The sequence below is a fragment of the Streptomyces sp. NPDC006339 genome (assembly GCF_040612775.1).
In the GTDB taxonomy this organism is placed as follows: domain Bacteria; phylum Actinomycetota; class Actinomycetes; order Streptomycetales; family Streptomycetaceae; genus Streptomyces.
Window position 1 is genome coordinate 1 of record NZ_JBEXQW010000037.1, and the last position, 57671, is coordinate 57671.

General features: G+C 73.0%; 43 protein-coding genes, 1 tRNA gene and 2 pseudogenes (1 of these 46 running past the window's edge). 16 read left to right on the forward strand and 30 right to left on the reverse strand.

Translation table 11 applies throughout. The features are described from left to right. Window positions 1–149: 149 nt before the first annotated feature. Together ABZ135_RS26830 and ABZ135_RS26835 are read right to left on the reverse strand one after the other, a co-directional pair. Window positions 150–1298: a DUF2786 domain-containing protein gene (locus ABZ135_RS26830; RefSeq protein ID WP_356698946.1), complete on the reverse strand. Its 1149-nt coding sequence runs from the start codon at window positions 1296–1298 to the stop codon at window positions 150–152. Then, window positions 1295–1711 (reverse strand): helix-turn-helix domain-containing protein, encoded by a 417-nt coding sequence (locus ABZ135_RS26835; protein WP_356699062.1) that lies wholly within the window; start codon window positions 1709–1711, stop codon window positions 1295–1297. The genes ABZ135_RS26830 and ABZ135_RS26835 overlap by 4 nt, the downstream gene beginning before the upstream one ends. Before the next feature lie 225 nt (window positions 1712–1936). Between ABZ135_RS26835 and ABZ135_RS26840 the strand changes: the two genes are divergently transcribed. The 4 genes from ABZ135_RS26840 to ABZ135_RS26855 all read left to right on the forward strand — a co-directional run bounded on the left by ABZ135_RS26840 (window position 1937) and on the right by ABZ135_RS26855 (window position 7051). After that, the gene (locus ABZ135_RS26840; protein WP_356698948.1) at window positions 1937–2755 is read left to right on the forward strand and encodes an NAD(P)H-binding protein; all 819 of its coding nucleotides are present in this window, start codon (window positions 1937–1939) and stop codon (window positions 2753–2755) included. 154 nt (window positions 2756–2909) lie between these two features. Continuing rightward, on the forward strand, window positions 2910–3779 hold the full coding sequence (locus ABZ135_RS26845; protein WP_356698950.1) for an ABC transporter ATP-binding protein: 870 nt from the start codon (window positions 2910–2912) through the stop codon (window positions 3777–3779). Then, window positions 3773–6238, forward strand: coding sequence for an ABC transporter permease (locus ABZ135_RS26850; protein ID WP_356698951.1), 2466 nt, complete (start codon window positions 3773–3775; stop codon window positions 6236–6238). The genes ABZ135_RS26845 and ABZ135_RS26850 overlap by 7 nt, the downstream gene beginning before the upstream one ends. A 192-nt stretch (window positions 6239–6430) precedes the next feature. Then, complete coding sequence (locus tag ABZ135_RS26855; RefSeq protein ID WP_356698953.1) at window positions 6431–7051, forward strand: hypothetical protein; 621 nt, start codon at window positions 6431–6433, stop codon at window positions 7049–7051. A gap of 391 nt (window positions 7052–7442) precedes the next feature. Here the strand turns inward: ABZ135_RS26855 and ABZ135_RS26860 are convergent, their stop codons facing one another. Together ABZ135_RS26860 and ABZ135_RS26865 are read right to left on the reverse strand one after the other, a co-directional pair. After that, window positions 7443–7970, reverse strand: a complete 528-nt coding sequence (locus ABZ135_RS26860) for a DUF4265 domain-containing protein (RefSeq protein ID WP_356698955.1) — start codon at window positions 7968–7970, stop codon at window positions 7443–7445. Between the two features lie 110 nt (window positions 7971–8080). Then, a complete protein-coding gene (locus tag ABZ135_RS26865; RefSeq protein WP_356698957.1) occupies window positions 8081–8998 on the reverse strand; it encodes an NADP-dependent oxidoreductase in 918 nt (305 codons plus the stop codon). Window positions 8999–9153: 155 nt separating this feature from the next. Here ABZ135_RS26865 and ABZ135_RS26870 point away from each other — a divergent pair, with 155 nt between their 5' ends. Both ABZ135_RS26870 and ABZ135_RS26875 read left to right on the forward strand, forming a co-directional pair. Next, a complete protein-coding gene (locus tag ABZ135_RS26870) occupies window positions 9154–10416 on the forward strand; it encodes a LuxR C-terminal-related transcriptional regulator (RefSeq protein ID WP_356698959.1) in 1263 nt (420 codons plus the stop codon). Window positions 10417–10515: 99 nt separating this feature from the next. After that, a complete protein-coding gene (locus ABZ135_RS26875; RefSeq protein ID WP_356698961.1) occupies window positions 10516–12234 on the forward strand; it encodes a bifunctional 3'-5' exonuclease/DNA polymerase in 1719 nt (572 codons plus the stop codon). Window positions 12235–12318: 84 nt separating this feature from the next. Here the strand turns inward: ABZ135_RS26875 and ABZ135_RS26880 are convergent, their stop codons facing one another. Then, complete coding sequence (locus ABZ135_RS26880; RefSeq protein ID WP_356698963.1) at window positions 12319–13596, reverse strand: hypothetical protein; 1278 nt, start codon at window positions 13594–13596, stop codon at window positions 12319–12321. A gap of 148 nt (window positions 13597–13744) precedes the next feature. Beyond that, window positions 13745–14253, reverse strand: a pseudogene (locus tag ABZ135_RS26885) (SigE family RNA polymerase sigma factor). Window positions 14254–14505: 252 nt separating this feature from the next. Here ABZ135_RS26885 and ABZ135_RS26890 point away from each other — a divergent pair. Together ABZ135_RS26890 and ABZ135_RS26895 are read left to right on the forward strand one after the other, a co-directional pair. After that, window positions 14506–14919 (forward strand): DUF6479 family protein, encoded by a 414-nt coding sequence (locus ABZ135_RS26890; protein WP_356698965.1) that lies wholly within the window; start codon window positions 14506–14508, stop codon window positions 14917–14919. A 15-nt stretch (window positions 14920–14934) separates the two neighbouring features. After that, window positions 14935–15831, forward strand: coding sequence for a sigma factor-like helix-turn-helix DNA-binding protein (locus tag ABZ135_RS26895; RefSeq protein WP_356698967.1), 897 nt, complete (start codon window positions 14935–14937; stop codon window positions 15829–15831). 27 nt (window positions 15832–15858) lie between these two features. On the opposite strand, the gene ABZ135_RS26900 is transcribed toward ABZ135_RS26895, so the two are convergent. Then, on the reverse strand, window positions 15859–16200 hold the full coding sequence (locus tag ABZ135_RS26900) for a VOC family protein (RefSeq protein WP_356698969.1): 342 nt from the start codon (window positions 16198–16200) through the stop codon (window positions 15859–15861). 244 nt (window positions 16201–16444) lie between these two features. Then, a complete protein-coding gene (locus ABZ135_RS26905; protein WP_356698971.1) occupies window positions 16445–17116 on the reverse strand; it encodes a pyridoxamine 5'-phosphate oxidase family protein in 672 nt (223 codons plus the stop codon). A 222-nt stretch (window positions 17117–17338) separates the two neighbouring features. On the opposite strand from ABZ135_RS26905, the gene lepB reads away from it, so the two are divergent. Further along, the gene (lepB, locus tag ABZ135_RS26910; RefSeq protein WP_356698973.1) at window positions 17339–18106 is read left to right on the forward strand and encodes a signal peptidase I; all 768 of its coding nucleotides are present in this window, start codon (window positions 17339–17341) and stop codon (window positions 18104–18106) included. Window positions 18107–18133: 27 nt separating this feature from the next. Here lepB and ABZ135_RS26915 read toward each other — a convergent pair whose 3' ends face one another. Together ABZ135_RS26915 and ABZ135_RS26920 are read right to left on the reverse strand one after the other, a co-directional pair. Then, on the reverse strand, window positions 18134–18283 hold the full coding sequence (locus ABZ135_RS26915; protein ID WP_356698975.1) for a hypothetical protein: 150 nt from the start codon (window positions 18281–18283) through the stop codon (window positions 18134–18136). Between the two features lie 354 nt (window positions 18284–18637). After that, window positions 18638–20503, reverse strand: a complete 1866-nt coding sequence (locus ABZ135_RS26920) for a hypothetical protein (RefSeq protein ID WP_356698976.1) — start codon at window positions 20501–20503, stop codon at window positions 18638–18640. Between the two features lie 194 nt (window positions 20504–20697). On the opposite strand from ABZ135_RS26920, the pseudogene ABZ135_RS26925 reads away from it, so the two are divergent. Further along, a pseudogene (locus tag ABZ135_RS26925) lies at window positions 20698–21916 on the forward strand (tyrosine-type recombinase/integrase); the annotation flags it as partial. Window positions 21917–21963: 47 nt separating this feature from the next. On the opposite strand, the gene ABZ135_RS26930 reads toward ABZ135_RS26925, so the two are convergent. The 11 genes from ABZ135_RS26930 to ABZ135_RS26980 form a co-directional block, all read right to left on the reverse strand. After that, window positions 21964–22037 (reverse strand) — tRNA-Thr (locus ABZ135_RS26930). Window positions 22038–22133: 96 nt separating this feature from the next. Then, window positions 22134–23675: an alpha/beta hydrolase gene (locus ABZ135_RS26935; RefSeq protein ID WP_356698978.1), complete on the reverse strand. Its 1542-nt coding sequence runs from the start codon at window positions 23673–23675 to the stop codon at window positions 22134–22136. A 105-nt stretch (window positions 23676–23780) separates the two neighbouring features. Next, window positions 23781–24983 (reverse strand): DNA polymerase III subunit delta', encoded by a 1203-nt coding sequence (locus ABZ135_RS26940; RefSeq protein WP_356698980.1) that lies wholly within the window; start codon window positions 24981–24983, stop codon window positions 23781–23783. A gap of 107 nt (window positions 24984–25090) precedes the next feature. After that, a complete protein-coding gene (gene tmk, locus ABZ135_RS26945) occupies window positions 25091–28468 on the reverse strand; it encodes a dTMP kinase (protein WP_356698982.1) in 3378 nt (1125 codons plus the stop codon). A gap of 130 nt (window positions 28469–28598) precedes the next feature. Next, window positions 28599–31469 carry a type I DNA topoisomerase gene (topA, locus tag ABZ135_RS26950; protein WP_356698984.1) on the reverse strand — a complete coding sequence of 957 codons (2871 nt, stop codon included), beginning with the start codon at window positions 31467–31469 and terminating at the stop codon, window positions 28599–28601. A 262-nt stretch (window positions 31470–31731) separates the two neighbouring features. After that, window positions 31732–31929 (reverse strand): hypothetical protein, encoded by a 198-nt coding sequence (locus tag ABZ135_RS26955; protein WP_356698986.1) that lies wholly within the window; start codon window positions 31927–31929, stop codon window positions 31732–31734. Between the two features lie 764 nt (window positions 31930–32693). Then, complete coding sequence (locus ABZ135_RS26960) at window positions 32694–34241, reverse strand: methyltransferase (RefSeq protein ID WP_356698987.1); 1548 nt, start codon at window positions 34239–34241, stop codon at window positions 32694–32696. Between the two features lie 248 nt (window positions 34242–34489). Then, on the reverse strand, window positions 34490–35134 hold the full coding sequence (locus ABZ135_RS26965; RefSeq protein ID WP_356698989.1) for a small secreted protein: 645 nt from the start codon (window positions 35132–35134) through the stop codon (window positions 34490–34492). A gap of 201 nt (window positions 35135–35335) precedes the next feature. Further along, complete coding sequence (locus tag ABZ135_RS26970; RefSeq protein ID WP_356698991.1) at window positions 35336–37690, reverse strand: sodium-translocating pyrophosphatase; 2355 nt, start codon at window positions 37688–37690, stop codon at window positions 35336–35338. Window positions 37691–38129: 439 nt separating this feature from the next. Beyond that, window positions 38130–38588 carry an ATP-binding protein gene (locus tag ABZ135_RS26975; protein ID WP_356698993.1) on the reverse strand — a complete coding sequence of 153 codons (459 nt, stop codon included), beginning with the start codon at window positions 38586–38588 and terminating at the stop codon, window positions 38130–38132. A 68-nt stretch (window positions 38589–38656) separates the two neighbouring features. Next, complete coding sequence (locus tag ABZ135_RS26980) at window positions 38657–39010, reverse strand: STAS domain-containing protein (RefSeq protein ID WP_356698995.1); 354 nt, start codon at window positions 39008–39010, stop codon at window positions 38657–38659. 80 nt (window positions 39011–39090) lie between these two features. Between ABZ135_RS26980 and ABZ135_RS26985 the strand changes: the two genes are divergently transcribed. After that, a complete protein-coding gene (locus ABZ135_RS26985) occupies window positions 39091–41589 on the forward strand; it encodes a DEAD/DEAH box helicase (RefSeq protein WP_356698997.1) in 2499 nt (832 codons plus the stop codon). Between the two features lie 154 nt (window positions 41590–41743). Here the strand turns inward: ABZ135_RS26985 and ABZ135_RS26990 are convergent, their stop codons facing one another. From ABZ135_RS26990 to ssd, 7 genes are all read right to left on the reverse strand, one after another. Beyond that, window positions 41744–42160: an Rv3654c family TadE-like protein gene (locus tag ABZ135_RS26990; protein ID WP_356698998.1), complete on the reverse strand. Its 417-nt coding sequence runs from the start codon at window positions 42158–42160 to the stop codon at window positions 41744–41746. Then, window positions 42157–42498, reverse strand: a complete 342-nt coding sequence (locus ABZ135_RS26995; RefSeq protein WP_356699000.1) for a TadE family type IV pilus minor pilin — start codon at window positions 42496–42498, stop codon at window positions 42157–42159. Before ABZ135_RS26995 ends, ABZ135_RS26990 begins: the two co-directional genes overlap by 4 nt. After that, window positions 42485–42691, reverse strand: a complete 207-nt coding sequence (locus tag ABZ135_RS27000) for a DUF4244 domain-containing protein (protein ID WP_356699002.1) — start codon at window positions 42689–42691, stop codon at window positions 42485–42487. The genes ABZ135_RS26995 and ABZ135_RS27000 overlap by 14 nt, the downstream gene beginning before the upstream one ends. 159 nt (window positions 42692–42850) lie before the next feature. Continuing rightward, on the reverse strand, window positions 42851–43627 hold the full coding sequence (locus ABZ135_RS27005) for a type II secretion system F family protein (RefSeq protein ID WP_356699004.1): 777 nt from the start codon (window positions 43625–43627) through the stop codon (window positions 42851–42853). Continuing rightward, complete coding sequence (locus ABZ135_RS27010) at window positions 43624–44481, reverse strand: type II secretion system F family protein (protein WP_356699064.1); 858 nt, start codon at window positions 44479–44481, stop codon at window positions 43624–43626. Before ABZ135_RS27010 ends, ABZ135_RS27005 begins: the two co-directional genes overlap by 4 nt. Before the next feature lie 14 nt (window positions 44482–44495). Beyond that, on the reverse strand, window positions 44496–45647 hold the full coding sequence (locus tag ABZ135_RS27015; RefSeq protein ID WP_356699006.1) for a TadA family conjugal transfer-associated ATPase: 1152 nt from the start codon (window positions 45645–45647) through the stop codon (window positions 44496–44498). Next, on the reverse strand, window positions 45644–46687 hold the full coding sequence (gene ssd, locus ABZ135_RS27020; RefSeq protein WP_356699066.1) for a septum site-determining protein Ssd: 1044 nt from the start codon (window positions 46685–46687) through the stop codon (window positions 45644–45646). Before ssd ends, ABZ135_RS27015 begins: the two co-directional genes overlap by 4 nt. A 624-nt stretch (window positions 46688–47311) precedes the next feature. Between ssd and ABZ135_RS27025 the strand changes: the two genes are divergently transcribed. Next, window positions 47312–48166 carry an HAD-IB family hydrolase gene (locus ABZ135_RS27025; RefSeq protein ID WP_356699007.1) on the forward strand — a complete coding sequence of 285 codons (855 nt, stop codon included), beginning with the start codon at window positions 47312–47314 and terminating at the stop codon, window positions 48164–48166. A 345-nt stretch (window positions 48167–48511) separates the two neighbouring features. Here ABZ135_RS27025 and ABZ135_RS27030 read toward each other — a convergent pair whose 3' ends face one another. Continuing rightward, window positions 48512–49330 (reverse strand): oxidoreductase, encoded by an 819-nt coding sequence (locus ABZ135_RS27030; RefSeq protein ID WP_356699009.1) that lies wholly within the window; start codon window positions 49328–49330, stop codon window positions 48512–48514. A 102-nt stretch (window positions 49331–49432) separates the two neighbouring features. On the opposite strand from ABZ135_RS27030, the gene ABZ135_RS27035 reads away from it, so the two are divergent. Next, window positions 49433–50419: an ATP-binding protein gene (locus tag ABZ135_RS27035; protein WP_356699011.1), complete on the forward strand. Its 987-nt coding sequence runs from the start codon at window positions 49433–49435 to the stop codon at window positions 50417–50419. Between the two features lie 134 nt (window positions 50420–50553). Here the strand turns inward: ABZ135_RS27035 and ABZ135_RS27040 are convergent, their stop codons facing one another. Further along, window positions 50554–51861 (reverse strand): hypothetical protein, encoded by a 1308-nt coding sequence (locus ABZ135_RS27040; RefSeq protein ID WP_356699013.1) that lies wholly within the window; start codon window positions 51859–51861, stop codon window positions 50554–50556. A 257-nt stretch (window positions 51862–52118) separates the two neighbouring features. On the opposite strand from ABZ135_RS27040, the gene ABZ135_RS27045 reads away from it, so the two are divergent. From ABZ135_RS27045 to nhaA, 3 genes are all read left to right on the forward strand, one after another. Next, window positions 52119–54557: a bifunctional SulP family inorganic anion transporter/carbonic anhydrase gene (locus ABZ135_RS27045; protein ID WP_356699015.1), complete on the forward strand. Its 2439-nt coding sequence runs from the start codon at window positions 52119–52121 to the stop codon at window positions 54555–54557. A 192-nt stretch (window positions 54558–54749) separates the two neighbouring features. After that, window positions 54750–56705, forward strand: coding sequence for an acetate--CoA ligase (acs, locus tag ABZ135_RS27050; protein WP_356699017.1), 1956 nt, complete (start codon window positions 54750–54752; stop codon window positions 56703–56705). 248 nt (window positions 56706–56953) lie between these two features. After that, a protein-coding gene (nhaA, locus tag ABZ135_RS27055; RefSeq protein WP_356699018.1) for a Na+/H+ antiporter NhaA crosses the window boundary here: on the forward strand, window positions 56954–57671 show its 5' portion. The gene runs 707 nt beyond the window's last position; 718 of the gene's 1425 nt are visible here — the first part of the coding sequence; it begins with the start codon at window positions 56954–56956; its stop codon lies off the right edge, out of view.

Below are 57671 nucleotides of genomic sequence, written 5' to 3' on the forward strand. Positions count from 1 at the left end.
CTCCCCCTCCCCCCCGCTCGTCCGATCCGGTGCGGACGGCGCCCGCATGGGCGCCGTCCCGTGTGCCCACCCGTCCCGCCCTGCGGGACGATTGCCCACACGGGCGGGGGCGACGGCCCACGTGGGCGGCGGCGCGCACCCCGGCGGCGCTACGGCGGGCTCGGGGGCCCCGGGAGGCGGGGGGTGGGCGGGCGGAGGCCGGCGCGGTCGGCGGCGGAGGTGCCGTGCGCCCACCCCGCCTCGTCCCACGCCGCCCGCACCCGGCTCGTCCGGGTCTCCGGAAAGAGCTCGTCCGTCCGCGCCGTCACCGCCACCTCCCGCGAGGCGAGCGCCGGCAGCAGCGTCGGCGCCTCCGCGGCCACCCGCCGGCTGGTCGACGCGAGCCGCGCGCCGAGCCGGTTCGCGTAGGCCAGCAGGAAGGACTGACGGAAGGACTTGGTCCGCTTACGTCCGCCCGCCCGCTGCTCCGCCTCCGCCCGCGTCATCGCGGCCGTCCCCTGCACCAGCAGCGACGTGTAGAGGAGCTCCACCGGCTCCAGGTCGGCCTCGAAGCCGACGACCGTCGAGAAGCCGAAGCCCTCGTTCCACACCGCCCGGCAGTGGTTCGCCGTCGCCACCGCGTCCAGGAGGATCGCCTTGGCCTGCTCGTACGGCGGGTCCACCCCGATCCGCACCGCCCCCGGCGTCTCCGGCGAGGGCGCGCCCGCCGCCAGGGTCGCCTCGTCGAGGCTGTGCCGGGCCATCAGCTCCTGGGCCTTGGCGGTGAGGGCCTCCGCCTCCTCCGCGTACGTCGTCGCCTCCGCCTTCGCGAGCAGCGCCCGGATCCGCGACAGCGTCTTCGGCTCGCCCGCGACGGCGGGCGGCAGGGCCTCGCCCGGCACGGGCCCGACGGCGTCGAGGCGCGGCAGCCGGACGAGGAGCCGGTAGAGCTCCAGGACGGCCGTCGCGTACGAGAAGCGGTCCGGCGCCGTCCAGACGGCGAGGTCGTCGAGCGCGTCGAGCTGCGCCTGCCAGCGGTGCGGGAGCCGCTCGTACCGCGCGGTCTCCGCCCTGACGATCCCGGCGAGCAACCGTACGTGCTCGTCGGACAGTTCGCGGCGGGCCATCCGCACCAGATCGGCCGGCTGCCAGCCCCTGGTCCACAGCGAGCGGACGAACTCCTCGCCTCGCCGCGCCAGTTCGGCGTCCACCGAGCGGTCGGCGGCGGCGATCAGCGAGGCCGCCGCGTCGAGCGCGTGGTCGTCCTCCCTGTCTCCGTGCCCGTACAGCGCCTTGAGCGCCTCGTCCACGATGCTCATGCCGGGTGCCCCGCGTCCGCCGCGTCCGCCGCGTGCCTCGCGTCCCACTCCTCGCGGGAGCGGGCGATGGTGGACCGGTGGTCGAGGGACCAGTCGATCAGTTGCTTGATCAGGTGGGTCATGCTGTGTCCGGTCTCGGTGAGGGAGTACTCGACCTGCGGCGGAGTGGTCGGGTACACCTGCCGCGACACCAGCCCGTCCCGCTCTAGTCGGCGCAGCGTGAAGGTCAGCATGCGCTGCGAGACGCCCTCGACGAGCCGCTGGAGCTCCTTGAAGCGCCGCGGCCCCGCCGCGAGCTCCACGACCACGTGGACCGTCCACTTGTCGCCGAGCCGGTCCTGGACGTCCCGTACCCCGCACTCCTCCGCGCAACTGACGATCGGCGCGCCCGGCACGTCCGCCGCGTCCGGCACGTCCGCCGCGTCCGGCACGTCCGCCGTGTCCGGCGCCACCCCGACGGCCGTGACCGTCGCGGCTGCCGGGATATCCCGCGTCACCGGGACCGCCGAGTCCTCCGGGACGGTTACATCCGTGTGCCCCTCCGACATCAATGTGCCTCCTTACAAGATCGCGCCCACCAGGCCACGATGGTCCCAGGCACCTCGCCGTCACCACCAACAGACTCCCAGGGGGAATCCATGCTGCTCGTCACCGGTGTCTCCGGCGCGCTCGGCTCGCTCGTCGCGGAGCGGGTCGCCGGCCGCGACGACGTCGTCCTCGGCACCCGTGCCGGTTCTCCCGGCACCCGGCTCGTCGACTTCGACGACCCGTCGACCCTTCCCGACGCCTTCGCCGGGATCGACACACTGCTGCTGATATCGGCCGGTTACGGGGAGGACGACGTCGTCGTCGCCCGACACGAGGCCGCCGTCTCCGCCGCCGAGCGGGCCGGTGTCGGCCACGTCGTGTACACCAGCCTCTCCGGCGACGGCGACCACCTCACGTACGCGCTGGCCCACCGCTGGACCGAGCGGCGGCTCCAGCGGTCCACGCTGGACTGGACGATCCTGCGCAACGGCCTCTACGCCGAGTTCCTGACCTGGATCGCCACCCCCGACGCCGACCACCGCATCACGGGGCCGCTCGGCTCGGGCGGGCTCGCGGCCGTGGCCCGCGCCGACCTGGCCGACATCGCGGTCTCCGTCGCCACCGACCCCGCCCCGCACGCGGGCCGCGTCTACGAGCTCGTCGGCGAACGCGCGCTGGGCGGCGCGGACCTGGCGGCGGCGCTCGGCGCCACGTACGAGCCGGTGACGCTGGCGGAGGCCCGTACCGCCATCGCCGCCTCCGGCGCACAGCCCTTCCAGGTGCCGATGCTGGCCAGCACGTATTCGGCGATCGCCCACGGCTTCATGGACGGCTCGGGCGTGAAGAGCGACCTGCGCGAACTGCTCGGCGGCCGGGAGCCGCTGGACGCCCTGGAGGTGTTCGTGGCGGCCGTACGGGCCGAAGCCTGAGCCGAGACCAGGACCGGGACCGAGGCCAGGACCGAGACCGAGACCGGGACCGGGACCGGGACCGCGATCGTGGCGGAGGGGTAGGTCTGGCCCTACCCCGAGGACGCCCGCTGGTGGTCGTGATCGGGGCACGCGGAAACGGTTCGCTGGAGGCATGACCTCGACGAACACCGCAACGAGGGCCGGAGCCACCGCCGGCCCCACCGCCGACGCCGTCACCGCCCCCGCCGTACGGCTCCGCGGACTGCGCCGCCACCACCGGGACGTCCGTGCCCTCGACGGCGTCGACCTCGACTTCCCCACCGGCACGTTCACCGCTGTCATGGGCCCGTCCGGCTCCGGAAAGTCCACGCTGCTCCAGTGCGCGGCCGGGCTCGACCGGCCGACGGCGGGCAGCGTGGAGATCGACGGCATCCCGCTCGCGGGCCTGAGCGAGCGGCGGCTGACGCTGCTGCGCCGCGAGCGGATCGGTTTCGTCTTCCAGTCCTTCAACCTGCTGCCCTCGCTCACGGCCGCCCAGAACGTGGCCCTCCCGCTCCGCCTCGCCGGCCGCCGCCCGTCCCGTACGCGGGTCCGCGACGCGCTCGCCCGGGTCGGCCTCGCGGACCGCGAGCGCCACCGCCCCGGCGAACTCTCCGGCGGCCAGCAACAGCGCGTCGCCCTCGCCCGCGCGCTCATCACCCCGCCCGCCGTGCTCTTCGGCGACGAGCCGACCGGCGCCCTCGACTCCACGACGGGCCGCGAGGTGCTGACCATGCTGCGCGAACTGGTCGACCGGGACGGCCAGACGATCGTCATGGTCACCCACGACCCGGTGGCGGCGGCCCGGGCCGACCGAGTGGTGTTCCTGGTCGACGGCCGGTCGGCGGGCGAGCTGTACGCGCCGACGCCGGAGGCCGTGGCGGCCCGGATGGCGGGGCTCGAGGACGCCACCGGCCGTGCGCGCCTCGATGCCGCCCCGGCGGCGAAGCCGGAGACGCGCACGGGCACCTCGATGCCGACGGCGGGTGGTTCCCCGTGCTGACCGTCGTGCTCGCCGGGATGAGGGCCCGCTGGGCCTCCTTCGTCGGCGGCTTCACCGCGCTCGCGCTCGGCGTCGGGCTGGTCGCCGTCATGGGACTCGGGCTGTCCACGACCCTGAACGCGCCCGAGCGCGCGCCGGTGCGATTCGCGTCCGCGCCCGTCGTCGTGCAGGGTCAGGACCGGCTCGCCGTCGAGGTGCGGCGCGGGCCGGGGAAAGCGGTCGCCACCGCGCCGCTGGACCGTCCACAGCCTGTGGACAGCGAACTCCTGCGCGAACTGCGCGCCCGCTGGACGGTGACCACCGCCCCGCCGACCCCCTCCCCGCCGGCTCCCTCCCCGCCAGCTCCCTCCCCGCCGAGCCGCGTGGACGGATCCCACGCGGCAGGCCCCCACGCGGTCGGCCCCCACGCGGCAGGCCCCGACGCGGTCGGGGTCCACGCCCCCGCCCCGGAGGTCCGGGCCCTCGTCGGTGACCGGGCGCGGGTCCTGACCGGCCAGGAGCGGCGGGCGGTCGACCCCGAGGCCGCCGAGGACGCGCGGGCCCTCGTGACGCTCAACGCCCTGCTCGGCACCGCGGGCGGTGTCACCGCCTTCGTCTCGGTCTTCGTCGTCGCCTCCACCTTCGCCTTCGCCGTGGCCCTGCGCCGCCGCGAGTACGGCCTCCTGCGCACGGCGGGCGCCACGCCCGGCCAGGTCCGCCGGATGCTGCTCGCCGAGGCGGCGGGCGTCGGCGTGCTCGCCTCGGCCGCCGGGTGCCTGCTCGGCGCGTGGGGCGCGCCGCTGCTCGCCGGGGCGCTGGTGGACGGCGGGGTGGCACCGACCTGGTTCACGATCGGGACCGGCGGCGGTTCCCGGCCCTTCCACGCCGCCTACGGGGTCGCCTTCTGCACCGGCGTGACCGTCGCCCTCGCGGGCGCCTTCGCCGCGTCGCGGCGGGCGGGGCGGGTCGGGCCGACGGCCGCGCTGCGCGAGGCGGACGTCGACACCGACGTCCTGCCGCGCGGCCGGGCGCTGTGCGGTGCGGCACTGCTCCTGACGGGCCTCGGCCTGCTGGTGTGGACGTGGGCGACGGACCCGTCCGCGCTCCTGAAGCGGAAGACGTACACGACCCAGCCGATGCTGCTGATCACCGGCGTCGCCCTGCTCGCCCCGCTCCTCGTCCGGCCCGCCGCCCGCGCGCTGCGCCTGCCGGGTGCGGTCGGCACGCTCGTACGGGAGAACAGCGCGGCCTCCGTACGCCGTACCGCCGCCGTCGCCGCCCCCGTCCTGGTGACGGTCGCCCTCGCCGGCACCCTCCTCGGCTCGGCGGCGACCGTGACCGCCGCCAAGGCGGCGGAGGCGCGGCGGCAGACGACGGCCGCGTACGTGACGACCGGCCGCGACCTGCCCCGTACGGGCACGGCCACGGGGGCGACCTCCGTCTTCGTACGGGACGGGGCGGAAGCCCTGGTCAAGTACGGCGCGCGGGCCGTGGCCGACCCGGCCGCCTGGGCCTCCTCGGCCTGCCTGCCCGTGCTCGCGGGCGATCTGCGGAGCCTGGACGACCGGTCGATCGTCGTGAACGAGGAGTTCGAGCGCCGGACCGTCGGCGACACCGTGGAGGTGTGGCTCGCGGACGGGCGAGGCCCGGTGCGCCTCCGCGTCGCCGCCGTCCTCGCCCGGGGTACGGGCGACAACGGCCCGTACGTGACCTGGGCGAACGCCCCGGGGGCGACGGCGGACCGCATCGACACGGGCAAGGCGGGGGCGGTCGCTCCCGGTGTCCGGGCGGCCGCGCCGGTCGGGGGCCCGGCGGCCCCAGCGGCGGGCTCTCGCCCGGCGAGCGGGGCCGACCCGGTCGCCCCGGCAGGCCCCGTCGGGCGGGCGGGTGCGCACCGGGCCGGTGCCGGTGCCAACACAGACGTCGCCCCGGACACAGGCACAGGCGCGGGCGCAGGTGTCGGCTCCCGTACGGGCAGCCCCAAGCCCCCAAAGCCCCCCGAGCCCTCACCCGCACCAGCACCCGCACCCGCAGCCGCAGCCGCACCCGGCAGCGTCACGCGGACCGTCGACGCGTGGGCCGCCGCCACCCACCCGGTCACCACCCCGCAGACCCGCCTCGGGCTGCTGCTGGTCCTCGGCATCGCGCTGGTCTATACGGTGATCGCCCTCGCCAACACCCTGCTCATGGCCACGTCGGTGCGCGGCCCCGAACTGGCCGCCCTGCGCCTGGCAGGGGCCACCCGGGCGCAGATCCTGCGCGTGGTCGCGGGCGAGTCGCTGCTCGCGGTCGGCATCGGCACGGTCCTGGGCCTCGGCGTCACGGCCGTCTGCCTCGGTGGCCTGGCGGCCGGGCTCGCCGCCCTCTCCGCGCCGGTGGTGCTCACCGTCCCCTGGGGGACGGTCGGCGCGGCGGCGGGGGTGTGCGCGCTGGTCGCGACGGCGGCCTCGGTGCTCCCCGCGTGGCGGCTGACCCGCTGAGGGGTGAGGCTGGTAAGTCGGGACGGGACAGGGACTGGGGTCGGAGCCGGGTCCCCGTCCCGTCCCGCCTGCCGGCACCCAGCGCCGCCCGCCCGGGCGCCTTCGCCCCCAGACGCACCTCGCCGTCACCCACACGGGTAGTCATATGCCATAGGCATCTCCCTCCCCCGCTCCGCGGCCTACCGTGCGGCCATGCTCACGCTCCCCCGCTTCACCCCGACGCCCGTCTTCCGCCTCCTGGGCCTGCCCCGTCCGCCCGAGGCGCTGGTCCAGGTCCTGCCGCCCGCGCCCGGAGTGGACAGCGTGCTGCGGGTGATCCCGCCCTCGCCGGGCCGGGCGTTCGTCCTCGCCCTGGACGTGCGGAACCGCCAGGATCCGCAGCGGGCCAGGGCGTGGACCGCGTGCCTGCCGGGGCTGCGGGACCGGTACGGCGCGCCCGCGGTCCTCCTCGCCGTCTGCGCCGACCGGTCCACGGCCACCTGGGCGGCGGGGCCCTTCACCACCGGCCTCGGCTGCTGGCCCGCCCTGAGCCTGCGCCCCCTGGTCCTCGGCCCCACGGACACGCGCCCCGTCACTACCGCGCCCGCCGCGACCGCCGATCTCGCCACCGCCACGCTCTCCGCCCTCGCCCACTCCCGCGGCTCCCGCGCCGGTGCCGCCCTCGCCGCGCTGTCCCAGGCCCTGAGCTCGGCGGCCCCGGAGACCCGCGCGTACTGCTCCACCCTCCTGGAGACGGGCCTCGGCGACAGCCTCGCGGGAGCGACCTGGCGACGGCTCACGGGCTTGCGCCGCGCTGTCGGCGGGAGCCGCTAACGTGCCCACGCGTGGCTGACGCAGTTCATGTCCACCGCCTGGGACGACCACGAGGCCGCGTACACGGCGGGGCTCGCCGACTCCATCGAGAAGGACTACGGCAGCCTCCACGAGATCTACGGCGAGAGCTCCGATCCCGATGCCTGGCTCCCGGTCTTCGGCGGGCGCCAGCCCGCGGACGCCCCGGCCGACCGGCTGGTCACCGACCGAGGTGCGGGACATCTTCACGGGGCATCACCACAGCCTCTGCGCCTTCTACGCACGGGCCGCCGCGGCCGGCCACGCCGTGGTCAAGGCCGGCTGGTTCTAGACCGGTTGGTCCGAGGACGGCTGGTTCTAGACCGGTTGGTCCGAGGCCGGCTGGTTCCCGGCACTCATCCCCCGCCCACCCTCACGCCGCGTTCCACGCGTCCGTGGTGCAGCCGGTCTCCCAATGCCACCACCCGTCCTCAACGCCCCGTTCGAGGAGGGCCTTGATCTCCGTCAGCGGGGCGTCGGCCGGGACGGTGAGGGCGACCAGCGGGAAGTCCGCGCTGAACGACTCGCCGCCGAGACCGAAGGGAGCGAACCGCTCGTGCACCGCGCGGGCGCTCGGCCCCAGCGGCCCATGGCGCTCGGGCAGGACGCGGACCGTGACGTTCCCGGAGGCCGCGGCCCGGCCGGTGGCCCAGTGCAGGCCCTCGCCGTCCGTCCGGTACCGCACGACATCGCCTTCGGCCACGCCGTCCTGGAGGAACGGCACGTTGGCCACCCGCGCCGTGTCCGCGCCCACCGGCACGGCCCACAGCCCCTCGGTGTCCTGCGGCAGCCAGCCCTCACGGGGAACGAACTGGAACCAGATCTTGATGCGATCCCGGTCCCGGTCCGGGCCCCGGCCCTGTTCACGGCCCTGGTCACGGTCGCCGTACGTCTCGGTCACCCCGCGAGAGTAGCCCCGAGACGTCGGCCACCCTGCCCGACGAGCCCGACCAGCCCGACCAGCCCGACCAGCCCGACACGAGACGGACGCACCCCGTCCCCCGCCCCGCCCTACGGCAGCAGCACCAGCTTGCCCCGGACGTGCCCCGACTCGCTCAGTTCCTGGGCGCGGGCGGCCTCCTTCAGCGGGAAGGTCTCCGCGATGTCGATCCGCAGCCCGCCCCCGGCGGCCAGGGCGGCCAGCTCCGCCAGCCACGTGCGAGCGGTCGCCGCCTCGACGGTGACGCCGGAGAAGACGATGCCGTGGTCGGCGGCGTCCGGCGCGGCGATGGTGACGATCCGTGCGGTCTCGCCGCCGAGCAGCTCGATCGACACCGGCAGGGTGTCGTGGCCGGCCGCGTCGAAGACCGCGTCGACGCCCTGCGGGGCGGCCGCGCGGACCCGGTCGGCCAGGCCCTCCCCGTACGCCACCGGGATCACACCCAGCGCGCGCAGGAAGTCGTGGTTGCGCTCGGAGGCCGTGCCGACCACCGTCACGCCCGCCGCCACGGCGAGCTGGGCGGCGACGGCCCCCACCGCCCCCGCCGCGCCGTGCAGGAGCAGCGTCTCGCCGCGCGTGACGCCGAGCAGCTCCAGGACGCGACGGGAGGTCTCGCCGGCGACCGGGATGCTCGCGGCGTGCTCCCAGGAGAGACCGGCCGGCTTGCGGGCGACGGTGTCGGCGATCGCGTACGCGGCGTAGGCGCCGGTCTTCGTCCAGCCGAACACCTCGTCGCCGACGGCCAGTTCCGTCACGCCCTCGCCGATCGCGTCGACCGTTCCCGAGAACTCCAGGCCGGGCACGGCCGGGAAGGTCGTCGGGTAGAACTCCTCCACCCAGCCGTAACGCCGCTTCCAGTCCAACGGGTTGACGCCGACGGCCGCCACCTTGACCCGTACCTCACCCGGTCCGGGCTCGGGCGCGGTCACGTCCGACGCGTGGCGCAGCACCTCGGGGCCGCCGAACTCCTCGTACACGATCGCTTCCATGATTCCCCCTCGTAGTCCCTGAGTTGGGGATCCTGCGATCCCCGACCGCTCACGATCCCTTGCGATGGCTCAAGCTTCCGTCCCGCACCGTCCCGCCCCGGCCAGTCGAACGGACAGTCCCACCTGGCCGAAAGGACGGCCGTACCCTGGCCACCATGGAACTGACCCCGATCGGCGCCCTGTTGGCGGCCCGCGACATCGTCGGCCAGCCGCTCGGCGAGATCCTGCCCCGCCTCTCCGAGGTCCTGGCGCCGCTGATCCCGCACCGGGCCGCGGCGGAGCTCTCCACGCACTGCGCGCACTCGCCGTTCAAGCGGACCGCCACCGACCTGCCCTTCACGGCCGCCGAGCTCACCCCGCTGCTCGCCGCCGGCACCCCGGGCCGGCCCTGGCAGGGGCGCGCCACCGTCGGCGGGGCGGAGCGCGAGGTGATCGCGGTACGGAGCGACGCCACGCCCCGCGGTTCGGTCCTGGTGCTCGTACGGGAGGACGGCGCCGAGCCGGCCGGGGAGGCCGAACTCGCGGTGGCGCAGGCCCTGTGGGACCTGGTGACCAGCCACCTCGACCGGTTCGCGAGCGAGGCCGTGCCCGGTGCGCTGGCCCGTTCGCGGACGGCGGCCGACACCCGGGCGCGGGTCACCGCCGAGCTGACCACCGCGCACGCGGCCGCCCTCTCCGGTGTGCTCGCGGTGCTCCGCAGCCGCGCCCTGGACGACTCCGCGGCCCGCGCGACCGCCACCGACCTGGCCGTGTCGGCCCTGATCGAGCTGCGGGCCGAGTCCGAGCGGGACCGCTCGGTCGCCGAGGAACCCGCCTTCGAGGCGTTCGCCCGGCTCGCGGACGCCCTGCGCCCGATGCTGCGGCACAGTCCCGTACGGCTCGAACTCGGCCCGCCGGACGGCCCGGACGCCACCCGTACCCTCCCCGCGGACGTGGCCCACGGCGCCCGCGCGATCGTCCGGGCGCTGCTCCTCGTGGTCCTGGAACAGGAGGCCGTGTCCCGGGTGCACGTGGGCTGGACGCTGACCGAGCACGAACTGCGCGCGACGATACGGGACGACGGCCCCGGTCTCCTCGACGCCTGCCCGCTGGGCGCGGGCAGCGTCACCGACCGCCTCGAGGTGCTGGGCGGGCGCCTCGACATGGACGCGGTCCCGGGTTGGGGCACCACCCTCACCGCCACCGTCCCCCTGTCCACACCGGACCCGCCGGCCGCCGCCATGGACCCCCTGAGGGAGCTCGGCGAGCGCGAACTGGAGGTCCTGACCCACCTGGCCCTCGGTCACCGCAACCGGCAGATCGCGCAGGAGCTCCACATCAGCGAGTCCACGGTGAAGTTCCACGTCGCCAACATCCTCGACAAGCTCGGCGTCGGCTCGCGCGGCGAGGCGGCCGCGCTGTTCCACCGCGCGGCCTAGCCCGGTCCTGGCCCGGGACCCGGACCCGCCTCGTCGCATCGCGTCGCGTCGCGTCGCGTCGCGGGGGCACTGTCAGTGGTGGCTGTCAGACTCGCACCCGTGAACGAAAAGTGGGCTGTCGCGCCCGAGCCGGAGGGCGACGGGGCGCTGCTCGTCGCCCTCGGCGGGAACGGGCGGCCCGTCGGCGAGGTGCGGCGGGAGCCGGATCTGGTGGCGGCCGTGCGGGCGCGGCCGGACGTCACCCGGTGGGTGTGGCGGTCCACGTCCGAGGTGTATCCACGGCTGCTCGCCGCCGGGGTGCGGATCGAGCGGTGTTACGACGTGGAGGTGGCCGAGCAGCTTCTCCTCGGCCACGAGGGGCGCCTCGGCGAGCCCCGCTCGGCCGCCGCGGCCTGGGCCCGGCTGCGGAACGAGCCGGTGCCGCCCGACCCGCCGCTCCGGGCCGCCGAGCCGAAGGCGCAGGACTCCCTCTTCGAGCCGGCCTCCACCGCCGCGCCGCTGCCCTTCGACGCGCTCCTCCAGGTGTACGAGGAGCAGCAGCGCCGGCACGACCGCGCCGAGCATCCGGGCCGGATGCGGCTGCTGACCGCGGCCGAGTCCGCCGGGATGCTGGTCGCCGCCGAGATGCACCGGGCCGGTGTGCCGTGGCGGGCCGATGTGCACCGGGAGGTGCTGCACGGGCTGCTGGGCGAGCGGTACGCGGGCGGGGGCGAGCCGCGCCGCCTCGCGGAGCTGGCGGACGAGGTGTCCGCGGCGTTCGGGCGGCGGGTGCGGCCCGATCTGCCCGCCGACGTGGTGAGGGCCTTCGCGCAGGCCGGTATCCGGCTGCGGTCCACCCGGCGCTGGGAGCTGGAGGAGATCGACCACCCGGCGGTCGCGCCCCTCGTGGCGTACAAGCAGCTCTACCGGATCTGGACCGCGCACGGCTGGTCCTGGCTCCAGGACTGGGTGCGGGACGGCCGCTTCCGTCCCGAGTACCTGCCCGGCGGCACGGTGAGCGGCCGCTGGACCACCAACGGCGGCGGGGCGCTGCAGATCCCGAAGGTCATCCGGCAGGCCGTGGTCGCCGACGAGGGCTGGCGGCTGGTCGTCGCGGACGCCGACCAGATGGAGCCCCGGGTGCTGGCCGCCATCTCCCGCGACCCCGGCCTGATGGAGGTCGCCGGGCACCCCGACGACCTGTACACCCGCCTGTCCGACCGGGCCTTCTCCGGCGACCGCGCGCACGCCAAGCTCGCGCTGCTCGGCGCGATCTACGGGCAGACCAGCGGCGACGGCCTGAAGAACCTGGCCGCGCTGCGCCGCCGCTTCCCGCGCGCGGTGGCGTACGTGGACGACGCGGCCAGAGCCGGCGAGGAGGGCCGGCTCGTCCGCACCTGGCTCGGCCGGACCAGCCCGCGGGCGGCGGGCGCCGGCGAGGACGACGAGGCGGGCATCCCGGACGGATCCGCGCCGGGCGGATCCGGGGAGAGCGGATCCGGCGAGGGCGGGCCCGCGGAGTACGTCCCGGGGTACGCGTCGACCGACGCCCGCGCCCGGGGCCGGTTCACCCGTAACTTCGTCGTCCAGGGCAGCGCCGCCGACTGGGCCCTGCTGATGCTCGCGGCCCTCCGCCGGGCGACCGCCGACATGCGGGCCGAGCTGGTCTTCTTCCAGCACGACGAGGTGATCGTGCACTGCCCGGCGGAGGAGGCCGAGGCGGTCGCGGAGGCGATCCGCGCGGCGGGCGACGAGGCGGGGCGGATCGTGTTCGGGGAGACACCGGTGAGGTTCCCGTTCACGACGGCGACGGTGGAGCGGTACTCGGACGCGAAGTGACCGGGCGGCGGGCACGACGACGGAACGGGGGCGGGCCCCTGGCGGCCCGGGGCCCCGCCGCCGTCCCGGCCAGGTGACTGGTGACTACCGCATCGGCAGCGCGCGCCACTTCGGACTGAGCGCGATCGCCTTGAGCTGGTCGGTGGTGAGGGCCGGCTCGGCGCGGGTGGCCGCCTCGTGCTGGGCACCCGCGTTGAAGGCGGAGACGACGACGCGGAGGCCGTCCTCGCCCAGCGTGTCGGCGCTCCACCAGACGACGCCCTCCCCGCCCTTCTCACCCGGCTGCTTGGACACCTTCACCCGCGTGTTGTCGGCCGTGAACTCGACGTCACCGCCGCTGAAAAGTTCGGCCCGGATGTCGTTCATGCCCGGCTGCACGTTGATCTGGACGAAGCTCCGGCCCTTGCCGTCGTCGACGACGAGGTAGGCGTATCCGCTGTCGCCGCCCTTGTCGACGACCTTCAGGCCCTGCCCCTTGGGCAGCAGCGAGCGGAGGGTCGCCTGGATGTCGGCGGCGCTCGGCTCCGGCGGCGGGGCGACATGGGAGGCACCGGGCTTCCCCTTCTGCGGCAGGGGCTCCGGGATCCGCTGCAGTAGCGGGCGCCAGCCCTCCGCCATGACCAGGGCCTTGAGCTGCGCCGGGTCGAAGGGCGGGTTCTCCCGGCTGACCGGGGAGTCCTTCTGGGTCGCCGCGTTCCACTCGCTCGCGTCGACGAGGAAACCGTCGCCGGTGAGCAGCACGGCCCGCCAGCTCTTGGTCTCGACGCGCTTGTCCGGGTACTCGTAGCCCTGGATGACCATGAGCCGCCCACCGCCGGCCACCCGCTCGCTGGTGCAGTCGTCGTACGGGACGAACGCCTTGTCGGGGCAGGTCACCTGCCCCAGGTTCGATTCCTCGGTGTCGCCCGCCCGGTAGAGACCGAGGGAGACCGCGGCCTTGCCCTGGCCGTCGTCGTAGACGGCGGTCACGGACTGTCCCATGCCGTCGGGGTTGTCGATCTGCCAGGTGCCGGCCGGTGTGTTGGCCTTGAGGACGGCCGCGAGGTCGGCGACCCGGAGCTCGGCCGCCGGGCCGCTGCCCTCGGGAACCGGCTTCGGGCCCGCGACGGAGACGTGCTCCACGCCGCCGCCCGTGCCGCCGCCGGTTCCGGTGCCGAGGAGAGAGCCTCCGTACACCCCGCCGATACCGACCGCGGCGAGGGCGAGGGCCCCGCCGACGGCGGCGAAGCGGCGACGGCGGACCCGACGGCGCCCGCGGGCGAGACCGCCGGCGACGAGCTCGCGGCGGTCGTCGGCCTCGAAACCCTCTCCGGTACGGCGCAGAACGGCGCCCAGTTCCTCTTCGAATCGTCCGTTTGTCACGTCGTGCTCTTCGTGCTGAGGCATGGCGGGATCACGTCTCCGGTCGGTCACGTCGGGAAAGTGAAGCTCAGGTCGGGGGGGTGGGGTGGTGCAGGTGGTGCGGGGGGGTGCAGGTGGCACCAGGGGTGGCACTGGACGGGAGAGCCGGTCAGCGGGCGGCGAACTCGCCGATGGTGCCCCGAGCCTCTCCCGCAGCTTCGCCAGGGCGCGCACCGACCGCGTACGGACGGCCGCGGAGCTGACGTTGAGCGCGTCGGCGGTCTGCTCGATGCTGCGGTCCTCCCAGTAGCGCAGCACCACGACCGCCCGGTCCTTGGGCGCCAGCCCCGCGAGGGCGTCGAGGAGGGCGACGCGCAGGGCCGGGTCGTCACCGGTCTCGGGGAGCCGGTCCGGCAGTACGCCGAGGGGGCGCTCGGTGGCCGAGCGGCGCCTCTGATGGCTGAGGAAGGTCCGTACGAGCACGGTCTGCGCGTAGCCGGCCGGGTTGCCGATCCGGGTCACCCGGCCCCACAGGGCGTACATCCGGCCCAGCGTCTCCTGCACCAGGTCCTCGGCGAGATGGGTGTCACCGCTGGTCAGCAGGCATGCCGAACGAAACAGATGCCCTGATCGGGCGGAGGCGAACTCCAGGAACCCGTCCGCGCGGGACTTTCTCATGTCCCTCCCCTCCGTCGCTGTCACGCGCTGTCACGCGTTCGCTCGCGTCGCTCGCTCGCTCATCCGGCTCGCGACGCACTGACACCTCACTGACGCGACGGCCCGCGCGAAATGTTTCACGTCTCTTTTCCCCGGGGGTTCCCCCGGCCCGGCGCACCGCCCCCGTCACACGTCCCCGTCACACGTCCCCGTCGTCCCCGATCGGCGGCGGCCCGTAGGAACAAAAGGTCGGAAACGGGGTAATCCTGGAGTATGAACACTTTCCTTGTGGACTCCGCTCAGTCCGCCCAGACGGTCAGCACGGCGGCCGGCGTCTGGCAGTCCGGGCTCGCCCAGGTCGTCGGCGGTCTGATCGTGGTGGCCGTCCTCATCGGCGCCTTCGCGCTCGGGATCAGGATCAAGAACAAGGAACTTCCCCCACCGGACCCCGAGTCCCAGCCGCACCGGCCCGACACCGAACAGTTGCCCGGCGAGGTCTCGGAGTACCGCCGACCGGCCGAGATGCCCCAGACCGACGGCGAGCACCGGCTCATGCCGTACCAGCTCAAGGACGGCGGCACCGCGGGCACCGAGACCTCCCCCGAACCGCCGAGCGAGGAGAAGCGCAAGTGGGGCGGCATCTCCAGCGGCGGCTTCGGCAGCGGCGGCCCGGGCCACGGCGACTGAACGAGCGAGCGGGCCGTGCTCACCACGAGCGCCGAGGAGCACCGGACGCGGCTGAGGGCGGTCGCGTACCGGCTGCTCGGCGCGGACGATGCGAACGGCGTGGACGATGTGCACGAGGTGCACGAGGTGCACGAGGTGCACGACGATGCGGTCGAGGCCGACGAGGTCCTGCGAGCGGCCGCACCCCGGCTGACCGGGACCCCGGCGGACCGGGACGTCGTCGCCCGGGCCTGCCTGGAACGTCTGCGCGCGCGTGAGGTCCGCCGCGGCCGCCGCGACCCGCGCGACCGTCAGGGCCGACGGCGGCACCGGCAGGTCATGGAGCGGCCCGGTCCCGGGGCGGCGGAGGAAGCGGCGCTCGACGCCCTGACGCCCTCGGAACGGGTCGCGTTCGTGCTGCACGACGCGTTCGCCGTGCCGTACGAGGAGATCGCCCCCGTCGTGGAGCGCACCCCCGCCGCCGCGCGGCAACTGGTCGCGCGGGCCCGGCGCCGGGTCGAGGGCACGGAGGAGATGCCGGAACCGGACCCGGCGCGGCAGCGGGAGGTCGTCACGGCGCTCCTGGCCGCCGCCGGCAACGGTGACACGGAGGCGCTGCGGGCGCTGCTGGACCCGGATGTGGTGCTGCGGTCCGGCCCCGGAGCACCCGCGCACGTATCCGCCCACGGGGCGACGGCGGTGGCGCGGGCCCTCGCGGACCGGCTCGACGGAGCCCGCCCGGTCCTGGTGGACGGTGCGCCGGGCCTGGCGCGGCCGGGCCCGGACGGGAAGCCGGCGGAGGTCTTCGACTTCACGGTCCTGGACGACCGGGTCACGGCCGTGGACCTGCTGGACGCGGAACACGACGACCTCGGCGGCCTGGACCTACGGCCACTGGACGGGGCTACGGCCTTCGGCCCGTCGTCGCCCTAGTCGTCCGGCGGCCGCCACCCCGTGGGCCTACTCGGCGGACGCCCGCAGACCGATCATGTTGCCGTCCGCGTCCCTCACGGTGGCGATCTCCAGGCCACCCCCGACGTCCTGCACGTCCTGCACGGTCTCCGCCCCTGCGGCGAGCAGGGCTTGGAGCGTGCCGCGCAGGTCGTCGACGTCCCAGAAGGCCACGGCCCCGGTCAGTCCCTTGCCGTGCCCGTTGGGGTCGAGACCGAAGTGCTGCCCGTCGACGTCGAACCCGACGTAGTACGGCGCGTCCACGCTGGGCCCGGTCCCGAGCAGGGCGGTGAACAGGGCCTTGGCCCGCTCCAGGTCCTTCACCGGGTAGATCACCGTGTTCATGGTCATGACGTGCTCCTCGGGGTGGGAGGGACGGGAGGTCACCCCAGTCATGCCCCGCGGCCGACCCGGAGTGCGACGATCCGCGCCGTACGTGCTCCGTCCGGGCGAACCGCCGCGCGGTGCGAACGCCGTCCTCGGCCGACTCGGAGACGCATACGGCCCCGGCCCGGCACCCGACGGGATACCTCTCCAGCCCCCGCCTCAGCCCCTCCGCCCCCACCCCCGCCTCCGCCTCCGCCTCCGCCCCGGACTACGGCTCGCCCACGACCCGCCCCGCCCGCTCCGCGATGTGCGCGGGCGGTTCGATCCCGGCCGGCAGGAGCGGGTCGGCGACCGGCTGCCCGTACCGCGTGACCAGCGGCAGCACCCCGGCCCAGAGCCCCAGCTCCGCGTCCGGCCCCTCCCCGTCGTCCGGCGGCCCGCTCGCGACCTTGACCGACGCCTCGGTGAGGTCGAGGGCCACCAGCGAGGTCGCCGCCAGCTCCTTGCGGCTCGGCTGCCGCACGTAGTCCCACTGGCCCGGCGAGGACTGCTCGGTGAGCGCCCGCAGTCCGCGCAGCTTCTCGTCCGGGTCGGTGACGAGGTGCGGGACGCCGTAGATCATCGCGCTGCGGTAGTTCACCCCGTGCTCGAACACCGACCGTGCGAGCACCAGGCCGTCGACGTGCGTCACGCTGAGGCAGACCACGCCGTCGGGCGCCTGCACGAGGCTGCGGCTCGCGACCGAGCCGTGCACGTAGATCCGGTCGCCCTCGACGCCGTACACGGTCGGCACGACCATCGGTGCCCCGTCCACGACGACCCCGAGGTGACAGAGGAAGCCGGCCGCGAGGACGGCGTCCAGGTCCGCCCGCCGGTGGCTCCCCTTGTGTCGCATCCGCCGCAATCGCGTCCGCTCGGTGACCACGAGCTCCTCGCCCATGCCGCCCCTCCCCGTTCCGCCCGTTCTCCGCGTGTGTCGCGCAGACGCATCCTAGGAAGGCCGCTCACGCCCCGCCGCCGCCGACCACGGAGCGGGACGAGACGGGGCCGGGGTCACTCGTACGTGGTGCAGAGCCGTCGACGGGCGCCTGTGGGGCGCCGTGGGGCCATAGGGTCGTTGCAGACGGCATGGGATCGACGGAGCCAGGGGTAGAGGACGGACATGGGCAACTCGGTGATCGACGCGCGATCCGGCGGGCAGGGACCGGAGGAGGCTCCCTCCGACGAGGCGGGTACCGCCTCCGGGAAGCGGCCGAAGCCGAAGCGGCCGTTCTGGGTGGAGCTGCCGATCCTCGCGTGCGTGGCCCTGGGCCTGGCGTTCCTGATCAAGACCTTCCTGCTCCAGGCGTTCCTGATCCCCTCGGGCTCCATGCAGAACGCCCTGCAGGAGAACGACCGCGTCCTGGTCGACAAGCTCACCCCGTGGTTCGGCTCGGAGCCCGCACGGGGCGAGGTCGTGGTCTTCAAGGACCCGGCCGGCTGGCTCGCGGGCAACCCGGTGCAGGAGCCCAACGTGGCCCAGAAGTTCCTGAGCTTCGTCGGCCTGATGCCGGCGGCCGGGGAGCAGCACCTGATCAAGCGGGTGATCGGCGTGGCCGGTGACACGGTCGAGTGCGTGGGCGAGGGCCCGCTGAAGGTGAACGGCAAGCCGCTCACCGAGCCGTACGTCTACCCCGGCAACACCGCCTGCAGCACGGACCCGAACGGCCAGTTCAAGGTCACGGTCCCCAGCGGCAGCCTGTGGGTGATGGGCGACCACCGACAGAGCTCCCTCGACTCCCGCTACCACCGGAACGACGCCCACGGCGGCATGGTCCCCACCTCGGACATCGTGGGCCGCGCCGTCGTCGTCGCCTGGCCCCTCGGCCACTGGGCGACCCTCCCCGTCCCGGACACCTTCAACCAGCCGGGCCTCGCCCCCGCCCCGTAACACGAACGGGCAGGCCGCTGCCGGGCCCTAGCCGGCCACGATCTCGGCGAGTTCCTCCAACCAGTACCGCACCCGGTGCCACCGGGTGCAGAACCGCTTCGGCCTCCCCCACCGCCGCCCGTCGAGCGGCCGGTGGCACTGCTTGCACCGCCTCGTACGCGTCTGCCGTTCCCCCATGGCCGCGACTCTATCCGCCCTGCCCACCAGGGAGTACGGCCGGAGCCGGGGGAGCGGACCGAACGACGAAACCCCAGGTCAGAAGAGTCCGACCTGGGGTTCCAGAGTGAGCCGCCTTCGGGATTCGAACCCGAGACTTGTCCGATCTTGGTCCGGAGGGGTCCATGGGCGTCCGGGAACCGAGCATCGTTCCTGTTCCGAGAGGTTTCAGCACTCCGGTGGACGTCGGCGAACTCACTCCGATGGATGGCGAGTTGAGACCACGATTGAGACCGATCCGACACCTGTAGCTGCTCTCATTCGATTGAGCGGAGGCATCAGAATCAGAGTTCATGAGCTGTGACCACAGCCTACTCAAATCGGCCTGACCTTCTCAATAACGCGGTTGAACAAGCCTTTCCACAACCGCTCCAATCGAGCTGGGCGTTTAGGTGAAAGCCCCAGCTCTACGAGCACGTAGTCACGTAGCGAAGCCCGCCAAAGGCCAGCATCCCGCTTTCCTTCCAGTAGGTCCACAAAGGACGGGCCACCCCACTCCTGAACGCCTTCCACAATCTCCAGCTCGGCGACGTCGACAACCTGCACGGGCGCTATACCCGGACCCTGAAGAAGGTTTTCTCTGCGTAGCAGATCCTCGATCATTGAGCTTGTGACCGGATTGAAAGGAAAGCCCTCGCTAGCGACAATCACCGGATAGAAGACACGAGGACTACCAGGAGACCCGGTAAGACGCGCTTCGTCGCCGCGTATTGCATCAATCGTCGACTGAATCTGCGCAGCTTTATATTTCACCAAGGCATCCAGATCCTTCTTCACCGTCTCACCTGATGTGCCTGCTACAGATTCCCGCATCAACTGGCGAGTCGAGATATCAACTACGACCCAGCGATCACCATAGTCAATTACCGCGTCGACTACCTTACGCCTTCTCCCGTACGCCTGACGCAGATCCTCCTCGAAGAAGATTGACTTACGCAGGCGCGGGGCTATCGATCCGAGAATCTCCAGCGCGTAAATTTCACTGACGCGTCCAGCATAATCACGTAGCTGCCCAGTCCTCTTCCTGTCGTCCTTCAGCTTATCCAGCACGTCAAAATACGGGAGCCACCCAAAGACCCTGTGCATTAGTAGCCGCGGATCCAAAACAAGAATTCCTCCGTCTACAGTCAGGATGGGAAACCTCTCAAACGGAGCGATGGACCACTCCAACCCGCCATCCAGCTCAGTAATGTCATTAGCGAGGTGATAGCGCAGTCCATCCAAGGTGCATGCCAAATGCGACAGCACCGCTACCACCCGCTCCAGAGGTACCCCACAGGACTGGAAGTAGCTTGCCGGAATGAACGTCTTATGATGCAGCGACACATGGGACCAAGCGGCCATGACCACGGATTCCAGCTCATCCAGGTCAATCCCTACCTCGGCCCGGTACAGATCCTCAAATGAACCTAGATCTCTGTGAGGGTTTTCCCTGGAAATCTCCCTCCAGCGGCGAGAGAAGCTGGCCATCAGAGAAGCGGAATCTAGCGGACGATTGAGGTGCTGATTACTGATCATGTGGCGGGCCAAGACCCCGGGGAGCCCGTCGGAATCCACAACCACATTCTCGCCGTCCGGAATATCACCACTTTGATCAAGGTGGTCACCGAGCGCCAACGGGATCAAGCCCAGCAGCCCCACGTCCACAGGTTCGCTTGATTGCGTGGATGAATAAATAAGAGCCAGCTTGGCTACTGCATGCAGCAACTGCGGGGCCACGAACACGCGACCCTCATTCACGAAGGAAATCGCCTTGACGCGCAGCAATCCTTGAAAATGCAACTCGGCATATTCGCGATCCAGCCTGCCGTGGTCGACTCCAGGGTCATAATACCGCGCAAGCCATTGCGACGTGAATCCGAGCACCTCAAATACGTTGACCTTTTTCAAAAGATCAATTACGACAGCGAGGTGAGATTTTTCGCCCACCAACTCCTCGTAAGTGACATAGGTCTTAATCAGGTCGATCGGGGCCGGCGCCACTCCGACACGCTCGGGGACAAAAATTCCGGACGGGCGCTGAACGTATTGGACGGACAATAGCCTTGCGGTCGTACCCGAGATGAATTTAGCGCCGTTTTTAATCTCCACCAAGTAAGGAGATTCGGTTCTCCCGGCCGTGTCGCCGCAAAGGAGGTTGCGAATCCGATCGAGTCTGGCTGCCACATGTCGATCACTCATGCCGGTTCCTGTCTAACGCCTATGGAGCTAGGGTAGATCGCCAACACTCTGATCGCTGGGCATTTTGGGTCCAACAGGTACAGGGTCGGATCGGGGGGCAGAGGCTTGAGTGGGCCGGAGCCGCAAGTGGTTCGAGCCAACCACGCTCCCGCGGCACCATGGGAAGCTTGAAACCGGCGAGCGGAGAGGAGAGCAAGGCTGGCCGCAAGCCGACCGTGGAACAGTGGATGACCACCTATCTCACGGACATAGCGTCCCTGAAGCTGAAGCCGCGCTCTCTGGATGACTACTGGTCCAAGACCCGGAACGACGTCATCCCCGGCATCGGCAAGCACCGTCTTGACAAGCTTCAACCGGAGCACCTGGAGCGGATGTACCGGGTCATGCTCGATGGGGGACACGCGCCTTCTCACGTGCTGAAGGTGCACCGCATCCTGTCCCGCGCTCTGAAAATCGCCCACCGCCGACGCCTCATCGTGGAAAACGTGGCCACCCTCGTGGATCCGCCCACGGTAGACGAGACGGAGGCAGACCCCTTCACCACCGAAGAAGCCAAAGCGTTTCTACAGGCCGCGGCCAAACGCCCCACCTTCATGCGATGGTGCGTCGGTGTCGGCATGAGCTTGCGGCAGGGCGAGACTCTGGGCCTGAGGTGGCCATACGTCGAATTCGACAACGAACTGTTCCGCCCGGAGTGGCAGCTTCAGCGCCTCACGTGGCGGCACGGCTGCAAGGCCCACACGCGTGCGGCGCCAAGTTCCACCGGTTCGAGCCGTGCCCGCCGGACTGCACGACACACAAGGGCTACAAACGTGGATGCCCAAAGCGGTGCCCGGAGACCTGTACGAGTCACGCCCGCGCCTGCCCCGACCGCAAGGGCGGCGGGGGCTGGTCTTCACCCGCCCCAAGACCAAGAAGAGCAGGAACGCCGTGCCTATCCCGCCGCCGTTCATCCCCTACCTGCGCGAGCACAAGGCGCGGCAGGAAGAAGCGCGCACCGAAGCGGGCGATGCGTGGGAGGAACACAAGCTGGTCTTTACGCGCCCGGACGGCCGCCCCCTCGACCCTCGCCAGGAGTGGGAGGAGTTCAAGGAGCTGTTGGCGGAAGCCGGGATCGACGACCGCCGCCTGTACGACGGGAGTCGGCACACCGCCGGCACGATCCTGAACGAGCTGGGGGTGGACCTGGTGACCATCATGGAGATCCTGCGGCACACCCAGGTGACCCAGACTCGCCGGTACGTAAAGGGTCGGTCTGAGCAGTCCCGCGACGCTATGAGGCGCATGGGAGACACCTTCCTGCCTCACCTGCCGTCGCAGAGCCAGGGCACCGCCGAACCCCCTACTGAGACCAAAACTGAGACCGGCGGCACACGGGCCGCCCGCTCCCGGCTCCGTCGCCGCGTCCGCTGAACCACAAAACCCCAGGTCAGAAGAGTCCGACCTGGGGTTCCAGAGTGAGCCGCCTTCGGGATTCGAACCCGAGACCTACGCATTACGAGTGCGTTGCTCTGGCCAACTGAGCTAAGGCGGCATGCCGTGCGGTCCCATGGTGGGTGCAGCAGCGTCGCCAAGTCTACACAGTTTCCGGGGGTGCTCCGACCACCCCCGGAAGGGGGGCGTCCGGGGGCTATGAGCAGCGCTTTCCGTCCTTGGGGACGGTGCCCTCCAGGAGGAAGGCGTTGATCGCGGTGTCGACGCAGTCGCTGCCGCGGCCGTAGGCGGTGTGGCCGTCGCCGTCGTAGGTGAGGAGGATGCCGGAGGAGAGCTGGTCGGCGAGGGCGCGGGCCCACTTGTAGGGGGTGGCGGGGTCGCGGGTGGTGCCGACGACGACGATCGGCGGGGCGCCTTCGGCGGTGATGCGGTGGGGGCGGCCGGTGGCGGGGGTGGGCCAGTAGGTGCAGTTCAGGGCGGCCCACGCGAGGTTGCGGCCGAAGACGGGGGACGCCTTCTCGAAGGACGGCACCGCCTTCTCGACGGCCGCGGGGCCGGAGAACGCGGGCGGGAGGTCCAGGCAGTTCACGGCCGCGTTCGCGAACATCAGGTTGGCGTAGGAGCCGTCCGTCTCCCGCTCGTAGTAGGTGTCGGCCAGGGCGAGCAGCGCCGTGCCCTCACCGCCCATGGCCCGCGTCAGGGCCTCCCGGAGCTGGGGCCAGGCGGCCTCGTCGTACATGGCGGTGATCACCCCGGTGGTGGCGAGGGACTCGCCCAGCTTGCGGCTGCCGTCCGTCGGCACCGGCTCGGCGTCGGTCTCCCGGAAGAAGCGCTGGAGGGCGGCGAGGGCCGCCGGGACGGATTCCGCGCCCAGCGGGCAGTCGGACTTCTTCACGCAGTCGGCCGCGAAGGCGTTGATCGCGGTCTGGAAACCGGCGGTCTGCTCCCGGTTGAGCTCCTCGGCCGACAGGGAGGGGTCCATCGCCCCGTCGAGGACGAGCCGCCCGGCCCGCTCGGGGAACAGCTCGGCGTACGTCGCGCCGAGGAAGGTGCCGTACGAGGCGCCCACGTACGTCAGCTTCTCGTCGCCGAGGACCGCCCGCACGATGTCCATGTCGCGCGCCGTCTCCACGGTGGAGACGTGCGGCAGGACCTTGCCCGAGCGCTTCTGGCAGGCCGCCGCGAAGCCCTTGAAGGAGCCTTCGAGGGCGGCTCGCTCGTCCGCGCTGTCCGGGGTCAGGTCGACCTGCGTGTACGCGTCCATCTGCGGGCCCGTCAGGCACTCGACCGGCGCGCTGCGGGCCACGCCGCGGGGGTCGACGCCCACGATGTCGTAGCGCGCGCGGACCGGGGCCGGGTAGCCGATGCCCGCGAACCCCTGGACGTAGCCGACGGCGGAGCCGCCGGGGCCGCCCGGGTTCACCAGGAGGGAGCCGAGCCGCTTCCCGGGGCCGGTGGCCTTGGCCCGGGAGACGGCCAGCCGGACCTCGTCGCCGCCCGGCTTCGCGTAGTCCAGCGGGACCCGCACCGTGCCGCACTGGAAGTCGGCGACACCGCAGTCCCGCCAGCTCACCTTCTGCGCGTAGTACGACGACAGTGCGGCGGCCGGCGCCCCCGAGGCGGCGGGCGGGCTCTGCGCGGGCGCGGCGGCGCCGCCCCCGTCCGTACAGCCGGAGAGGACGAGGCCACCGACCGCGAGGGCGGTGGCGGAGATGCGGAGGATGCGCCGGGAGTCCATTCCCGGAGCGTATCGAAACGGGTACGGAACGTGTCCAATCGCCCCTGTGGACAACCGGGAGTCACGGGATGAGCGACCGGGGCCGGTGGCGCCGGCGGCGGCCGGTCAGTCCCGCAGGGCCATCGCCATCGCCTCCACCGCCAGCAGCGGCGCCACGTTCCGGTCGAGGGCCTCGCGGCAGGCGAGCACGGCCTCGATGCGGCGCAGCGTGCGCTCGGGGGTGGTGTCGCGGGCGATCCGCTCCAGGGAGTCGCGCACGTCCTCGTTGGCGAGCGGGGTCCTCGCGCGCAACTGGAGGGCGAGCACATCGCGGTAGAAGCCGGTCAGGTCGGTGAGCGCGAGGTCGAGGCTGTCGCGCTGGGTCCGCGTACGGCGGCGCTTCTGCCGCTCCTCCAGCTCCTTCATCGCCCCGGCCGTGCCGCGCGGCATCCGGCCGCCCTGGGCCGCGCCGAGCGCCGCCTTCAGCTCCTCGGTCTCCTTGGTGTCGGTCTCCTCCGCGGCCTGCTTGGCGTCCTCGGCCGCCGCGTCGATCAGCTCCTGGGCCGCCCGCAGTCCGGCGCCGACGTCGCCCACCCGCAGCGGCAGCTTCAGGACCACGGCGCGGCGGGCCCGCGCCCGCTCGTCGGTGGCGAGCCGCCGGGCCCGGTCGATGTGGCCCTGAGTGGCCCGCGCCGCCGCGTGCGCCACCTCCGGCTCGATGCCGTCGCGGCGGATCAGCACGTCGGCGACGGCCTCCACCGAAGGGGTGGTGAGGGTCAGGTGCCGGCAGCGGGAACGGATCGTGGGCAGCACGTCCTCCAGCGACGGCGCGCACAGCAGCCACACCGTGCGCGGCGCGGGCTCCTCCACCGCCTTCAGGAGCACGTTCGCCGCGCCTTCGGTCAGGCGGTCGGCGTCCTCCAGGACGATGACCTGCCAGCGGCCGACGGCCGGGGAGAGCTGGGCCCGCCGGACCAGGTCGCGGGTCTCCTTCACGCCGATGGAGAGCAGGTCCGTGCGGACCACCTCGACGTCGGCGTGCGTCCCGACGAGGGCCGTGTGGCAGCCGTCGCAGAAGCCGCAGCCGGGCGCCCCGCCGAGCGCCCGGTCGGGGCTCACGCACTGCAGCGCCGCCGCGAACGCCCGCGCCGCCGTGTCCCGCCCGGCCCCCGGGGGGCCGGTGAACAGCCAGGCGTGCGTCATCTTCGACGCGTCGGGCCCGTCCTCACCGGCGGCCTGCGCGGTCACGAGCGCGTCGGCGTCGCGCGCGGCGGCGGCCAACTGCTCCTGGACCCGCGGCTGCCCCACGAGGTCGTCCCATACGGCCATGTCTGCTGCCCCTCCTCAGGTACGCCTCCCATTGTGGAGCACCCCACCGACAGTCCCCCGACAGTCCCGTCCCGTCGACGGCGAGGAGCCGGCAGAGGCGGCGGCCGTCAGCGACGGCGCCGGCGCTCGTCCTCGTCGTCGTCCCCGAAGGAGCCGAGCAGCTCGTCCGCGAGGGTCGGCAGGTCGTCCAGCGGAGTCTCCTCGGCCCAGTCGGAACGGCGACGCGGCCTGCCGTTCTCGTCGACCTGCGGCAGCTCACGGGTGCGGTCCTCGCCGCCGTCCGCCTCGTCGCCCCGGGCCCGCTCGTCCCGGAAGAAGTCCTGCGGCACCCGGTCGGCTGGGTCACTGTTCCGTACGGGCGGGAGCACAGCAGTCTCGTCGGCGTCCCGTACGGGCGGGAGCACAGCCGTTTCGTCGGCGTCCCGAACGGTCGGCAGCACGGCCGTCTCGTCGGCCTCGCGGATCCGCGGGATGACGGTGGTGTCCTCGTCGAGCCGGACGATCGGGGTGGGGACGGTGACCTCGTTCGGGGACACGGTGGGCGTGTCGTCCGCCGCCGAGTCGCCCCCCTTCGGGGCACCCGGCGCCCCGGCACCCGTGCGCCCCGCGCCCGTCCGTCCCGAGCCCGGCTTCCCCTTCTCCGTACGACCGGCACCCGGCTCGGCGGCGTCCGGCCGCACGATCGGCGTCGCCACCGTGATCTCGTTCGCCGACTGCTCCAGAGCCCTCGCCCCGGCGGCCCTGCGCGCGGCCTCCGCCTGCTCGGCGGCGGCCTTCTCCGCCGCGGCCTTCTCGGCGGCCGCCTTGTCCCGCGCGGCCTTCTCGGCCGCCTCACGGGCAGCCTCGGCCGCCGCCTTCGCCGCGGCCGCCTTCTCCTCGGCGGCCTTCCGCGCGGCTTCCTCCGCCGCCTTGCGGGCAGCGTCCTCGGCCGCCTTCGCCGCAGCGGCCTCGGCGAGCCTGCGGGCCTCCTCGGCGCGGATCAGCGCCTCCTCGGCCTTGCGCTGCTTCTCGCGGCGGCGCTCCTCGGCCTCGGCCCGCAGCCGGGCCTCCTCCTCGGCCTGCTTGCGGCGCCGTTCCTCCTCCTCGCGGCGCGTCTTCTCCTCGGCCTCGCGGCGCCTGCGCTCCTCCTCGGCGGCGATTCGGGCCTCCTCGGCGCGCTGCCGGGCCTCCTCCGCCTGACGCTCGGCCTCCAGGCGACGGGCCTCTTCCTCCTCGCGCCGCTTGCGCTCCTCCTCCTCGGCACGGAGCTTGGCGAGCTGCTCCTGGCGCTCCCGCTCCAGGCGCTCCTCCTCGGCCTTGCGGGCGGCCTCTTCCTCCGCCTTCCTGCGCGCCTCCTCCTCGGCCTTCCTGCGGGCCTCCTCCTGGGCCTTCACCTCGGCCTCGGAGAGCGGCAGCATCCGGTCGAGCCGGTGGCGTACGACGGTGGTGACGGCCTCCGGCTCCTGGCCGGCGTCGACGACGAGGTAGCGGCCGGGGTCCCCGGCGGCGAGGGCGAGGAAACCGGCCCGCACGCGCGCGTGGAACTCGGGCGGCTCGGACTCCAGCCGGTCCGGGGCCTCGGTGAAGCGCTCACGGGCGGTCTCCGGGGAGACGTCGAGCAGCACGGTCAGGTGCGGTACGAGCCCACCGGTCGCCCAGCGGTTGATGCGGGCGATCTCGGTCGGGGACAGGTCACGGCCGGCGCCCTGGTAGGCGACGGACGAGTCGATGTACCGGTCGGAGATCACGACCGCGCCGCGCTCCAGGGCGGGCCGGACGAGGGAGTCGACGTGCTCGGCGCGGTCGGCCGCGTACAGCAGCGCCTCGGCCCGGTTGGACAGTCCGGCGCTGGAGACGTCGAGCAGGATCGAGCGGAGCCGCTTGCCGACCGGAGTGGCGCCGGGCTCGCGGGTGACGACCACCTCGTGGCCCTTCGCGCGGATCCACTCGGCGAGCGCCTGCACCTGGGTGGACTTGCCGGCGCCGTCACCGCCCTCCAGGGCGATGAAGAAGCCGGTCGCCGACGGCGCCTGGGCCGGGTCGGCGCCGCGCAGCGCGTCGCGCAGGTCACGGCGGAGCGGGACACCGGCGCGGTCGTCGGTCTTGGCGAGGACGAGCGCGGCGACCGGCAACAGCAGCGCGCCGACCAGCATCAGGGTGAAGGCGGCGCCGCCGTGGGCGAAGACGAAGTCGCCGGAGGCGAGGCGGTGCGGGCCGATGGCGGCGGCGAGCAGCGGGGCGCCGAGCGCGCCGATGCCGATGCCGACGCGGACGACGGCCTGGAGGTGGTCGGTGACCCGCGGCCTGCGGGCCTCCTCGGTCTCCTGGTCGATCAGGCTGTGCCCGGTGCGGGCGGCGACACCGGCCGCGTACCCGGCGAGGGCGGCCAGCGCCAGGACGGTCGCGGTGTCCGGCACGAGGCCCGTGGCGAGCAGCGCGACGCCGGTGACGGCGAGCGCGAGGGCCAGCAGCCGGCGCCGGGAGAGGACGGTGAGGACGGATCCCGCGGTGCGGATGCCGACGGCGGTGGCGCCGCTGAGCGCGAGGATCAGCAGGGCGTACGTGACGGGCCCGCCGCCCAGGTCATGGGCGTGCAGCACGGCGACGGCCGCGGCCGCGGCGATGGCGGCGGCGACGGTCGCGCAGGCCAGGACGAGCAGCCCGAGCGCGCCGGTGCGGCCCTTGTCCGCGGGGAGCCGCAGGCCCTCCAGGGGCGAGCGGGGGCGCGGGGTCGCGGCGCCGGGCAGTTCGAGGAACCACAGGACGGCGACGGAGGCGGCGAGGAGCCCGGCGGCGACGTAGGAGCCGAGGGCGGCCTGGTGCCGGCCGAACCAGTCGATGCCGCTGCCGAGCAGGTTGCTCACCAGCGTCGCGAGGAGCAGCACGCCGGCGGCGGCGGGCACCGCGAGGAAGCCGGTGCGCAGGCTGAGCGTGCGCAGCGCGCCCAGGTGGTCGGGCAGTGGCCGGACGGCGGCGCCTTCGAGGGGCGGGGCGGGCAGCAGCGCGGGGGCGGCGCCCTCCCTGGCGACGGTCCACAGGCGCTCGGCGGCGCCGGTGACGAGGACGGTGCCGAGCAGGTACCAGAGCGCGTGGTCGGGGGTCCAGTCGATCCACAGCGGGGCGACGACGAGCAGGGCGGCGCGCAGCCCGTCGGCGCCGATCATGGTCCAGCGGCGGTCGAGCGGGCCGCCGGGCGCGGTCAGCGCGGTGAGCGGGCCGAGCAGCACGGCGCCGAAGAGGACGGCGGCGACCATCCGGGCGGCGATCACGGCGGCCACGGCGAACGCGGCCCCCCGGTATCCGCCGCCGAGGGCGCCGGCCGTCACGGCCGTCTGATAGCCGAGCAGGATCAGGACGAGGAGGGCGAGTGCGTCGCCCGTACCGCCGACGAGCTGGGCGCTCCACAGCCTGCGCAGAGGCTGATGGCGCAACAGGGCCCGTACGGCACGTTCCCGGGAATCGGCGACGAGTGCGGCGTCGGTGTCTGGCTGCTCTGCTCGCGTCATCCGTCCACCCTATCCGGACGCCCTTGCTCCTTGCGGCCGTCACCCGAACAAACAGACGGGGGGTGCGGACCCGGAAACGGCCCGCACCCCCCGTGCTGTCGGGAAGGTCACTCCGGCTCGACGGCCGTGGTCACTCCGACGGCGCGGCCGCCGTCTTCTTCGCGGCCGTCGTCTTCTTGGCAGCCGTCTTCGCCGCGGTGGTCTTGGCCGCCGTGGTCTTGGCCGTGGTCTTCTTGGCGGCCGTCTTCTTCGCGGTGGCGGAGGCGGTGGTCTTCTTCGCCGCCGTCTTCTTGGTGGCGGTCTTCTTCGCCGGTGCCTTCTTGGCCGCCTTCTTCGCGGGGCCCTTGGCCCGCTTCTCGGCGAGCAGCTCGTAACCGCGCTCCGGCGTGATCGTCTCCACGCTGTCGCCCGTGCGCAGGGTCGCGTTGGTCTCGCCGTCCGTCACGTACGGGCCGAAGCGGCCGTCCTTGACGACCACGGGCTTCTCGCTGACGGGGTCGGTGCCGAGCTCCTTCAGCGGGGGCTTGGCGGCGGCCCGGCCACGCTGCTTGGGCTGGGCGTAGATCGCCAGCGCCTCCTCCAGCGTGATCGTGAAGAGCTGGTCCTCGCTGGTGAGCGAGCGCGAGTCCGTGCCCTTCTTCAGATACGGGCCGTAGCGGCCGTTCTGCGCGGTGATCTCGACGCCCTCGGGGTCGGTGCCGACGACCCGGGGCAGCGACATCAGCTTGAGCGCCTCCTCCAGGGTGACGGTGTCGATCGACATCGACTTGAAGAGGGAGGCGGTGCGCGGCTTGACCGCGTTCTTGCCGGTCTTCGGGGTGTCCTCGGGGAGGATCTCCGTCACGTACGGGCCGTAGCGGCCGTCCTTGGCGACGATCATGTTGCCGCTGACGGGGTCCTTGCCCAGCTCGAAGTCGCCGCTCGGCTTGGCGAGCAGTTCCTCCGCGTACTCGACGGTGAGCTCGTCGGGCGCCAGGTCGTCGGGGACGTCGGCGCGCTGGTGGCCCTCCTGGTCCTTCTCGCCGCGCTCGACGTACGGGCCGTAGCGGCCGACGCGGAGCACGATGTCGTTGCCGACGGGGAAGGAGGAGATCTCCCGGGCGTCGATGGCACCGAGGTCGGTGACCAGCTCCTTCAGGCCACCGAGGTGGTCGCCGTCGCCATTGCCGGCGTCCGCCGCACCGCCCTGCACGCCCGTGGAACCGCCCTCGCCGAAGTAGAAACGCTTCAGCCACGGCACCGCCTGGGCCTCGCCGCGCGCGATGCGGTCGAGGTCGTCCTCCATCCTCGCGGTGAAGTCGTAGTCGACGAGCCGCCCGAAGTGCTTCTCCAGGAGGTTGACGACGGCGAAGGAGAGGAACGACGGCACGAGCGCCGTCCCCTTCTTGAAGACGTAGCCGCGGTCGAGGATGGTGCCGATGATCGAGGCGTACGTCGACGGGCGGCCGATCTCGCGCTCTTCCAGCTCCTTGACCAGGCTGGCCTCGGTGTAGCGGGCCGGCGGCTTGGTGGAGTGGCCGTCGACGGTGATCTCCTCGGCGGAGAGCGCGTCGCCCTCGGCGACCTGCGGCAGGCGCCGCTCGCGGTCGTCGAGCTCGGCGTTCGGGTCGTCGGCACCCTCCACGTATGCCTTCATGAAGCCGTGGAAGGTGATCGTCTTGCCGGAGGCCGAGAACTCGGCGTCCCGGCCGTCGGCGGCGGTGCCGCCGATCTTCACGGTGACCGAGTTGCCGGTCGCGTCCTTCATCTGGGAGGCGACGGTCCGCTTCCAGATGAGCTCGTACAGCTTGAACTGGTCGCCGGTCAGACCGGTCTCCGCCGGGGTGCGGAAACGATCACCCGAAGGGCGAATCGCCTCGTGCGCCTCCTGGGCGTTCTTGACCTTGCCGGCGTAGACGCGCGGCTGCTCCGGCAGGTACTCGGCGCCGTACAACTGCGTGACCTGCGCCCGGGCCGCGGCCACGGCGGTCTCGGACAGCACGGTCGAGTCCGTACGCATGTAGGTGATGAAGCCGTTCTCGTACAGCTTCTGCGCCACCTGCATGGTCGCCTTCGCGCCGAAGCCGAGCTTCCGGCTGGCCTCCTGCTGGAGGGTGGTGGTGCGGAAGGGGGCGTACGGGGAGCGGCGGTACGGCTTCGACTCGACCGAGCGGACGGAGAAGCGGGTGTCGGCGAGGGAGGCGGCCAGCGCGCGGGCCTTCTCCTCGTCGAGGTGGAGCACGTTCTGGGTCTTGAGCTGCCCGTCGGCGCCGAAGTCGCGGCCCTGCGCGACACGCTTGCCGTCGACCGCCGCGAGCCGCGCGACCAGGGACGACGGGTCGGACGGGTCACCGGCGCGGCCGGTGGAGAAGGCGCCGGTGAGGTCCCAGTACTCGGCGGAGCGGAAGGCGATGCGCTCGCGTTCGCGCTCGACGACGAGCCGGGTGGCGACGGACTGGACACGGCCGGCGGACAGGCCGCGCATGACCTTCTTCCACAGGACCGGCGAGACCTCGTAGCCGTAGAGGCGGTCGAGGATGCGGCGGGTCTCCTGGGCGTCGACCATCCGCTTGTTGAGCTCGCGGGGGTTGGCGACGGCGGCCTGGATCGCGTCCTTGGTGATCTCGTGGAAGACCATCCGGTGGACCGGAACCTTGGGCTTCAGGACTTCCTGGAGGTGCCACGCGATGGCCTCGCCCTCGCGGTCCTCATCGGTGGCGAGGAAGAGCTCGTCGGACTCGGCGAGCAGCTCCTTCAGCTTCCTGACCTGCGCCTTCTTGTCGGCGTTGACGACATAGATGGGCTGGAAGTCATGATCGACGTCGACGCCGAGCCGGCGCACCTCGCCGGTGTACTTCTCGGGCACCTCGGCGGCGCCGCTCGGGAGGTCGCGGATGTGCCCGACGCTCGCCTCGACGACATAGCCGGGGCCGAGGTAGCCCTTGATCGTCTTCGCCTTGGCAGGCGACTCGACGATGACGAGTCGGCGGCCGCCCTGTGCGGTCTCGCTGGTCGGGGACAACTTCGCTCTTCTCTCCGGTCGACGCTCTCTGGCACGTACTGACTGCGTACGTACGGCGCAGGCGCAGCGTACGTACGGCGCTGGCACGCACGGCAGTGGCACGTACGGTGACACTGTCGTCGCTGCGGAGTGTGACGGTACAACCCGCCCCCGTGTCAAACGGCGAAAGCCCGCAACGGCCACTCGAACGGTAACCCGACTTCTGCCTTTCCTGCCGCCCGGACTCCCGGACCGGCGGGGCGGCCCGGCCGCCGGGGACGCGTCACAGCCGTCCGAAGCACCAGATCCCGAGGAGGAGGAATCCGGCTCCGGCGAGGGTGCTGAGCGCGGCGGCGGTGCGCGGCGCGACGCCGAGCGCGACGGGCTCGCCGTGCCGCACCCGGACGCCCGTCCAGAGCAGCAGCGCGGCTCCGAACAGCGTGAACGCCGCTCCCGCGAAGATCGCCGGCCCGCTCTCCATGCCCGTACCCCGTTCCGTCGCCCGTGGCTCTTCGGCCCCCGTAGCCGAGGCTGGCACCTCGCGGCGTCGTAGGGGCGAATTCCCGGTGAACGGCGCGGAGGGTCCCGAACGGTTTCACGAGGATGGCCGGTACTGCTGCTTCCTCCCCTCTTCTTTCGTCACCTTCCTCACATGACGCCGGGCGTGGCGGAGGGGCGGCGCGGCGCGGCTCAGGGTGGCGCGGGGCAGAGGGCGCCGTCCCGCTGGACGACGGCGGGCGGCAGGAGGCGGAAGCTGCGGGCGCGGCGTTGCCGACACGAGGGAAACGGACGTCGGCGACGCGGAGTTCCCGCCCCGGGAGGGCGGAGGAGATACCTGCGGATACTTGAAGGGGCGGCCCGACCAGCGCAGTTCCGCTGGACACAGGCGGAGCCCTCCGGTCGGACAGGGCGCGGCCGGAGAGGACACCGCCGACCGGGAGCAGCCGGGCGGGTACGGGGAAACGGAACCTCTGTGTCGGCCGGGCCCGCGCCTCCGGGCCGGCGAGCGGGGCGTCGACGGCCTCGGCGGCGAACGTACGGGGGCGGACGAGGACTTCCTCCTCCGCGAGCCGTCGCGTGACCGGCCGGTGCGGCGCGAGGGGCGCCGCCTCCCGGTCCGTCGGCCAGGGCCTCAGGAAGAGCGTCGGGAAGCGCGTCAGGAAGGGTGTCAGGAAGAGCGCCGGGAAGTGCCTCGGGAAGGGTGCGCCCTCCGGCCCCGCCTCGTCGCGCTCGATCCGTATCGACTCAGGCGGTCTCCTCTCCGGTGACCGGCAGCAGGAACCCCTCCTCGACGAGGAGCCTGATGGCCTGCGGGGTGCGGTCCCGCAGCATGACCGGGTCCTCGCCGGTGAGCTGCCCGATGGCGTCGAGGATGCGGCCGGCGCTCAGCGAGCCGTCGCACACGCCCGCGAAGCCGGCGGCGACGTGGTCGACGCGGGTGGCGCGACGCATCCCCCGGTTCTGCCGCAGCAGCACGTGCTCGGGGTCCTCGGCACCGGGCAGGCCGACCTGCTCCTGCACGACCTCGGGGGCGAGGACGAAGCGGTCGGCGAGCAGGGCCGCGTTGTCGTGCGTGCGCAGGTAGTCCTGGCGCTCGAAGTGGGCCCGGACGGTGTCGCCGAGCGGCTGCTCGACGGGATGCGGCCACTCCTCCAGGACGATCGACGGCTCGATCGCGCCGGAGGCGACGGCCGCGTTCTTGCGCAGGGTGATCCAGCCGAAGCCGATGCCCTTGGTCCCGCGGGCCTCGAACTCGTCGAGCCAGCGCCCGTACGCCCTGCGGTACTCCTCCGGGTCGCCGCGGTGCTCGCCGCTGTCGCGCAGCCACAGCTCGGTGTACTGGGTGACGTCCTGGACCTCGCGCTGCACGATCCAGGCGTCGCAGCCGCGCGGCACCCAGGAGCGCAGCCGGTCCTGCCACTCCTCGCCTTCGACGTGCTGCCAGTTGGCGAGGAACTGGGCGTACCCGCCGTCGTTGAGGCGGTCTCCGGCCTGCTGGACGAGCGTGCGGCACAGGTCGTCGCCGCCCATGCCGCCGTCCCGGTAGGTGAGCCCGCTGCCGGGGGAGATGACGAACGGCGGGTTGGAGACGATGAGGTCGTACGTGTCTCCGTCGACCGGCTCGAAGAGCGAGCCCTGCAGCAGCTCGGCGCCGCGGGCCCCGGAGAGGGCGAGAGTGAGCCGGGTGAAGTCCAGGGCGCGCGGGTTGAGGTCGGTGGCGGTGACCAGGGTGGCGTGCTGGGCGGCGTGCAGGGCCTGGATGCCGGAGCCGGTGCCGAGGTCGAGGGCGGTGGCGACGGGGGTGCGGACGGTGATGCCGGCGAGGGTGGTGGAGGCTCCGCCGACGCCGAGGACGACCCCTTCGTCCTTCGTACCGATGCCGCCCGCCCCGCCGACGGCGCAGCCGAGGTCGGAGACGATGAACCAGTCCTCGCCGTCCGGGCCGCCGTACGGCCGCACGTCGACCGTCGCGCGCACGGTGTCGTCCTCGCAGACCACCCAGCCGTCGGCGAGCGCCTCCTCCAGGGGCAGCGCGGCGGCGGCCCGCTCCTGCGCGACCGGCCGCTGGAGCAGGAAGAGGCGGACGAGGGTCTCCAGCGGGGAGTCACCGGGAGTGGCCCGCAGCGCCGGCACGGTCTCACTGCGCGCGAGGGCGGCGTACGCCTGCGCGCCGAGCAGATCGAGCAGGCCGTCGGCGGTGAAGTCCGCGGCGAGCATGGCCTCGCGCAGTCGAGCGGCGTGCGTGGGCACCGGAAGGCTGGTGGTCGTGCTGGTCGTACTCACGCGCCCCATTGTGACCCCCACCACCGACAACCCCCGCACTGGCGGGGCCAGGGCGGGCGCGTCCGGGGGAGGGATGTCGGGCGGCACGAGCCCCGTCCGCCGGGTGCCTGTCCCGAGCCCCGTCCGCCGGGCGCCTGTCCCGCCGGCCCCGGCCGGGTCCGGCGAACGGCCTTCCCCGGGGCCGGCCCGAACGGCCTCCGCCGGGCCGGCCGACGCGGACGGCCGCGTCGGCGGCCCGGCCCGGGCGGCGCCCGGGGCTACTCCTCGCTCTTGGCCGAGGCGCTGGGCTTGGCGGACGGGGTGGTGGCCGACTTGGTCGCCGGGGCGCCGGCCTTCGGGGAGGCGGTCGGCGGGGTGGACGCCTTGGGGGTCTGGCAGCCCGGCTGCTTGGCCATGGCCTGGCCCAGCTCGCCCGCCTGGAGCTTGGCGACGGCGTCCTGGTCCATGTTCTGGATCTTCGCCAGGTTGTCGGAGACGACCTTGAGCCCGTCGGCGAACTTCTGCTGGTTCGACGTGTCGAGCGCGTCGACCTGCTTCTTCAGCCCGTCGTACGCGACGGCCGTGGCGTTGAGCTCCTTGATGGCGTCCTGCTGGATCTTCTCGCCGTTCTCGACGGGCGGCGCCCCGGCGCTCTCCACTGCCTTCGCCAGGGCCCGGTCGGCGTCGGCGATGTCCTGGAAGGCCCTGGAGTCGGCCGCCTGGATCGTGGCGGGCTTGCTGTCGGCCGCCGTGGAGATGATCAGTTGGTTGGCGTTGGCCCTCTTCTGGATCTGCGGCTGCGCCTGGTCGCAGAACGTCTTGGCCCAGTCGTTGACCTTGTCGCCCTCGTCGTCGCCGCAACCGGACAGCACGAGCACCAGTACCGCGCCGCCGGACAGTGCGGCCGCAAGCTTCTTGTTCACCGGATCGGTCCCTTCCAAGGCTCTCGGCCCCGGAACATACACGCCGTGCGGACGACTTCCACCGATCGTGCGACCGATTCATCCGATATTGAAGCCGTTTGCACCAAGGAGACAGGGGCGGACGTCACGTCAGAAGACGGCGCCCGCCCCCATCGTGAGGGTGTGTCACCCACCGCCGCCGCGAGGGACGGCGGCCGAGGTCTACGGAGCGACCGCGGCACCCGTCGAGGAGTCGTCGCGGTCGGCCGAGTCCGACCCCACCGTCACCGACCGCCGCTTGGAGACCCGCACCGCCGCCACGATGACGACGATCGCCACGACGGCGACCAGGGCCCGCAGCCAGGCGCTGGCGTCGTCCCCGTAACTGAACTGCACCACGGCGGGCGCGATCAGCAGCGCGACCAGGTTCATCACCTTCAGGAGCGGGTTGATCGCCGGTCCCGCGGTGTCCTTGAAGGGGTCGCCGACCGTGTCGCCGATGACGGTCGCGGCATGCGCGTCGCTGCCCTTCCCGCCGAAGTGACCGTCCTCGACGAGCTTCTTCGCGTTGTCCCACGCGCCACCGGAGTTGGCGAGGAAGACGGCCATCAGGGCGCCGGTGCCGATCGCCCCGGCGAGGTACGCGCCGAGCGCGCCGACCCCGAGGGAGAAACCGACCGCGATGGGGGCCATCACGGCGAGCAGCCCGGGCGTGGCGAGTTCGCGCAGCGCGTCCTTGGTGCAGATGTCGACGACCCGGCCGTACTCGGGCTTCTCGCTGTAGTCCATGATCCCGGGGTGCTCGCGGAACTGCCGCCGCACCTCGAACACGACGGCTCCGGCCGACCGGGACACGGCGTTGATGGCGAGGCCGGAGAACAGGAAGACGACCGCGGCGCCGAGGATCAGGCCGAAGAGGTTGTTGGGCTGGGAGATGTTCATGGACAGGTTCATCTCGCTCGCCCTCGCCCCCACGTCGGCGACCGAGGTCGCGATGGCGTCCCGGTAGGAGCCGAAGAGCGCGGCCGCGGCCAGCACGGCGGTGGCGATCGCGATGCCCTTGGTGATCGCCTTGGTGGTGTTGCCGACGGCGTCGAGGTCGGTGAGGACCTGGGCGCCGGCGCCCTGCACGTCACCGGACATCTCGGCGATGCCCTGGGCGTTGTCGGAGACCGGACCGAAGGTGTCCATGGCGACGATCACGCCGACGGTGGTGAGCAGCCCGGTGCCGGCGAGGGCGACCGCGAACAGCGCCAGCATGATGGAGGCGCCGCCCAGCAGGAACGCCCCGTAGACGGCGAGGCCGATCAGCAGGGCCGTGTAGACGGCGGACTCCAGGCCGATGGAGACCCCGGCGAGGATGACGGTGGCGGGGCCGGTCAGCGAGGACTTGCCGATGTCGCGCACCGGGCGCCGGCCGGTCTCGGTGAAGTAGCCGGTGAGCTGCTGGATGAGCGCGGCGAGCACGATGCCGATGGCGACCGCGACCAGGGCGAGGACGCGCGGGTCGCCGCCGTGGGTGAGGATGCCGGGCTCGGTGACGCCCTTGAGGTCGGCGTAGGAGGACGGGAGGTAGGCGTAGACGACGGCGGCGACGAGGGCGAGCGAGATCAGCGCGGAGAGGAAGAAGCCCCGGTTGATGGCGGTCATGCCGCTGCGGTCGGCGCGCCGCGGGGCGACCGCGAAGATGCCGATCATCGCGGTGACCACGCCGATCGCCGGCACCATCAGGGGGAAGGCGAGTCCGAGGTCGCCGAAGGCGGCCTTGCCGAGGATGAGCGCGGCGACGAGGGTCACGGCGTACGACTCGAAGAGGTCGGCGGCCATGCCCGCGCAGTCGCCGACGTTGTCGCCGACGTTGTCCGCGATGGTGGCGGCGTTGCGCGGGTCGTCCTCGGGGATGCCCTGCTCGACCTTGCCGACGAGGTCGGCGCCGACGTCGGCGGCCTTGGTGAAGATGCCGCCGCCGACCCTCATGAACATCGCGATGAGGGCGGCGCCGAGGCCGAAGCCCTCCAGGACCTTGGGCGCGTCGGCGGCGTAGACGAGCACCACGCAGGACGCGCCGAGCAGGCCGAGGCCGACGGTGAACATGCCGACCACGCCACCGGTACGGAAGGCGATCTTCATGGCCCGGTGGGACACCGAGGCCAGGTCCTTCTCCGGCTGCCCCTCGGCGGGCGTGGCCTCCCGGGCCGCCGCGGCGACCCGGACGTTCGCGCGGACGGCGAGCCGCATGCCGACGTATCCGGTGACCGCCGAGAAAAGCGCGCCGACCAGGAAGAACAGCGAGCGCCCGGCCCGCTGCGACCAGGTGTCGGCAGGCAGCAGGAAGAGGAGGAAGAAGACGACGACGGCGAAGACGCCGAGGGTGCGCAACTGCCGGGCGAGATAGGCGTTCGCCCCTTCCTGCACGGCGGCCGCGATCTTCTTCATGGCTTCCGTGCCCTCGCCGGCCGCCAGCACCTGGCGGACGAGGACCTGCGCCACGACCAGCGCCGCGAGGGCGACGGCCGCGACGACGACCACGATCACACGGTTCTCCTGAGTGAGCACCGCGGCTGCGAGACCCGCCATTCCGTCCTCCTTGACGTCGCATGGTCAAGACAAGGCGGATTGTAAGGAGAGAAACCTGATCAAAACGGGTCGCCGCAATCGGAATTCACGAATAGCTCGCAAGTACCACCGAATGCGGTAATGGATCTCAGGCAGGCGATACCGCCTGGGAACGGAAAAAGAGGCCCTGCGGGGCAGGGCCTCTTTTTCGGTGGTCTACGAGCCGGAGCCGGCGGTGGGCGTCCTGAAGCCCGGCCGGCGGCTGTGCCGCCCCACCGACGCCTGGTGGGCCGGCCGCGGGCGGGCGGGCCGTCCGGTGCGCTTGCGGGGGGTCGGGGTCGTTTGTGGGCCACGTGGGCCGTGTGCCGGTGTCCCGGGCCGTCGGCTGAGGCGGCAGCCGTTCCCCGCCGCGATCGTCCGCGGCCGGTCCGTAGCGGTCCGCGGGCGGTCGTCGCCGGGGTCAGGCGAGCGCCGCGTCCGGGTGGGCGGGCCAGCTCATCCTGATGATGCCGCCGTCCTCTCCGGCTCTCACCTCGACGTCGTCGACGAGCCCGCGGATCACCGCGAGGCCCATCTCGTCCTCACCGTCCGCGTCGTCGAACTCCTCGGCCGGCGCCGCGTCCCGCGCGCCGGGCACACCGGCGGCGTCCGCAGCCGCCACGCCCGCGCCCGGCACCTCGTCGCCGACCTCGATGGAGAAGGTCTTCTCCTCCTCGGTCAGCACGACCCGGACGGGGGTGGTGACGCCGTTGCTGCGATGCAGCCCCACCGCACGCGAACATGCCTCGCCGACGGCGAGCCGGACCTCGTCGAGGACCGCCTCGTCGACCCCGGCCCTGCGCGCCACCGCGGCCGCCACGAGGCGGGCCGTGCGGACGTGCTCGGGCTGGGCGCTGAAGAGGAGTTCAACGGTGGCCATGCGATCGATCCCCCTGGGGTTCTCGGCGGCGGCTGCGCGAAGCGGAGCGACGGCTCCTCCACGTGGCCTCAGTCGGCGGCGTTGATGGCCTCGTCCACCGAGGTGTGGATCGGGAACACCTTGGTCAGGCCGGTGATCCGGAAAATCTTGAGGATGCGCTCCTGGTTGCAGACCAGACGCAGCGATCCCTCATGCGCGCGCACGCGCTTCAGGCCGCCCACCAGCACGCCGAGGCCGGTCGAGTCGAGGAAGTCCACGCCTTCCATGTCGACAACCAGGTGGTAGCTGCCGTCATTCACCAACTCGACCAACTGCTCGCGCAGCTTGGGCGCGGTATACACATCAATCTCGCCACCGACCTCGACGACCGTACGGTCGCCGTTGGGGCCGGGCAGAGTGCGAGTCGACAGAGACAGGTCCACGGGTCCTCCAGCACCTAGCTATCGAGCGGCCGTCCCTCGAGGTCTCCCGTGCGGAGCCACGGGACGGATCGCCGGCCGCGATGGCATTCAATCACTTACCGGCAGTCATGCACGACGCCTTGGAAGCATTGTCCGTCACGCCGGTGACACACTCGGTGCCGATGGCCACGAATCACCGCCCCAGCCGACCCACCGGGGACACGGGCAGCCGCCCCTCTCCCGGTGAGGTCCTCGACCGACTCTCGCGAGGCGAGAGCCGGGCCGCGCGCATCACCCATATGGAGCATCTGCCCGCCCGGGCGGGCCGTCATGCCGTCTGGCCGCACCGCATCCGGGCGGAAGTGATCGCCGCCATCGAGAAGGCCGGCATCGAGCACCCGTGGGCCCACCAGGCCGAAGCCGCCGAGCACGCGCTGGACGGCACCTCTGTGGTGATCGCCACGGGAACCGCCTCGGGCAAGTCGCTGGCCTATCTCACCCCCGTCCTCTCCACCCTCCTGGACGGCGCCGAGGCCCCCAACGGGCGCGGCGCCACCGCTCTGTACCTGGCCCCCACCAAGGCGCTCGCCGCCGACCAGCGGCGTGCCGTACGGGAACTGGCCGCGCCGCTCGGCAACCGGATCCGGGCCGCCGTCTACGACGGCGACACGCCGGTCGAGGAGCGCGAGTGGGTCCGCCAGTACGCCAACTACGTGCTCACCAACCCCGACATGCTGCACCGGGGCATACTTCCCTCCCACTCCCGCTGGTCCTCCTTCCTCCGCTCCCTCCGCTATGTCGTGATCGACGAGTGCCACACCTACCGGGGCGTCTTCGGCTCCCACGTCGCCCAGGTGCTGCGCCGGCTGCGTCGCGTCTGTGCCCGGTACGGCTCCGAACCGGTCTTCCTCCTCGCCTCGGCCACCTCCGCCGAACCGTCCCTCGCCGCCGGCCGCCTCACCGGCCTGCCCGTCACCGAGGTGTCGGACGACGCCTCCCCGCGCGGCGACGTGGTCTTCGCCCTGTGGGAGCCGCCGCTGACCGAGCTGCACGGCGAGCAGGGCGCGCCGGTCCGCCGCACCGCCACCGCCGAGACCGCCGACCTGCTGACCGACCTGACGGTGCAGGGCGTCCGATCGGTCGCCTTCGTCCGCTCCCGGCGCGGCGCCGAGCTGATCTCGGTGATCGCCCAGGAACGCCTCGCCGAGGTCGACCGCTCCCTGGCCCGCCGGGTCGCCGCCTACCGGGGCGGCTATCTGCCCGAGGAGCGCCGCGCCCTGGAACGGGCGCTGCACTCCGGCGAACTCCTCGGCCTGGCCGCCACGACCGCCCTGGAGCTGGGGGTGGACGTCTCGGGCCTGGACGCCGTCCTGATCGCCGGCTACCCGGGCACCCGCGCCTCCCTGTGGCAGCAGGCCGGCCGCGCGGGGCGCACGGGCGAGGGCGCGCTCGCGATCCTGGTCGCCCGCGACGACCCGCTGGACACCTTCCTGGTCCACCACCCCGAGGCGATCTTCCAGCAGCCGGTCGAATCGACCGTCCTCGACCCCGACAACCCGTACGTCCTCGCCCCCCATCTGTGCGCCGCCGCCGCGGAACTGCCGCTGACCGAGTCCGACCTGACCCTGTTCGGGCCGGCCGTGCCCGAACTGCTGCCCCAGTTGGAGGCCGCCGGTCTGCTGCGCCGCCGCTCCACCGGCTGGTTCTGGACCCGCAGGGAGCGGGCCGCCGACCTGACCGACATCCGGGGCGGCGGCGGCAGCCCCGTCCGGATCGTCGAGTCCGGCACGGGGCGGCTGCTCGGCACGGTCGACGAGGCCGCCTCCCACGCCTCCGTCCACGAGGGCGCCGTCCACCTCCACCAGGGCCGCACCTATCTGGTTCGCGAGCTCGACCTCAAGGACTCGGTGGCCCTCGTCGAGGAGGCGAACCCGCCCTACTCGACCACCGCCCGCGACATCACCTCCATCTCCGTCCTGTCCACCGACACCGAGATCCCGTGGGGAGCCGGCCGCCTCTGCTACGGCTCCGTCGAGGTCACCAACCAGGTCGTCTCCTTCCTCCGCCGCCGGCTGATCACCGGCGAGGTACTCGGCGAGTCCAAGCTCGATCTGCCGCCCCGCACCCTGCGCACCCGGGCCGTGTGGTGGACGGTCACCGAGGACCAGCTCGACGCCGCCCGGATCAACCCGGAGATCCTCGGCGGCGCCCTGCACGCCGCCGAACACGCCTCCATCGGCATGCTGCCGCTCTTCGCCACCTGTGACCGCTGGGACATCGGCGGCGTCTCCGTCCCGCTCCACCCCGACACACTGCTGCCGACCGTGTTCGTCTACGACGGCCACCCTGGCGGCGCGGGCTTCGCCGAGCGCGCCTTCCACACCGCCCGCTCCTGGCTGACCGCCACCCGCGAGGCCATCGCCTCCTGCGAATGCGACTCCGGCTGCCCCTCCTGCATCCAGTCCCCCAAATGCGGCAACGGCAACGACCCCCTCCACAAGCGAGGCGCGGTCCGCCTCCTGACGGAGCTCCTCCGAGGCGCCCCCGAGGAGACGACCCCCGGGCGGGACCAGGGGAGCGGGGAGGCGGAGGGCACGTAGCCCTCGGCGGGCCGCCGGGGCCATGCGGACGGCCCCGGGCGGACGCCCGGCCAGGCGCCGGCCGGGCGGGAGCCGTCGACCGGCCCCGCCACCGGAAGGGGCGCAGGACCGCCGCGACCGGGGCTCCCCCTGCGGCTCCGGCAGGAGCCCGGGGTCACCCGTACGGCGCGGGCGGCGGCCCCGCCGGCGGGCCGGGAAGGGGTGCGGGTGCCAGGCCGGGGAGGGGTGCGGGGAGGGGAGGTCCCGCGCGGGATCTGACCTCGCTCGTCCAAGGGCCGAGGGTGACCCCGGCGGTGACGTCCGCGATGTCGTCCCGGACGTCACAGCGCATCAGGGCGGCTCCCTGGGCCGTGGCGACACGGGTCGCGGCCGCGCAGGCGTCCGCCTCGCCCCACAGGGCGCGGTCGGCGGCGGCGAGGGCGGCCAGGTCGGCCGCGCCGCCGGCCCGATGGCGGGCCGTGACGGCCTGGCCGAGCGCGAGGACGGCACCGAACACCACGCACAGGGCGCAGGCCGCGAGGGCGGTCCACACCGTCGCCGCTCCCCGGTCATTCCGGCCCCGGCTGCTCACACCGTCTCCTCGGCGAGCGCCACCGCCGCGGCCCGCAGGGTCAGCCCCAGTCCGCCGGGCCCGGGTGCCGCCGCCTCCACGGTGACCCGCCAGAGGTCCCCCTCGCGCACGACCCCGACTCTGGCGCCCTCGGGAGCGGCGGCCCTGGCCGCGGCCTCGGCAGCCGGCAGCGGCTCGGAGCGGGCCACCGCCCGCGCACCCGCCCTGGCCGCGTCGACGCACCGGATCTGCGCGGCGGCCGCGCCGAGGGCCCACAGCAGGGTCGCCGTGAACAGGACCAGGGCGGGCAGCACGACCGCCGCCTCCGCGGTCACCGAACCCCGGTCAGAACGGCGCATCGAGGGCCTTCCCGATCACCGACTCCAGCGCCTTCGTGACCGCGCCGCTGGTGAGGACCTTGTACAGCACGGCCGCGAAACCGGCCGCGGCGATGGTGCCCATCGCGTACTCCGTCGTGCTCATTCCGGCGTCCCGCCGCGCCGCGGCCTTCCGGGTCCGCCACCAACCGGCCAAGCGCTTCCCGATCTTCATGTCCCGTCTCCCGTCTTGTGCGGACACCTGTCGTGCCGTCGCGTTGCTGTGTGTGGGTGTTGCCGTGTCTGGGTGTCGCTGTGTCTGGGTGTTGCTGTGTTGCTGTGTCGTCGCCTCTTCGCGTCGCCGTGGCGTCATCGCGCCTCCCGCCTCCCGCTGTCACCGGCCGCCGAGCAGTCCGCTCGCCAGACCGATCACCACCGGCGCCACGCCCACCGCCAGAAAGGCGGGCAGGAAGCACAGCCCGACCGGCGCCGTGATCAGCACCTGGGCCCGCTGCGCGCGGGTCGTCGCCGTGCGGGCGCGGGCGGCCCGCAGGCCGTCGGCGTGCCGTGCCACGGCCTCGGCGGCAGGCGCCCCGGAGGAGGCCGCCCGCTCCAGGCAGCGGGCGAGACCCTCCGCACCCGGAATCTCCCCGAACCTCCGCCAGACCTCGGACGGTTCGCCCCCGAGCCGCAGCTCGGCGGCGGTGCGGATCAGCCGCTCACCGACCGGGCCGCCCAGGGACCGGCCGACCGCCTCGGCGGACTCGCCCGGCCCGGCTCCCGCCGAGGCGCACGCCGCCAGGAGGTCCGCGGCGAGCGGCAGTTGACGCGCCGCCTCCATGTCGTCCGCGCCACTCGTGCCCGCGCCTCGCGGCCGGCGCGCCCGCCACCGTCTCAGCCCCCAGGCGGCGGCGATCCCGGCGGTGCCACCGAGGAGCCCGCCGATCAGCACGTACGCGCCGAGGGCTGCCAGGATCGGCACGCCCCAGGTCCGCAGCGTCGCCGGCAGTCCGCTGCCCCGCCTCCGGCCGGGGGCCGGCGCCGCTCCCTGGCACGGTCCGGCCGCCAGGAGTGCGCTCATCCGCCGGCGCCCCCTTCGTAGGCGACCGTGATCCACCACGGTCACGATGACCGCCGCGACGGCGCACAGCGCCGCGAGAAGCACCGTCATGGCCGCTCCCCCGCTCGCACGATCCGGGCCGCCCACCACAGTCCCAGGGCCTCCAGCACGCCGCCGACGGCCAGGCAGCCCAGGCCGGCGGGAGTGTGGAGCAGCACCCACAGCGGGCGGGCGCCGAGTGCCGCGCCCAGGCCGAGTCCGGCGAGCGGCAGGACGGCGAGGACCGCCACCGTCGCCCAGGCTCCCGCCAGTTGGGCCCGCAGCCGCTCCCGCTGGTCCCGGTGGGCCCGCACCGCGGCCTCCAGCCGGTCGAGGCCGGCGGCGAGGCCCGCGCCGCCGTCGACGGCGACCTGCCAGCAGGCGGCCAGGCCGGCCAGGCCCTCGGCACCTTCTTGCCGACCCGCCCGCCGCAGCGCCTCGGGCACGTCCCCGCCGAACCGGGCGGCGGCGAGGACCGCCGCCTCCTCTCCACCGAGGGCCCCGGTCGTCCGCGCCGCGAACGAGAGGGCCTGGGCAGGCTGCCGGCCGGCTCTGAGCTCGCCCGCGACGGCCCCGCACAGCGCGACCACCCGGTCGGCGCGCGCTTCCCGTTCCCGTCCACCGCGGGCCGCCCGCAGCCTGCGCCCGACCAGCGGCACCGCGGCCGCCCCGGCGAGCAGCGGAAGAGGCGAGGACCCGAGGAGCGCGAGCGCTCCCGCCACCGGCAGGCACAGCCACTCCGGCCGGCCGCGCACCGCCTCCCACCACCGTCCGGTGACCGCGGGCCGGAGCGACACGGCCGCGCCTCCCGGCAGGGCCAGGACCGTCCGGGCCCTGCGGGCCGCCCGCTCCCGTTCGGCCGTCCACCACAGCGCCGCCACCACGCACAGCGCCACCGCTCCCTGCGCCGCCAGACCTCCCGGCATCGTCGTCGTCACCGTCACCGCTCCCCTCCGATCAGCGACCGCAGCCGCCCCCAGCCCCGCTCACGCTCGAACCCGTCCGCCGCCCAGCGCAGCGCGGGCACCGTCACCACCAGCCCCTCCCGGTCCCGTTCGAGGACGTGCACCTCGGCGATCCGCCGCCGCCCGGACCGGTCCCGCACCAGGTGCAGCACCGCGGAGAGCCCCGCGCCCAACTGGCTGTGCAGGGCGGCCCGGTCGAGTCCGGCCGCCGTCCCCAGGGCTTCGAGACGGGCGGGGACGTCCGCCGCCGTGTTGGCGTGGACCGTTCCGCAGCCTCCTTCGTGGCCGGTGTTCAGGGCGGCCAGCAGGTCGACCGCCTCGGCCCCCCGGACCTCGCCGACGACGAGCCGGTCCGGCCGCATCCGCAGGGCCTGGCGCACCAGGTCCCGCAGGGTCACGAGGCCGGCGCCCTCCTGGTTGGGCGGACGCGCCTCCAGGCGCACGACATGCGGGTGGTCGGGGCGCAGTTCGGCCGAGTCCTCGGCGATGACGATCCGCTCCCGTGCGCCGACGAGGCCGAGCAGTGTGGACAGCAGGGTCGTCTTGCCCGATCCCGTACCGCCGCTGACGAGGAAGGAGACCCGGGCCTCGACGAGCGCCCTCAGGACCGGCTCCCCGCCCGGCGGGACGGTGCCCGCGTCGGTCAACTCCCCTACGGAGAAGGCCCTCGGCCGGACCACCCGCAGCGACAGACAGGTCGAGCCGACGGCGACCGGCGGCAGGACGGCGTGCATCCGGGTGCCGTCCGGCAGTCGGGCGTCCACCCAGGGCCGGGCGTCGTCGAGGCGCCGGCCCGCCACGGCCGCGAGCCGTTGCGCCAGCCTCCGTACCGCCGCCGCGTCGGGGAACGTCACCCCGGTCGCTTCGAGCCCGGCACCGCGGTCCACCCAGACGCGGTCGGGCGCGGAGACGAGGACGTCGGTGACGCGGGGATCGGCCAGCAGCGGCTCCAACGGTCCGGTGCCGACCAGCTCGGAGCGCAATTCCTCGGCGGCGCCGAGCACTTCCGCGTCTCCCAGCAGCCGCCCCTGGGCCCGCAGGGCCGCCGCGACCCGCGCCGGGGTCGGCTCGGCGCCGCTCTCCGCGAGCCGCTGCCGTACCGCGTCGAGCAGCCCCGCCCCGCTCACGCGGCACGCTCCGGGGCGAGTGCGTGCTCCCAGAACGCGGCGCAGAACCGTCCGAGTCCGCCGCGGTCGTCGGCGCCGGGTGGCGCCCCGCCGTCTCCGGCCGCCGAAAGATCGGGCTCGTAGGGGAGTTCGCCGACGAGGGGCAGTCGCAGGGCTTCGGCGATCCACCGCTCGTCGAGCCCGGGAGCGTAGGGGCCGCGCACCACGGCGCGGAGGTCTTGGAGCACCATGCCGACGGCTCCCGCCACGCGGTGGGCGGCGGCGACGGCCCGCAGTTCGCCGGGGACGAGCAGCAGGCCGAGGTCGAGCTGGGCCAGGGCCTCGGTGGCGGCGCCGTCGAGCGTGCGGGGCAGGTCGACCACGACCACGCCGTCGCGCCTGCGGGCGGCGGCGAGCACCGAGCGCATGACCTCCGCCGGCACGTGGACCGGGTCGCCGCGGTCCCAGCTCAGCACCCGCAGACCCCGCACCGAGGGCAGCGACTCCTCCAGGGCCCCGCCGGCGAGGCGCCCCTTCGAGGCGGCGAAGTCGGGCCACCGGTGTCCTTCGACCCGCTCCCCGCCGAGCAGGACGTCGAGTCCGCCGCCGAGCGGGTCGCCGTCGACGAGCAGGGTGCGCTGTCCGGCGCGCGCCGCGGCGAGGGCCAGGGCGCAGGCGAGGGTGGAGGCCCCGGCCCCGCCGCGACCGCCGATGACGCCGACGGTCAGCGCCTGCCCGCCGGCTCCTTCGACGGCGTCGGCGATCAGGTCGACGAGCCTGCCTTCCGCGTCGGGCAGGATCAGGACGCTCTCCGCGCCGATCTCGACGGCCTGCCGCCACACGGCCGGGTCGTCCGCTTCCCGGCCGACGAGCAGGACGCCGGGCCTGCGGGTGGCGCCGCGGCAGCGGGCCGCGACGTCGTCGCCGACGAGGACGAGCGGCGGGTCGGTCCAGGCCGCGCGGCGCTCGGGCACGGTGTGGTGCACCTCGGGCTCGGCGCCCGCGGCGGCGCACAGCCGCAGGAGGTCGTCGAGGAGCACGAGGTCCTCGGTCAGGATCAGCGGCCGGGGCGGCCGTACTCCGTCGTCCGCGCTCCCGTCCCCTGCTCGCGCGCTCGCATGACGAGGGCCGGGGCCCGAGGCCGGCCCCCGGTCCTCGTACGGCACCCGGCCCTCGTACGGGACGACGGCGGACCCGTCTCGCCTCCGCGTCGCGGAAGTCTTCGGTCGCTCCACGGCACACACCCCTCACGTGATTCCTGCGGTCCGCGGACTTCGCGGCCGGAATCACCGTGCAGGCGTCTCGGAAATCTTGGGGATCTTGCTCGAAAACTGTGGATAACCCGGCGCCTGTGAATAACTTCGCCACCCGAACAGGTACTGCCCGCAGAGCAGCAGGCCGACTACGCTGAGTGACGAAACGGCGGGGTTCGCGTCGGCGTGCCCGACGACGCCCGCGGGCCGCAGCGAGAGGGGAAAGTGGTGGAACGATGGACGAAAACGTGTCCGGACATGCGACGACCCCCGCCGGGGGGGAGAGCGGGGGTCGTCTCTCCGGCCGACTCGGGGGGGGAGGAGCCGGTCCGGGTTAGCACGGTCGCGAACGATCCGTGACTTCCATGGTGTACCCGAGAGCCTTCTCAGGCAAACCCACGCGCCCCAGCGTACGCCGAATGGCGGGCACCTATGCTCAGGCTCGTGGAAAACCACTCGATGCCGCGCGCAGCCGCCTTCTTTGACCTGGACAAGACGGTCATTGCGAAGTCCTCGACGCTGACCTTCAGCAAGTCCTTCTACCGGGGCGGGCTGATCAGCCGCCGTGCCGCGCTGCGGACGGCGTACATCCAGTTCGTCTACCTGGTGGGCGGAGCGGATCACGACCAGATGGAGCGGATGCGCGAATATCTTTCCGCGCTCTGCAAAGGCTGGAACGTCGCGCAGGTCAAGGAGCTCGTGGCCGAGACCCTGCACGACCTGATCGACCCGCTCATCTACGACGAGGCGGCCTCCCTCATCGAGGACCACCACGCCGCGGGCCGCGATGTCGTGATCGTCTCGACCTCCGGGGCCGAGGTCGTCGAGCCCATCGGCGAGATGCTCGGCGCCGACCGGGTCGTCGCCACCCGGATGGTGGTCGGCGAGGACGGCTGCTTCACGGGCGAGGTGGAGTACTACGCGTACGGCCCGACGAAGGCCGAGGCGGTGCGCGAGCTGGCCGAGTCCGAGGGGTACGACCTGGCGCGCTGCTACGCCTACAGCGACTCCGCGACCGACCTGCCGATGCTGGAGGCCGTGGGCCACCCGTACGCGGTGAACCCCGACCGGGCGCTGCGCCGGGAGGCCACGGCCCGGGACTGGCCGGTCCTGTTCTTCAACAAGCCGGTCCGGCTCAAGCAGCGGCTTCCGGAGTTCCGGATGCCGCCCCGTCCGGCGCTCGTCGCCGCCGCGGCCGTGGGAGCGGCGGCCGCCACGGCCGGTCTCGTCTGGTACGCCAGCCGCCGCCGGCAGGCCGCGCTGACGCGGGCGGCCGGGGCCGCCTAGGCCACCCCACTTGCCGATCACTTTGCCCGGATTTGAGAAGAAAGCAAAGAAGCGGAGTCAGGACTTTCGCTTCCCTCCGGACAGGAGTAGAAAGGAATCAGGCCCGCGAGACCTGGGACATCCGAGAGGATCACCTGTTGAGCAAGAAGGCCCCACGGACCTAAGCACGGAAACCTGGCACCCACGCGACGTCGACCCTTCGATTAAGGGCCAGCCGCACCAGGCGAAGGGCAAAGTTCCCCGCCTGATGGGCACATATCGAGGACGCTTGGTAACTGGGCGGACGTGCCAGCGGCGGTACCGAAGTCTGGTACCGCCGCAACCCATGTCGGGGGACGTACGGCCTCAGGCCGCGCCGCGCTGCAGCGCCTCGCAGACCGCCGTCGACTCCCGCACGCCGAGCTCGACCGCGCGGCCGCAGTGCGCGATCCAGGCCGCCATGCCCTCCGGGGTCCCCGACAGGTACCCCTCGAAGGCGGCCACATAGGCCGCCCGCCCCAGCTCCGCGTGGCCGACCTCGGCCGGGCAGATCGCCTTGGGGTCGAGGCCGCTGCCGATCAGCACGATCCGCTCCGCCGCCCGCGCGACCAGACCGTTGCGCGAGGTGAAGGGCCGCAGGGCGAGCAGCTCACCGTGCACCACGGCCGCGGTGACCAGGGCCGGGGCGGCGCCGCCCGCGATGATCAGGTCGGCCAGCCCGTCGAGCCGGCCGGAGACCTCCGCCGGGTCCGGCAGCGGCGCCTCGATCAGCGACTCGTCCACCGCCTCGCCCACCTGGCGCGGCCGTCCCGTCGACTCACGCGGCTCGCCCTCGGCCACCAGGTGCAGCCGGGCGAGCACCCGCAGCGGCGACTGGCGCCAGATGGACAAGAGCTGGCCGCACTCCGCGGTCAGCCGCAGGGCCGCGCCGACCGTGCGGGCCTCCGCGTCCGCGCTGAAGTCCGTACGCCGGCGGACCTCCTCGAGGGCCCAGTCGGCACCCGAGAGCGCGGCCGAGCCGCGCGCCCCGCGCAGCGCCGCCTCGGAGGTGATCTCGTTGCTGCGGCGGCGCATCACACGGTGGCCGTAGACCCGGTCCACGGCCTTGCGTACGGAGTCCACCGAGTCGGCGACGCCCCGCAGGGAGCCGAGGGCGGCCAGGGGGTCAGAGGCGTGCGTACTCATAAGTAGGGAGGCTACGCGCCCGGGGCCGCCGCCCCACCTTGGAGTGGTCTTCTTCACGCACCTTGACCACAGGGCGCAAGCATGCCACTACGCTAGGTGAACATGAAGATCGCTTTCGTGGGGAAGGGCGGCAGCGGCAAGACCACGCTGTCCTCGCTCTTCATTCGACACCTCGCCGCCGCCGGGGCCCCGGTCCTCGCGGTGGACGCCGACATCAACCAGCACCTCGGGGCGGCGCTCGGCCTGTCCGACGAGGAGGCCGCGGCACTGCCCGCGATGGGCGCGCACCTGCCGCTGATCAAGGAGTACCTGCGGGGCTCCAACCCGCGGATCGCCTCCGCCGACACCATGATCAAGACGACACCGCCCGGGGAGGGTTCGCGGCTCCTGCGGGTCCGCGAGGACAACCCGGTCTACGACGCCTGCGCCCGGCCCGTACGGCTGGACGACGGCGGCATCCGGCTGATGGCGACCGGCCCGTTCACCGAGTCGGATCTCGGCGTGGCCTGCTATCACTCGAAGGTCGGCGCGGTGGAGCTGTGCCTGAACCACCTGGTGGACGGGCCGGACGAGTACGTGGTCGTCGACATGACCGCCGGCTCCGACTCCTTCGCCTCCGGCATGTTCACCCGCTTCGACATGACCTTCCTGGTCGCCGAGCCGACGCGTAAGGGCGTCTCGGTCTACCGTCAGTACAAGGAGTACGCGCGGGACTTCGGGGTCGCCCTGAAGGTCGTCGGCAACAAGGTGCAGGGCGCGGACGACATCGACTTCCTGCGCGCGGAGGTCGGCGACGACCTGCTGGTGACGGTCGGCCACTCCGACTGGGTCCGCTCCATGGAGAAGGGGCGGCCGCCTCGCTTCGAGCTCCTGGAGGCCGCCAACCTCACGGCCCTCCAGGCCCTCCAGGACGCCGCGGACGACTCGTACGCCCACCGCGACTGGGAGCGCTACACGCGCCAGATGGTGCACTTCCACCTGCGGAACGCGGAGAGCTGGGGCAACGCCAAGACGGGGGCCGACCTGGCGGCGCAGGTCGACCCAGGGTTCGTCCTCGATGAGCGGCTGGCCGAACCCCAGCCGAGCTGACGGCAGCGGCGCGACACGGTCCGGCCGTTGACAGTCGAGAACCCGGGGCCGGCCCTCCTCGCGAGGGCCGGCCCCGGGTCGTGTCGGCGGCGGATCAGCGGCCCGGGCCGCGGATCAGCGCCGTGTCCGGTGGATCAGTGGCGCGCGGCGGCCGGCTTGGCCGCGGGGGCCGGCGGGCCCGCCGGGGCGGCCGGCTGGGGCGCCAGGAATGCCTGCCACCCGCCCGGAGGGGCCTCGCCGACCTTCAGGGTCCGGAGCTTGGCGATGACCTCCGGGTCCTGCGCGTCGAGCCAGTCGGCGAGCTGGCGGAAGGAGACGCACTTGACGTCCTTCTGCACACAGACCGTCGCGATGGTCTCCTCGATGGCGCGCATGTACGTGCCGCCGTTCCAGGACTCGAAGTGGTTGCCGATGATCAGCGGCGCCCGGTTGCCCCGGTACGACCGCTCGAATGCCTGCACCAGGCCGTCGCGCATCTGGTTGCCCCAGAACCGGTGCATCGACGGGTCGCCCTTCGTCGTGCCGGACTGGTTGACCAGGAAGTTGTAGTCCATCGACAGCGTCTGGAAGGCGCGGCCCGGCACGGGGACGAGCTGCATCGACAGGTCCCACAGGCCCAGGTCCTTCTTGGGCCAGATCTGGTCGTTGACCCCGCTGGTGTCGTAGCGGAAGCCCATCTGCGCCGCCGCCCGGACGAAGTTCTTCCGGCCCTCCAGGCACGGGGTGCGGGCGCCGACCAGCTCCTTGTCGTAGTCGAACGGGAGCGGCTTCTCCGCCTGCAGACCGGCGTTGGTCTTCCAGTTCTTGACGAAGGACTTGGCCTGGTTGATCTCGCTCTTCCACTCCTCGACCGACCAGGTGCCGACACCGCCCTCCTTGCCGCAGAAGTGGCCGTTGAAGTGGGTGCCGATCTCGTTGCCCTCCTCCCACGCGCCGCGCAGTTCGCGCACGGTGTCGCGGATGCCCTCGACATCGTTGAAGCCGATGTCGGAGCGGCCCGGGGAGTGCCGCGGCGGGTTGTACAGCTCGCGCTTCTCCTCGGGCAGGAGGTAGACGCCGCTGAGGAAGTACGTCATCGTCGCGCCGTACTTCTTGCCCACCTTGCGGAAGTGCGAGAAGAGCTTCTGGCTGTCCTCGCCCGCGCCGTCCCAGGAGAACACCACGAACTGGGGCGGCTGCTGACCGGGCTTCAGGCGTTCCCAGACCGGCTGGTGGGGCTGGGCGCCGGTGAAGGCGGTGGAGCCGTCGCCGATCAGCCGCACCGCGCTCTGCGGGGCGGCGGCGGCACCCTTCTGGGCACCGGCCGCGCCGCCCGACGCCCCGCCCGGGGCGGAACCGCCGGAGCCCGAACAGCCGGCCAGGCCGGTGGTGAGCGCGACGGCGAGCGCGCCGACGGCGAGCGCCCTCTTCTGGACTGCGGTCCTTCTCGCGGCGGCTGACATCCGCACACCTCTCCTCGGATCCTCGGATTTCCGTACGAGCGGCGTCAACGTCGCACCACGACGGCCGGGGAGCGTCGACGACAAGCGGCATGCGCACGTTCTGTCACCGGAACCGGTGAATCATTGCCCTGTTTGCCCCGAAAATAATGCCGCAGTCTTTACTCTCCATTACTGTTCATTTACCGAGCGTTGATCGGTATCCCGCCGCTGCACCCCGCACGAGCCGCGACCGCGCTGCCCCCGGAGGAGACGGGAACATGACTCTCTGCACCCCCGACCGCACGACCAACCGACCCCGCGTCCAGCGCCCCCACAGCCCGCCGGACGGCGGGAAGGGCCATCGCCGCTTCCGTATCGCCGGCGCGGACCTGTCCGCGTCCATGACCGTCTTCCTGATCGCCCTGCCGCTGTCACTGGGCATCGCCCTCGCCACCGGCGCCCCGCTCCAGGCCGGCCTGGTGGCCGCCGCCGTCGGCGGCATCGTCGCCGGACGCCTCGGCGGCTCCCCGCTCCAGGTCAGCGGCCCCGCCGCCGGACTGACCGTGGTCACCGCGGAGCTCATCCAGCGCTACGGCTGGCTCACCACCTGCGCCATCACCGTCCTCGCCGGACTGTGCCAACTCGGCCTCGCCGCCCTGCGGGTGGCCCGCTCCGCCCTCGTCGTCTCCCCGGCGATCGTGCACGGGATGGTGGCCGGCATCGGCGTCACCATCGCCCTCGCCCAGTTGCACATCGTGCTCGGCGGCAACCCCCAGAGCTCGGCCGTGGACAACGCCCTCGGCCTGCCCGCGCAACTCGCGGACGTGTCCCCCGCCGCACTCGCCGTCAGCGCCCTCACCGTCGGCCTGCTGCTGGCCTGGCCGCGCCTTCCCGGCCGTACGGGACGGCTGCTGCGCACGGGCCCCGCGGCGCTCGTCGCGGTGGCCGCCGCCACGGCGCTCGCCACGTTCGCCGGGCTCGGTGTGCCGCGGGTCGACCTGCCCTCCTGGAGCAGTCACGCCCTGCCCGGCCTGCCGGACGGGCCCGTCCTCGGGATCGCGGCCGGGGTGCTCACGATCACGCTGGTCACCAGCGTGCAGTCGCTGCTGTCCGCCGTCGCCGTCGACAAACTGGCGGCGAAGCGCGCCGCCGCGACGGGCGAGACCGGCGTGCCCCGCTCCCGGCTCGACCGCGAACTCGCGGGCCAGGGCGCGGCGAACATGGTGTCCGGAGCGCTCGGCGGCCTGCCGGTCGCCGGAGTCGCGGTCCGCAGCGTGGCGAACGTCTCGGCCGGTGCCGTGAGCCGCCACTCGACGATGCTGCACGGCCTGTGGATCGTGCTCGCGGCGCTCTTCCTGGTCCCGCTGCTCGAGCTCATCCCGCTGCCCGCGCTCGCCGCGCTCGTCATGGTCGTCGGCATCCAGATGGTCAGCATCACGCACATCCGCACGGTCACCCGCCACCGTGAGGTCGTGGTGTACGCGGTGACGGTGGCGGGTGTGGTGTTCATCGGGATCCTGGAGGGCGTGGCCCTCGGCATCGCGGTGGCGGTCGCCGTCGCGATGCACCGCCTCGCCCGCACCCGGATCACCCTGGAGGAGCGGGACGGGCGCCACCTGGTGCGGATCCGCGGCCAGTTGACCTTTCTCGCGGTGCCCCGGCTGAGCCGGACCCTGCACCAGCTCCCGGCGGGCGCCGACGTCGTCGTGGAGCTGGACGGGTCGTTCATGGACCACGCGGCGTACGAGACGCTGCACGACTGGCAGGCCGCGCATCTGACCCATGGCGGCAGCGTGGACATGACCGGCCCCTCGGGCCGCCGGATCACCGAGCCCGGCCACGGCCACGGCCCGGCCGACGGCTCCGGTGCCGACGGCGGCTCCGGGCCGGGCGGGCACTCCTGCTGCCGCCCGTGGACGCCGTGGCGCAACCACCAGTGCCAGGAGCAGCCGGCCGAGGAGGCGCCGAGCGCCACCGGGCACCGGCTGGCGAGCGGCATCGGCGCGTTCCAGCGGGACACCGCCCCGCTGGTCAGGGACGAGCTGGCCCGGCTGGCCCGGGAGGGGCAGCAGCCCTCGCAGCTCTTCCTGACCTGTGCCGACTCCCGGCTGGTCACCAGCATGATCACGTCCAGTGGTCCGGGAGACCTGTTCACGGTGCGCAATGTGGGCAATCTGGTGCCGCTGCCGGGCGAGGAGAGCGGGGACGACTCGGTGGCCGCGGCGATCGAGTACGCGGTGGAGGTGCTGCGGGTCGATTCGATCACGGTCTGCGGCCACTCCGGCTGCGGCGCGATGCAGGCCCTGCTGAACAGCGGCCCCGACGACCCGGCGAGCCCGCTGCGCCGCTGGCTGCGGCACGGTCTGCCGAGCCTGGAGCGGATGGAGAGCCGTCGGCACGCCTGGGCGAGGATCTCCGGGCGGCTGCCGGCCGACGAGGTCGAGCAGTTATGCCTGACCAACGTGGTGCAGCAACTGGAGCACCTGCGCGCCTACGAGCCGGTGGCGCGGCGGCTCGCCGAGGGCACGCTGACCCTGCACGGGATGTACTTCCACGTGGGCGAGGCGCAGGCTTATCTGCTGGCGGGCACGGACGAGGTGCACAGCTACGACGACGTGTTCAACCATGTGCCGCCGACGGCGGCCGGAAAGGACACGCGGCCCGGGGGCGAACCGGCGTCCCGGCCCGGCGCCCGGGAGACCGCTCGCGCGTCCTGAACCTTCTGTTCCGTTCGTACGTGAAAGTGTGTGGCCCCCGCTCCCCTCCGCTCGGGGAGCGGGGGCCACCTCCGCAGGCCGCTCACAGGTCTAAACCAATTGCCCGGAGGCTCTTGTCACCCGGGCCTCTGCCTGGTGAGCTATGACGCGGGACACACAGGCACGTAGGACGCCCTGGGAATGGGAGATGTCGTGAGCAACGAATCCTTGGCCAATCTGCTCAAGGAAGAGCGCCGCTTCGCGCCGCCGGCCGAACTGGCCGCGCACGCCAACGTCACGGCGGACGCGTACGAGCAGGCCAAGGCGGACAGGCTGGGCTTCTGGGCCGAGCAGGCCAAGCGGCTCACCTGGGCCACCGAGCCGACCGAGACCCTGGACTGGTCGAACCCGCCCTTCGCCAAGTGGTTCGCCGACGGTGAGCTGAACGTCGCGTACAACTGCGTGGACCGGCACGTCGAGGCCGGCAACGGCGACCGGGTCGCCATCCACTTCGAGGGCGAGCCCGGCGACAGCCGCGCGATCACGTACGCGGAGCTCAAGGACGAGGTGTCCAGGGCGGCCAACGCCCTGACCGAGCTGGGTGTCCGCAAGGGCGACCGGGTCGCCGTCTACCTGCCGATGATCCCCGAGGCCGCCATCACCATGCTGGCCTGCGCCCGCATCGGCGCCGCCCACTCGGTCGTCTTCGGCGGCTTCTCCGCCGACGCCGTCGCCTCCCGCATCCAGGACGCCGACGCCAAGCTGGTCGTCACCGCCGACGGCGGCTACCGCCGCGGCAAGCCGTCCGCGCTCAAGCCCGCCATCGACGAGGCCGTCTCCCGCTGCCCGCAGGTCGAGCACGTCCTCGTGGTCCGCCGCACCGGGCAGGAGACCGCCTTCACCGAGGGCCGGGACGTCTGGTGGGACGACATCGTCGGCCGCCAGTCCGCCGAGCACACCCCGGAGGCGTTCGAGGCCGAGCACCCGCTCTTCATCCTCTACACCTCCGGCACGACGGGTAAGCCGAAGGGCATCCTGCACACCTCCGGCGGCTACCTCACCCAGGCCGCGTACACCCACCACGCCGTCTTCGACCTCAAGCCGGAGACCGACGTCTACTGGTGCACCGCCGACATCGGCTGGGTCACCGGCCACTCGTACATCGTGTACGGGCCGCTGGCCAACGGCGCGACCCAGGTCATGTACGAGGGCACCCCGGACACCCCGCACCAGGGCCGCTTCTGGGAGATCGTGCAGAAGTACGGCGTCACGATCCTCTACACGGCGCCGACCGCGATCCGCACGTTCATGAAGTGGGGCGACGACATCCCCGCCAAGTTCGACCTGTCGTCGCTGCGCGTCCTGGGCTCGGTCGGCGAGCCGATCAACCCCGAGGCGTGGGTCTGGTACCGCGAGCACATCGGCGGCAACAAGTGCCCCATCGTGGACACCTGGTGGCAGACCGAGACCGGCGCGATGATGATCTCGCCGCTGCCCGGCGTCACCGAGACCAAGCCCGGCTCCGCGCAGCGCCCGCTGCCCGGCATCTCCGCCACCGTCGTGGACGACGAGGCCAACGAGGTGCCGAACGGGGGCGGTGGCTACCTGGTCCTCACCGAGCCGTGGCCGTCGATGCTCCGCACCATCTGGGGCGACGACCAGCGCTTCATCGACACCTACTGGTCCCGCTTCGAGGGCAGGTACTTCGCCGGCGACGGCGCCAAGAAGGACGACGACGGCGACATCTGGCTGCTCGGCCGGGTCGACGACGTCATGCTCGTCTCGGGCCACAACATCTCCACCACCGAGGTCGAGTCGGCGCTCGTCTCCCACCCGTCCGTCGCCGAGGCGGCCGTGGTCGGCGCCGCCGACGAGACCACCGGCCAGGCGATCGTCGCGTTCGTCATCCTGCGCGGTACGGCCAGCGAGGACGAGGCCCTCGTCGCCGATCTGCGCAACCACGTCGGCGCGACCCTCGGCCCGATCGCGAAGCCGAAGCGGATCCTGCCGGTCGCCGAGCTGCCCAAGACCCGCTCCGGCAAGATCATGCGGCGCCTGCTGCGGGACGTCGCCGAGAACCGCGAGCTGGGAGACGTCACCACCCTGACGGACTCGTCGGTCATGGACCTCATCCAGACGAAGCTGCCGTCCGCCTCCAGCGAGGACTGAGCACCAGAAAAGCGCAGGTGGGCGCCCGTTCCGGCATCCCGGGGCGGGCGCCCTCGCGTTGTCCACAGGCGGTTGTCCACAGGGAGTGCCCCTGTCCCCGTATGCGCTTAAAGTGAAGATCGCCGGACGCCACCGAGCATCTTTAGGTAAAGTAAGGACCGCGTCAGTGACGCGGAAGGAAACCTAGGTGCGCCGGGAAGTCTGGTCGGCATGTGCTCTGCGCTGCCCACCGACCGGAGGTACTCACCGTGCCCGCGCCCACGTCCACGCCCACACCCAGCCCCAAGGCCACCGACGACCGCAGGTTCCTCGGCCGCCTCTCGCTGCCCGAGCGCCGGTTCGTCGCCGACGCGCTGCGCACCGAGACCGTCGGCGGTGTGCTGCTGCTCGTGGCCGCCATCGCCGCGCTCGTGTGGGCCAACTCCCCCGTCAAGGACAGTTACGCGTCCCTCCGGGACCTCCACATCGGCCCTGCCGCCCTCGGGCTCGACCTGTCCCTCCAGCACTGGGCGGCCGACGGCCTGCTCGCGATCTTCTTCTTCGTCGCCGGCATCGAGCTGAAGCGCGAGCTCGTCGCGGGCGAGCTGCGCGACCCCAAGGCCGCCGCCCTCCCCGTCATCGCCGCCGTGTGCGGCATGGCCGCCCCCGCCCTCGTCTACACGCTGGTCAACACGATCGGCGACGGCAGCCTCGCCGGCTGGGCGGTGCCCACCGCCACCGACATCGCCTTCGCGCTCGCCGTCCTCGCCGTGATCGGCACCTCCCTCCCCTCGGCGCTGCGGGCCTTCCTGCTCACCCTCGCCGTCGTCGACGACCTGTTCGCCATCCTGATCATCGCGATCTTCTTCACCGGTGACCTGAACTTCGCCGCCCTCGGCGGGGCCGTCGCCGGACTCGCCGTCTTCTGGCTGCTGCTGCGCAAGGAAGTCCGCGGCTGGTACGTGTACGTGCCGCTCGCCCTGGTGG

What these genes read in the sequence shown, in the direction of transcription:
- ABZ135_RS26830 (WP_356698946.1), bottom strand. Translation starts at nt 1,298, where the DNA reads ATGAGCATCGTGGACGAGGCGCTCAAGGCGCTGTACGGGCACGGAGAC.
- ABZ135_RS26840 (WP_356698948.1), top strand. Translation starts at nt 1,937, where the DNA reads ATGCTGCTCGTCACCGGTGTCTCCGGCGCGCTCGGCTCGCTCGTCGCG.
- ABZ135_RS26845 (WP_356698950.1), top strand. Translation starts at nt 2,910, where the DNA reads ATGACCTCGACGAACACCGCAACGAGGGCCGGAGCCACCGCCGGCCCC.
- ABZ135_RS26855 (WP_356698953.1), top strand. Translation starts at nt 6,431, where the DNA reads ATGCTCACGCTCCCCCGCTTCACCCCGACGCCCGTCTTCCGCCTCCTG.
- ABZ135_RS26865 (WP_356698957.1), bottom strand. Translation starts at nt 8,998, where the DNA reads ATGGAAGCGATCGTGTACGAGGAGTTCGGCGGCCCCGAGGTGCTGCGC.
- ABZ135_RS26870 (WP_356698959.1), top strand. Translation starts at nt 9,154, where the DNA reads ATGGAACTGACCCCGATCGGCGCCCTGTTGGCGGCCCGCGACATCGTC.
- ABZ135_RS26890 (WP_356698965.1), top strand. Translation starts at nt 14,506, where the DNA reads ATGAACACTTTCCTTGTGGACTCCGCTCAGTCCGCCCAGACGGTCAGC.
- ABZ135_RS26900 (WP_356698969.1), bottom strand. Translation starts at nt 16,200, where the DNA reads ATGACCATGAACACGGTGATCTACCCGGTGAAGGACCTGGAGCGGGCC.
- ABZ135_RS26905 (WP_356698971.1), bottom strand. Translation starts at nt 17,116, where the DNA reads ATGGGCGAGGAGCTCGTGGTCACCGAGCGGACGCGATTGCGGCGGATG.
- lepB (WP_356698973.1), top strand. Translation starts at nt 17,339, where the DNA reads ATGGGCAACTCGGTGATCGACGCGCGATCCGGCGGGCAGGGACCGGAG.
- ABZ135_RS26915 (WP_356698975.1), bottom strand. Translation starts at nt 18,283, where the DNA reads ATGGGGGAACGGCAGACGCGTACGAGGCGGTGCAAGCAGTGCCACCGG.
- ABZ135_RS26920 (WP_356698976.1), bottom strand. Translation starts at nt 20,503, where the DNA reads ATGAGTGATCGACATGTGGCAGCCAGACTCGATCGGATTCGCAACCTC.
- ABZ135_RS26935 (WP_356698978.1), bottom strand. Translation starts at nt 23,675, where the DNA reads ATGGACTCCCGGCGCATCCTCCGCATCTCCGCCACCGCCCTCGCGGTC.
- ABZ135_RS26940 (WP_356698980.1), bottom strand. Translation starts at nt 24,983, where the DNA reads ATGGCCGTATGGGACGACCTCGTGGGGCAGCCGCGGGTCCAGGAGCAG.
- tmk (WP_356698982.1), bottom strand. Translation starts at nt 28,468, where the DNA reads ATGACGCGAGCAGAGCAGCCAGACACCGACGCCGCACTCGTCGCCGAT.
- ABZ135_RS26955 (WP_356698986.1), bottom strand. Translation starts at nt 31,929, where the DNA reads ATGGAGAGCGGGCCGGCGATCTTCGCGGGAGCGGCGTTCACGCTGTTC.
- ABZ135_RS26960 (WP_356698987.1), bottom strand. Translation starts at nt 34,241, where the DNA reads ATGGGGCGCGTGAGTACGACCAGCACGACCACCAGCCTTCCGGTGCCC.
- ABZ135_RS26970 (WP_356698991.1), bottom strand. Translation starts at nt 37,690, where the DNA reads ATGGCGGGTCTCGCAGCCGCGGTGCTCACTCAGGAGAACCGTGTGATC.
- ABZ135_RS26975 (WP_356698993.1), bottom strand. Translation starts at nt 38,588, where the DNA reads ATGGCCACCGTTGAACTCCTCTTCAGCGCCCAGCCCGAGCACGTCCGC.
- ABZ135_RS26985 (WP_356698997.1), top strand. Translation starts at nt 39,091, where the DNA reads ATGGCATTCAATCACTTACCGGCAGTCATGCACGACGCCTTGGAAGCA.
- ABZ135_RS26995 (WP_356699000.1), bottom strand. Translation starts at nt 42,498, where the DNA reads ATGCGCCGTTCTGACCGGGGTTCGGTGACCGCGGAGGCGGCGGTCGTG.
- ABZ135_RS27000 (WP_356699002.1), bottom strand. Translation starts at nt 42,691, where the DNA reads ATGAAGATCGGGAAGCGCTTGGCCGGTTGGTGGCGGACCCGGAAGGCC.
- ABZ135_RS27005 (WP_356699004.1), bottom strand. Translation starts at nt 43,627, where the DNA reads ATGACGGTGCTTCTCGCGGCGCTGTGCGCCGTCGCGGCGGTCATCGTG.
- ABZ135_RS27010 (WP_356699064.1), bottom strand. Translation starts at nt 44,481, where the DNA reads ATGCCGGGAGGTCTGGCGGCGCAGGGAGCGGTGGCGCTGTGCGTGGTG.
- ABZ135_RS27025 (WP_356699007.1), top strand. Translation starts at nt 47,312, where the DNA reads ATGCTCAGGCTCGTGGAAAACCACTCGATGCCGCGCGCAGCCGCCTTC.
- ABZ135_RS27030 (WP_356699009.1), bottom strand. Translation starts at nt 49,330, where the DNA reads ATGAGTACGCACGCCTCTGACCCCCTGGCCGCCCTCGGCTCCCTGCGG.
- ABZ135_RS27035 (WP_356699011.1), top strand. Translation starts at nt 49,433, where the DNA reads ATGAAGATCGCTTTCGTGGGGAAGGGCGGCAGCGGCAAGACCACGCTG.
- ABZ135_RS27040 (WP_356699013.1), bottom strand. Translation starts at nt 51,861, where the DNA reads ATGTCAGCCGCCGCGAGAAGGACCGCAGTCCAGAAGAGGGCGCTCGCC.
- ABZ135_RS27045 (WP_356699015.1), top strand. Translation starts at nt 52,119, where the DNA reads ATGACTCTCTGCACCCCCGACCGCACGACCAACCGACCCCGCGTCCAG.